Source organism: Pseudomonas sp. C7.1 (assembly GCF_056312395.1).
Genome location: NZ_JBWDTL010000003.1, coordinates 4,195,318 through 4,251,993, shown reverse-complemented (window position 1 = coordinate 4,251,993; position 56,676 = coordinate 4,195,318). Strand labels below are relative to the sequence as shown.

The window sequence follows — 56,676 nt, the reverse complement described above, 5'->3', positions numbered from 1 at the left end:
CCCTTTTTGCTGATGTGCCCCAGACGTTCTTTGCCGCCACTTGAATGCTGGCTCGGCACTAATCCCAGCCAGGCCGCGAACTGTCTGCCCGAACTGAACTGCCGTGCATCACCCACTGCAGACACCACGGCAGTCGCGCTGATCGGGCCAACGCCCTCCACCTGCAGCAAACGCTGGACACGCTCATCCGTCTTAACCTGACGGTGAAGCATGCCGTCCAGCTGTTTGATTCGCTCATCCTGTCCCTGCAGCTCATCACGCAAGAGCTCCAGCATTTCGTGCAGCTCGCCCGGTAATGTCTGGTGTTCGTCCAGCGCCTGCTGCAGCAACGCGCGGGTGGCCGCTATTCCCTGGCGACTCGCAACCAAACCGAACTCGCCAAGCAAGCCACGTATCTCGTTAACCAACGCTGTACGCGCCCTGATTAACCGGCTTCTGATCCGGTGCACCGACTGCCCAGCTTGCTGGTCGGCACTCTTCACCGCGACATAACGCATCGTGGGTCGGCTGGCAGCCTCGCAAATCGCCTCCGCGTCGTTGGCGTCGTTCTTACCACTCTTGACGTAGGGTTTGACGAACTGCGGCGCAATCAACCGCACTTCATGCCCCAACTTGCCTAGCTCGCGCGCCCAGTAATGCGAACTACCACAGGCTTCCATCGCCACCAGGCACGGCTCTTGTTGGCGGAAGAAATCCAGCATCTGTGAACGCTTGAGCTGCTTACGGCACTTCACCTGCTCGTGGCTATCGACGCCATGAACTTGAAAAACCTGTTTTGCCAAATCGATGCCGATTCGCTTAAGTTTCATGGTGACTCCTCCCTTCGTGGCTGTTTGGTTGTGACAACCTCAGTCTGGCGCATAGACGCCGTAGGAGGGAGGAGTCCATCTCATTGTCCTACGGTTCAGCCCTTGAACTTGTCGCAGAAGGTCTGCGCCTCAGCCACATCCAAAGTGCCTTCATAGATGGCACGCCCGGTGATGGCGCCGATAATGCCCGGCGAGCGCGCCAGCAGCAGCTTTTCGATATCACTGAGGTTATGAATGCCACCGGAGGCGATCACAGGAATGCGGCTGGCCGCCGCCAGGGCTGCAGTAGCCTCAACGTTGCAGCCCTGCATCATGCCGTCTTTGGCGATGTCGGTATAAACGATGGCTGAGACGCCGTCAGCTTCGAAGCGTTTGGCCAGGTCGGTGGCTTGCACGGTGGACACTTCCGCCCAACCGTCGGTGGCCACGAAACCGTCTTTGGCATCCAGACCGACGATGACCTTCCCGGGGAAGGCTTTGCAGGCGTCGGTGACGAACTGCGGATCTTTCACTGCCTTGGTGCCGATGATCACGTAGCTGACGCCTGCACGCACGTAGTGCTCGATGGTTTCCAGGGTGCGGATACCGCCGCCGATCTGGATCGGCAAGGTCGGGTAGCGCTTGGCGATGGCGGTGACTACTTCACCGTTCACCGGCTGGCCTTCAAAGGCACCGTTGAGGTCGACCAAGTGCAGACGGCGGCAACCGCCCTCGACCCACTTGGCGGCCATGCTCACCGGGTCATCGGAAAACACCGTAGAGTCTTCCATGCGGCCCTGGCGCAGACGCACGCAGGCGCCGTCCTTCAGATCGATAGCGGGGATAATCAGCATCGGTTGAACCTGCTCAAGTCGTGTGAATTCGGTGGGTCAGCTCTTTTCCAGCGCCCAGAGGTCGCTTTCGATGCTCTCGAAACGGTCCTTCAGAACCGTCTGCACATCGAGCACTGCTTGGTTGTAGAACAAGGGGCCACATTTCAAGGCAAAGAAATCCAATAGCTCCTCTGCCTCGAAACCGCCCATCTCTAATTCGAAACGCTCAGCCATGAAATGCTTTAGCTCACGGGCAATGCCCGCACGCTGCTCAACGCTGAACTGAAAAAGCGCCGGCGCGTCCTTCTTCACCCGGCTCATTTACCAGCGGCCATCCCAGGCGGCGAAGTTCTGCAGCAGCTGCAGGCCGTGGGCGTGGCTCTTTTCCGGGTGGAACTGCACGGCAAAGCGCGAGCCTTCGGCCAGGGCGGCGGCGAAATCCTTGCCGTAATGCCCGCGACCGACCACCTGCTTGGGGTTACCGGCCTCGATGTAATAGCTGTGCACAAAGTAGAAACGCGCCAGGTCCGGGATGTTGTGCCACAGCGGGTGCTTGACCGACTGCGCCACCTCATTCCAGCCCATGTGCGGCACCTTCAGCGGCTCGCCGTCTTCGACCATGTTCTTGCCGAAGAAGCGCACCTTGCCAGGGAACAGACCGATGCAATCGACGCCATCGTTCTCTTCACTGTGCTCCAGCAGTGCCTGCATGCCGACGCAGATGCCGAGAAATGGCCGGTCAGCGCTGACTTCACGCACCAGGCTGTCAAAGCCCAGGCGCTTGATCTCGGCCATGCAATCGCGAATCGCGCCCACACCGGGAAATACCACACGGTCGGCTTCGCGGATCACCTGAGCATCGCTGGTCACCAGCACCTTGCCGGCCCCTACGTGCTCCAGAGCCTTGGCCACCGAGTGCAGGTTGCCCATGCCGTAGTCGATTACTGCGACCGTCTGCATTTACAGACAGCCCTTGGTCGACGGAATTTGCCCAGCCATGCGCGGGTCCAGCTCGGTGGCCATGCGCAGCGCGCGGCCAAAGGCCTTGAACACCGTTTCGATCTGGTGGTGAGCGTTGGTGCCACGCAGGTTGTCGATATGCAGCGATATCAGGGCGTGGTTGACGAAGCCCTGGAAGAACTCCTGGAACAGGTCGACATCGAAGCCGCCCACTACCGCGCGGGTGAACGGTACGTGCATCTGCAGGCCCGGACGACCGCAAAAGTCGATCACCACGCGCGACAACGCTTCATCCAGCGGCACGTAGGAATGGCCGTAACGGGTCATGCCGCGCTTGTCGCCGATGGCCTTGGTGAAGGCCTGGCCGAGGGTGATGCCGACGTCTTCCACGGTGTGGTGGTCGTCGATATGCAGGTCGCCCTTGCACTGGATATCCAGGTCGATCAGGCCGTGACGGGCGATCTGGTCGAGCATGTGCTCAAGAAACGGCACACCAATATCGAACTTGGCCTTGCCAGTACCATCCAGGTTGATCGAGACCTTGACTTGGGTCTCCAGGGTGTTGCGTTCGACGCAAGCCGTACGTTCGGCCATCACCAGCTCCAGAAATTGCCCACGGAAAAAGGCAGGCATTATAGGCGGGCATCCGCCTGGGCGGCTACCGGCGGCGATCAGAGGCATCCGCTATTCAACCCTCACCATCTGCCGGTCAGCTCCCCCAAAGACCGCCCGCTGAGCGCCTGGGAAATAGCCTGCTACAGGGAACCGGACGCCGACCTACCGATCCAAACGCCCAAGCCGCAGACTCCGACACCGAGCACAAAGCCGCTCGCACCCACCAGAACATGCCGCTGCGCGGTAAAAGCCGCTTGCAAAATCACCACGCAAACGGAACTGTCGGCGGCCAAGGTAAAAGCACTGGCGCTATACTCGCCGGCTTGAATTGCTGCTCTACACCTTCCAGTTTCGAAACAAGGATTCGCACATGAAAGCGCTCGGCAAAATCTTCGGCCTGTTTTTCCTCGGGCTCTTGCTGATCATCGTGGCGCTGGGCTTTGCCCTCACCCACCTGTTCGATCCCAATGATTACAAAGACGAAATCCGCCAGCTTGCCCGCGACAAGGCCAGCCTGGAGCTGACCCTTAAGGGCGATATCGGCTGGAGCCTGTTCCCCTGGCTTGGCCTAGAACTGACCGACGCCACGCTCGCCAGCCTAAGCACCCCGGACAAACCCTTCGCTGACCTGCGCCTGCTCGGCCTGTCGGTGCGCGTGCTGCCGCTGCTGCGCAAAGAAGTGCAGATGAGCGACATCCGCATCGACGGCCTCAACCTCAACCTGCAACGTGACGAAAAAGGCCGCAGCAACTGGGAAGGTGTCGGCAAACCGGCCAAGGCCTCGACCGCAGCAGCCGACGCCCCAGTGGCAAGCAGCGATAGCACGCCGGCCGCCGAGCCTGGCGAAAGTAGCCAGCCACTGAAACTGGATATCGACAGCCTGATCGTCAACAGCGCGCGCATCGACTACCACGACGTGCAGAAAGGCCAGCAACTCAGCGCCGAAAGCATCCAGCTGACCACCGGCGCGATCCGCGAAGGCGCCGCCATCCCGGTCAAAATCAGCGCCTTCTTCGGCCTCAACAAGCCGGTATTGCGCGCCCGTAGCGAACTGCGGGGTGAGCTGCGCTTCGACCGCGCCCTCAAGCGCTATCAGCTGGAAGACGCCAAGCTCTCCGGCGAAGTGTCCGGCGAGCCTTTTGACGGCCAGACCCTGACCTATTCAGCCCAAGGCCAGTTGCTGGTCGATCTGGCCGCCCAGGTCGCCGAATGGAACGGCCTGAAGTTCTCCGGCAACCAGCTGCGCGCCCTTGGCGAGCTGAAAGTGCGCGACCTCGACAAGCAACCAAAGCTCAGCGGCGGCCTGTCGATTGCGCCACTCAACCTGCGTGAATTCCTCACCACCATCGGCCAGAAACTGCCGCCGATGAACGATGACAAGACCCTTAGCCAGTTCGAACTGGTCACCCGCCTCAGCGGCAGCGACAACAGCCTGACCCTTGACGACCTCAAGCTGACCCTCGATGACAGCCACTTCAGCGGCCAGCTGGCGATTGCCGATTTCGCCAAGCAAGCCCTGCGCGTGCAGCTCAAGGGCGACCAACTGAACCTCGACCGCTATCTGCCCGCGCCATCCAAGGACGACAAAGATGCCGGCGCCGCTCGCAAGGCCGAGGTCAAGGCCAGCGTCGCCAGTGCCGGGCAAAGCGGCAGCACACCGCTGCCCGATGCGCCGACCCAGCACGCATGGAGCAACAGCGAAGTGCTGCCAATCGAAACGCTGCGCAAGCTCGACATGCAACTCGACCTTAGCCTGGATCAGCTCACCGCTCAGCAGCAAGTGATCCGCAACTTCAGCGCCAAGGCGCAGAGCAAAGGCGGCCTGCTGACCCTAAAGGATGTGCGCGGCAACATCGGCAACGGCAGCTTCGACGCCAAAGCCAGCATCGACGTGCGCCCGGCCGTGCCGCTGCTTAGCGTGCAAAACAATCTCAGCAGCATCCCGGTCGAGCCCTTCCTGAAAAAGCCCGACCAGCCTTCGCCGGTCAAAGGCCTGCTGGATCTCAAAGCCAACCTGACCACCCGCGGCAACAGCCAGCGTGCCTGGGTCGATGGCCTGACGGGCGACGCCAGCTTCCTGCTCAACGACGGCGTGCTGGTCGACGCCAACCTGGAGCAGCAGCTGTGCCGTGGCATCGCCACCCTCAACCGCAAAGCCCTGAGCAGCGACCCACGCGGCAAGGACACCCCCTTCGAAACCCTGCAAGGCCGCCTGATCCTGCGTAACGGCGTGGCCCACAACCCCGACCTCAAGGCCGTTATTCCGGGCCTGGCAGTCAGCGGCAATGGCGACGTGGACCTGCGCATCCTCGGCCTGGATTACCGCGTCGGCATCACCGTTATGGGTGATCAGCGTGAAATGCCCGACCCGGCCTGCCAGGTCAACGAGCGCTATGTCGGCATCGAATGGCCGGTGCGCTGCCGTGGCCCGCTGGAGATGGGCGGCAAGGCCTGTCGCCTGGATCAGGACGGCCTGGGCAAGGTCGCCGCCAAACTGGCCGGCAACAAACTCAACGAGAAAATCGAAGAAAAACTTGGCGACAAACTCAGCCCAGAACTGAAAGACGCGCTCAAGGGCTTGTTCAACCGATGAGCCCCGAGCAGTTTTCTGACGCAGTACTCAACTGGTACGACAGCCACGGCCGCAAGGACCTGCCCTGGCAACAGGGCATCACCCCGTACCGCGTGTGGGTCTCGGAGATCATGCTGCAGCAGACCCAGGTCAGCACCGTGCTCGGCTATTTCGACCGTTTTATGGCCGCCCTGCCCACGGTCAATGACCTGGCCGCAGCGCCGGAAGACGAAGTGCTGCACCTGTGGACCGGCCTCGGTTACTACACCCGCGCGCGTAACCTGCAGAAAACCGCGCAGATCGTTATGCGCGAACATGCCGGCGAATTCCCCCGTGATGTCGACCAACTTACCGAACTTCCCGGCATCGGCCGCTCCACCGCTGGCGCCATCGTCAGCCTGAGCATGGGCCTGCGTGCGCCGATCCTCGACGGCAACGTCAAACGCGTACTGGCGCGCTACGTGGCCCAGGAGGGTTATCCCGGTGAGCCGAAGGTGGCCAAACAGCTGTGGGATGTGGCCGAGCGCTTTACCCCGCAGGCACGGGCCAACAACTACACCCAGGCGATGATGGACCTGGGCGCGACCCTCTGCACCCGCAGCAAACCCAGCTGCCTGCTCTGCCCGTTGCAAAGCGGCTGCCAGGCGCACCTGCTCGGCCTGGAGATCCGCTACCCGATCCCCAAACCGCGCAAGGCACTGCCGCAGAAGCGCACGCTGATGCCAATCTTCACCAACCTCCACGGCGAAGTGCTGCTCTATCGCCGCCCATCCAGCGGCCTATGGGGCGGCCTGTGGAGCCTGCCGGAGCTGGACGCAGCAACGGCCATCGCCACACTGGCCAGCCGCCACAGCCTGCAGCTCGGCGCACAGCGCGAACTCAGCGGCCTGACCCACACCTTCAGCCACTTCCAGCTGGCCATCGAGCCCTGGCTGATCCAGGTCGACGCCGCGCCTGCCGCCGTGGCCGAGGCTGACTGGCTCTGGTATAACCTCGCCACCCCGCCGCGCCTGGGCCTCGCCGCCCCGGTGAAGAAGTTACTGAAGCGCGCAGCCGATGCACTCGCAGCAAACACTGGAGAAACGCCATGACCCGCACCGTACAGTGCCGCAAACACAAGCAAGAACTCCCCGGCCTGGAGCGCCCACCCTATCCAGGCGCCAAAGGTGAGGACATCTTCAACAACGTCTCCAAGCAAGCCTGGGACGAATGGCAGAAGCACCAAACCCTGCTGATCAACGAACGCCGCCTGAACATGATGAACGCCGAAGACCGCAAATTCCTCCAGGTCGAGATGGACAAATTCCTCTCCGGCGAGGAATACGCCCAGGCCGACGGCTACGTGCCACCCAGCGAGTAATAGCCGCGTCGCCCCTGTAGGAGCGGGCCATGCCCGCGATAACTTTGCCGGGCTTGGCCTATCCGCGGCCATGGGCCGCTCCTACAACCCTTCTCCGGATTGCATCCGGGCTACCCAACACCGCCGGCCTTTTTCCCGCACCCGAACCTAAGCGCCCGTAATAATTAAATATTTTTCAAACTCACGCTTGACACCTACCCCTCAAATCCGTCTAATAGCGCCCCGTTAGCCCGGGTAGCTCAGTCGGTAGAGCAGGGGATTGAAAATCCCCGTGTCGGCGGTTCGATTCCGTCCCCGGGCACCACTAACTTCAAGGATCTAGCGCAACGCTAGATCTAGTTCCTAGCTCCAGGGGTACAGTTTCGGTACATCGCCGATGCTCAACCACCCGGAGCAGCGATGAAAGTCTCTACCCTTCCCCATACAAAAATCATTTTTACAGCACCTGAAATCAATGCGATTCCAACATCGCCTTTCAGTCAGCTATCCGAAATCAAAAGTCCTCATTTCTCAAAAATCGATTTACGCCCAGTAAAAGCGTACCGATACGCGAATTTGTTCACTTCCTTCCCGTTATTAGCTTTGAAGCAGATGCAGCAGAGTATGTCTCTAGCTGGCTGCTCTCGTTCATATTGAGAAGGAGACAGCAATGGCAACAATCGTAGGCACCAAATCGAAAACCTGGAAAGCCGTGATACGCCGCATGGGCTACCCGACCGTTAGCAAGACCTTCCGCTTGAAGAAGGCCGCCGAGGACTGGGCAAAGGGTGTTGAGGATGAGATGGCTAGGCGCATCTACATTCAGCGGGCAGCATCTGAAAAGACCACGCTAAGGCAAGCAATGGTGCGCTATCTGGCAGAGGTATCGACCAGCAAGAGCCTGTCAACACAGACATCGGAGAAAACTAAATCTAAGCCCCTAGGAGCCTGTCGGACTTTCTGACTCTTCCTTGCGCTGAAAGTATTCGCGACAATCAAGGCCCTGCAATCGAGAGCCCCGCTGATGAGCCGTTTTGTCCTTGCTGACCGAGACACTGCGTATTTACTACCGCCTTCGGTGAACGAGTGGTTGCCGGCGGATCACTTGGCGCGGTTCGTGGTCGAGGTCATCGAGCAACTCGATTTGAGCGAGCTGACTGGGCAGTATGCGGGGCGGGGTTCAGCTGCCCACCATCCGGCCGTGCTCCTGGGGCTGCTGATATACGGCTACGCCAATGGCGTGCACTCCAGCCGCAAGATCGAACGCGCGACCTATGACTCGGTAGCGTTCCGTTATCTGGCGGCCAACACCCACCCCGATCACGACACCTTGGCTACGTTCCGTCGACGTTTCCGGCAGCAGGTTGAATCGCTGTTCGTCCAGGTGCTGATGCTGGCGCGCGAGATGAAGCTGCTCAAGCTCGGTCATATCGCTCTCGACGGCACCAAGATCGAGGCCAACGCCAGTAAGCACAAGGCCTTGTCCTGGGCGCACGCCAACAAGATCGAGGCGCAGTTACGCCAGGAGGTCCAGCAGTTGCTGGCGCTGGCCGAGAACAGCGACTGCGCCGCCGTACCCGATGGCATGGATGTGCCGGCGGAGATTGCCCGGCGCGAAGATCGGCTCAGCGCGATAGCCCAGGCCAAAGCGAAGATCGAGCAACGTGCAGCTGAGCGACACGCCATTGAGCAACAGCAATTCGAGGCCAAGACGGCCAAGCGTGAGGCCCAGCGCAAGGCTGGAAAGAAACCACGCGGCAAGGATCCAGAACCGCCCGCAGCGGGCCCCAAAGACAGCGATCAAGTCAATCTGACCGATGAAGAGTCACGCATCATGCCCGTCTCCGGTGGCGGCTTCGAGCAGAGCTATAACGCTCAAGCCGGGGTCGACACCGAGACGATGCTGGTGGTCACACAGCATGTAACCCAGGCCTGCAACGACAAGCGCGAAGTGGTTCCCACGCTACAGCGCATAGCCACCTTGCCCGCCGAATTAGGCGAGGTGAAAAGCCTGATTGCGGACAGCGGCTTCTTCAGCCAGGCCAACGTGAGCGCCTGCCACGAAGCCAAGGTCGAACCGCTTCTGGCGCTCAAACGCGAGTCGCACCACACCCCGGTACTGGAGCGCTTTGCCACCGACTCGCCGCTACCACAGACGAGTAACCCAGTCGAACAGATGGCTCACCGACTGAGCACGCAAGAAGGTCGAGCGCTGTACAGGCTACGCAAACAGACGGTCGAACCGGTGTTTGGCATCATCAAGCGAGTGATGGGCTGGCGGCAGATGAGCATGCGCGGCCTGGCCAACGCCCAGGGCGAATGGAGCCTGGTGACCATGGCCTGGAACATCAAGCGTTTGCATGTGCTACGCGCGATGTAACGCGGCCGAAAAGTACGCCCACCCGCGTCCAGGCAGCTGCTCAGGTGCACGAACGGACCGCCTGGGTTCGCGATAGTCAACTCGGATGCTTAGAAAGAACGACCCCGAGCAATCAAAGACCTAAACCCGCGCTGTCATTCCTTTTCGGGTTAAGTCCGACAGGCTCCTAGTCCGAATTCTCGGCGACTACTCACTCGCAGCCCTTACGCCAGACGTTATCGCGAGCTACCGCGACAAGCGCCTCAATGAAGACACCCAGACCAAATCCCACCTGTCAAAACCCAAGGGAAAGGTCAGCAACAGCACCGTGCTACATGAACTTGCCCTACTGAGCCATTTGTTCACCACTGCTATCCGGGAATGGCACATCGGACTGACGATTAATCCAGTGGGCGGAGTACGAAAACCCAAAGCCGGGAAAGGACGCAATCGACGGCTGGAAGTACGGGAAGAAAGCAAGCTACTCGAAGCCGCGCGCGCTTACAGTGCGGATTCCGCGCTGACTCGGACACCCATTCCACGCACATCCGGACAGTGATTCCACGCTGATCCGGACACCCATTCCACGAGCATCCGGACACTGATTCCACAGCCATCCGGACACTTTCTGGCAGGCAGCTACGCAGGATTTATTCACTACCATTGGCCTCTTTTTCGAAGCAGAGAGGTCGTCGTGGAGCGTTTATCCATGCGTAAAATCCGTGAAGTGTTGCGCCTCAAGTTCGATTGCGGGCTGTCTGTCCGTAAGATCTCCCGCAGTCTGGGCATAGGTCACAGCAGTGCCGGTGATTACCTTTGCCGATTCACGGCCTGCGGCCTCTCCTGGCCGCTCCCTACTGAGTTGTCCGACGCAGAGCTGGAGCGGCGCCTGTTCCCGCCACCGCCGGCGGTACCCTCTGAGCAACGACCAACTCCCGACTGGGCCTGGGTGCATGCCGAGCTGCGCCGACCAGGCGTGACCCTGGCACTGCTCTGGCAGGAGTATCGGCTGGGCCAGCCACAGGGCTTCCAGTACAGCTGGTTCTGCGACCACTACCGGGCCTGGCAGGGCAAACTGGATGTGGTGATGCGCCAGGAGCATCGCGTCGGCGAGAAGCTGTTTGTCGACTATGCCGGCCAGACGGTGCCGGTGATCGACCGTCACAGCGGCGAGATTCGTCAGGCGCAGGTGTTCGTCGCGGTGCTCGGTGCCTCCAGCTACACCTTCGCCGAGGCCACCTGGTCGCAGCAGTTGCCCGACTGGCTGGGCTCCCATGCCCGTTGCTTCGCCTTCCTCGGCGGGGTGCCGGAGATCGTGGTGCCGGACAACCTGCGCAGTGCGGTGAGCAAGGCCCATCGCTACGAACCGGACATCAACCCCAGCTACCGCGACTTGGCCGAGCACTATGGCGTGGCGGTGGTGCCGGCGCGGGCGCGTAAGCCCCGCGACAAGGCCAAGGCCGAGGTCGGCGTGCAGGTGGTCGAGCGCTGGATCCTCGCCGCCTTGCGCCATCGCCAGTTCTTCTCCCTGGACGAGCTCAACACGGCCATCGCCGTGCTGCTGGAGCGGCTCAACCAACGGCCGTTCAAGAAGCTGCCGGGCTCCCGGCAGTCGGCCTTCGCCAGCCTGGATCGCCCGGCTCTGCGCCCGTTGCCGGAGCAGCCCTACGTCTATGCCGAGTGGAAGAAGGCGCGGGTGCACATCGACTACCACGTCGAGGTTGACGGGCATTACTACTCGGTGCCCTACCAGCTGGTGAAGAAGCAGCTGGAGGTGCGCCTGACGGCCCGCACCGTGGAGTGCTTCCACGCCAACCAGCGGGTGGCCAGCCACGTACGCTCCCTGCACAAAGGCCGGCACAGCACGCAGACCGAGCACATGCCCAAGAGCCATCGCGAGCATGCCGAGTGGACGCCTCAACGGCTTATCCGCTGGGCCGAGCAGACCGGCCCGAACACCGCCGGCGTAATCAGCCACATCCTCGAACGGCGCGTGCATCCGCAGCATGGCTACCGCGCTTGCCTGGGCATCCTGCGCCTGGGCAAGCACCACGGCGAAGAACGGCTGGAAGCCGCCTGCCAGCGCGCCCTAAGCCTCGGTGCCTGTAGCTACAAAAGCCTCGAATCGATTCTGCGCCAAGGCCTGGAAAACCTGCCGCTGGCTCAACAGAACCTACCCCTACTACCGGACGACCACGCCAACCTGCGCGGCCCCGGCTACTACCACTGAACAAAGGAATCCCACCATGCTGCCTCACCCGACCCTAGACAAGCTGCAAACCCTGCGCCTGCACGGCATGCTCAAAGCCCTCGCCGAGCAACTGAAAACACCCGACATCGACAGCCTGAGCTTCGAAGAACGCCTCGGCCTGTTGGTCGATCGCGAGCTGACCGAGCGCGACGACAAGCGCCTGAGCAACCGCCTACGCCAGGCCCGGCTCAAGCACAACGCCTGCCTCGAAGACATCGACTACCGCGCCCCGCGCGGGCTGGACAAGGCGCTGATCCTGCAACTGCGCAGCGGCCAGTGGCTGCGCGACGGCCTCAACCTGATCATCGGCGGCCCCACCGGCGTCGGCAAAACCTGGCTGGCCTGCGCCCTGGCCCACCAGGCCTGCCGGGACGGCTGCAGCGTGCGCTATCTGCGCCTGCCACGGCTGCTGGAAGAACTGGGCCTGGCACATGGCGACGGCCGCTTCGTCAAGCTGATGAGCAGCTACGCCAAGACCGACCTGCTGATCCTCGATGACTGGGGCCTGGCACCGTTCACCAACGAACAGCGCCGCGACATGCTGGAGCTGCTGGACGACCGCTACGGCCAACGCTCAACCATCGTGACCAGTCAGATGCCGGTGGACAACTGGCACGAACTGATCGGCGATCCGACCCTGGCCGACGCCATCCTCGACCGCCTGGTGCACAACGCCTACCGGATCAACCTGAAGGGAGAGTCGATGCGCAGGCGGGCGAAGAAATTGACGACGCCGGGCACCTCAGACTAACAATGCATATCCTGCGTCGCTGCGCTCCGACTGCCTGTCCGGATGACCGTGGAACAGGTGTCCGGATCAGCGTGGGCTGAGTGTCCGAATGGCGTGGAATCCGCACATAGCGCTTTAAATACCTTCATAGACTGCTCTCCTTGATCATCTGGCCACGGCTTATATCAGGGCTTGCGAGAGGCAGAACAAATCGCGGGCATGTATACCCAACACGCTACCGGCGAAGGTAACGGCTTGAATGCCAACCAACTGCGCCAGATCGGAATGACCGAGCCACTCCAGCCGACGAAAAAGCATCCATGAAGGAATAAGAGCAAGGGTTGCCCACCAGAGTGCAGGCAGCGGCAACCCCAGCATCCCGACCAGGGAAAAGAGCATCAGATGTACGCACGCATAGGCTGAGAAGCCAACGAACAACGGGTGTTGAACAACATTGGTTGAATGAGACATACCTACCTCCATCAATGATTGGAGCCAACAGGTTCATCCAACAAACTGCGTGCCAGTAGATGCAGCGGCAACCAAAAAAGCGAAGGGGTAATCACTGAAACATGCAGCCATGTCTCGCCCTGAGCGCGATACCATTGCAGTGCCGGCAGTAGGCTTCCGGCGTCATCTGCACAAATGGATGGCATGCCTTGCTCGATGGAGCAGACCACCATTTGCGCCTGCTCGCCCTGCAACTGCAGGCTGACATTGATGACACTGCCAGGCCTGGCATGAGCGGCACCACCGAGCACATCAACAAGGGTTGGTAAATCCAACTGCAAAGAGAAACCTGGCCGGAGGTTTGCCGACATGCGCGCGGTGAACGGATTTACCGGCAGACTCCAGTTCTTCAACGCACCCGGTATGAAATCCTCACACTGCAGGTAGCGCAGATCTACATCATCAAATTCATCATGCATCATCGGCGGCAAGCCTCCGCTCGAATGGCGTGATGCACGCTGCGCTCGATACAGTGCGCACGCCACCAAATGCGCAGCGCATCGCTCAATGGTGCCCACTCGCCAAAATCGCGCTGTTGCTCGCGCACTTGTCCATGCAGCTCAACCACCTGCGGAACCAGGTGGAGCCGCTCATCTGCAACGTGTAGGCAAACGGCTGCCCGAGCCAGCAAACATCTACGCACAATGCTCATCACCGTACTGCCTTGGCAGCAACGATCTGCGAACGCTCGTAATCGCTACTGCACTGCAGAGCGTTGACACGCTGGGCAATGAGCTCAGCTTGCAAGTAAGAACTCAGCTCGGGATGTTTCAGGGGCACGAAATCAGGCAATTCCCAGCTGAGCCCAACCAATCGGGGGCCTGGGGCTACGTGGACAGAGCAACACTGCAAACTAATTAGTTGGGTGTCGAGATACGCAATCAGCTCAGCGCTGACGTAAGGCGGGACTAGAGGTATCACGTTAGAAAGCTCCATGTTTGCGGAGCTCAATTTTTCAACGCGAGCATGCGTGCCACTACAGGCAATCTTGACCGATTCACTGCTGATTTTCTGAAACCCAAGCTTTTGCCTCGGCCAGACTGTGGAACCCTTGCATGCCCAGAAGCACATAGACGATGTAACTGTAGCCACGAAATTCAAGCTTAAGGTGGTGAATCTCGTAAGCGGGTTGCTTGGAGCGTCGCTCGCCAACATATCGAGCGATGACGTGCCACTGCTTTTTGGTTGGTGCAACTTTGCGGAATCTCATAACCGATCGCCCCGCAGCAGAGCCTGACCAGAAACCCAATAGATCGGCCGATAAGCTAGTTTTGATATCGGGCTACTTTGCGCAGCCAGTTGTAGGTCGGGTATTGTCTCGTCCACTTGTCACCTCAGATTAGTTATTTACCTACATCTAATAACAGTGCCTAAGTGAACAAATCTGGTGACTATCGATGGATTAAATCTGCCGAGCACTCAGCTCCCTTTCCGAGCGAACGTGCCTACATCGAAGGCAGAAGCCCCCTGTGCGATGACAGACACCGGACTTCTAGTGTCAAATCCCCAATAGATGGCTAGCATCTCCAAGATTGCGGACGCCCGTGATTGGATAAAACGTGCCCTATGACGCCTGCTGAGCAACGGATTCAAAACGAGGCAATCGCATTTGCGAGAGCCCACAAAAAGGTCATCGCGAAGCGGCTGACCGACAAAGCGATCCACGCACCTGAGGAGGAGCCAGTATCAGTTTTCATGGCAGGCTCGCCCGGCGCGGGGAAGACAGAGGCCTCCCTGGAACTCCTGAATTTTTTCAGCGACTCTCCACCCCTACGAATCGATCCTGACGAGCTCCGATCCGAGCTCCCAGGGTATACCGGTGGAAACGCCTGGCTCTTTCAAGCCGCTGTTTCGATCCTAGTCGAGAAAATCATCGATCTTGCATTCGATAACCGGCAGTCATTCCTGCTCGATGGGACCTTGGCAAACCTGGAAAAGGCTAGGGACAACATCCGCAGGTCTTTGCGGAAAGGCAGATACGTCCAGGTGTTATACGTTTATCAAGACCCGCTACTGGCCTGGCAATTCGTCCAGGCCCGCGAAGAAGCCGAAGGCAGACGAATTCGTCCCGAGCATTTCGTCGATCAATACTTTGCCGCGCGTGACGTTGTGAATGCTCTTAAGCTAGAGTTCGGCAAAGAGGTACACGTGGACCTGTTACTGAAGCATCTTGATAACTCCAGCCGCCTCTACAAGGCTGGGGTAGACAAAATCGACTACCACATACCTGAGAACTACAGTAGGAAAGACCTCAGTGCTAAACTGGGCTTGAACGACGGAGCGAACCCATGATTACTCTTAAGCTAGCATCCCGTAAGGGTGCCAAGAGCCCCTTTGCTGACTTCATCCGCAACGCCAAGTCTGAAGAAAAAAAGCGGGTGTACAACACAGTGCTAACTGAGGCAACAAAGCGACAAAATGAAGTATTGACTGCCGCACAAGCATCAAGAGCCTAATCCAACCCTCAAAGCCCCGCCGATGCGGGGCTTTGAGTTTCTAGAAATCAAATAACTACTCAGAGCGCTTCATGCATCGCAAGCAACCTGAATGACTGACGGGGACAGCACCTCCTCGCTCCTCTTCTCAGGTACCCAGCCAGTACAGAGCCGTCTTCGCGAAGGTGCTCTGCAGGTACACTGATCAAGACCTGATAAATTTGCCAAAACCCGCTTAACACCCTGTATTTACAAGGCCTTAAGACTTGTCACGAACGCCCATGACGGATAACCTAAGCTGGACACGCTTGATTGTTCTGTAATTGAAAATCCCAGTGTCGGCGGTTCGATTCCGTCCCCGGGCACCAAATACAGAGAAAGGCTCACAGCGATGTGGGCCTTTTCTTTATCTACAGAAAGCTATCTGCAGCAAACCGGCGACACCGCTCGCCGCCGTGTTCAGCACCGTCAGCCACCAGGGACGCCCGCTGCCATGTATGCCCTGACGCCCCCTAGCAGCGACCACACGCACCCCGTCCCAACGGGCATTCGCCCAGTTGCTTATTGGCCTGCCCATGCGCCGCATGGCCGACCACCACGCACCGAGCCCGGCAACAATCAAGTAATCCTTGACGGTTCACCCGCCCGCCAGATCAGCCGCCGCACCCAGCGCGATACCGCACTCGCCGTCCGCCAACCCTGATTCAGCCAAGAAGAAGCCCATGAGCCATAGCCCCATCAGCCAGGACGAAATCAACGCCATCATCTGGAAGTCGTGCGACACCTTCCGGGGCAGCGTGGATGCCAGCGACTACAAGAACTACGTGCTGACCATGCTGTTCTTGAAGTACCTGAGCGACGTCTGGCAGGACCACTACGAGGGCTACCAAGCCAAGTACGGCAACGAGCCGGCGCTGATCGCCGCCATGATGAAGACCGAGCGCTTTGTGCTGCCCGAGCAGGCCAACTTCTACAGCCTGCATGACAAACGCCACCTGCCCGGCAACGGCGAGCGCATCGACGAAGCCCTGCACGCCATCGAAGACGCCAACAGCGCCAAGCTGCGCGGCGTGTTCCAGGACATCAGCTTTAACGCCAACAAGCTCGGCGAAGAAAAAAGCAAAAACAACCTGCTGCGCCACCTGCTCGAAGACTTCGCCCAGGCGGACATGAACCTGCGCCCCTCGCGCATCGGCAGCCAGGACATTATCGGCAACGCCTACGAATTTCTGATTTCGCGCTTTGCCGCCGGTGCCGGCAAAACCGCCGGCGAGTTCTACACCCCGGCCCAGGTCAGCGATTTGCTCGCCGAACTGCTCGACCCGCAGCCCGGCGAGCAGATTTGCGACCCAGCCTGCGGCTCGGCCTCGTTGCTGATGAAATGCGGGCGCAAGGTGCTGGAGAAGACCGGCTCGCGCAACTACGCCCTGTTTGGCCAGGAATCCATCGGTGCCACCTGGGCCCTGGCCAAGATGAACCTGTTTCTGCACGGCGAAGAAAACCACGACCTGCGTTGGGGCGACAGCATCCGCCACCCGCAGCTGCTGGATGCCAGCGGCGGCCTAATGCACTTCGATGTGGTGACCGCCAACCCGCCCTTCTCCCTGGAGAAATGGGGCGTCGAACAGGCCGAGCACGACAAGTTCGGCCGCTTCCAGCGCGGCATCCCGCCGAAAACCAAGGGCGACTACGCCTTTATCCTGCATATGATCGAAACCCTTAAACCCGGTACGGGCCGTATGGGCGTAGTGGTGCCCCACGGCGTGCTGTTCCGTGGCGGCAGTGAAGGCAAGATCCGCCAGGCGCTGATCGAGGAAAACCTGCTGGATGCCGTCATCGGCCTGCCGGAAAAACTGTTCTTCGGCACCGGCATCCCGGCGGCGATTCTGCTGTTTCGCAAAAGCAAAAGCAGCGAAGACGTGATCTTTATCGACGCCTCCCGCGACTTTATGGCCGGCAAAAACCAGAACCAACTCGGCCCCCAGCAGTTGGAACGCATCGTCAGCGCCTACCGCGCCCGCCAGCACCAGAGCCGCTACGCCGAATGCGTTAGCCTGCAAGCCATCCGCGATAATGACTACAACCTCAATATCCCGCGCTATGTGGATACCTTTGAGACTGAGGGCGAGATTGATCTGCTGGCGATCAAGGCCGAGCGTGAGAGGTTGGAGCGGGAGTTGGTGGAGTTAAAGCGGGAGATGGATGGGTATTTGCGGGAGCTGGGTTATGAATAATCTGCCCGCTGGCTGGCAAGAAAAAACCGTCAAAGATGTTTGCACGCTACAAAATGGCAACGGTTTCAAACCCAGTGAATGGCGTGACACCGGTTTGCCAATCATCCGCATTCAAAACCTGAATGGCAGCAAAGACTTCAACTATTTCTCCGGAAAGCCAAAACCCAGCTGGCTTATTTCACCTGGAGAAATTCTATTTGCCTGGGCAGGAACAAAAGGCGTTTCCTTTGGCCCCTTCATCTGGACGGGTCCACAAGGTGTGCTTAATCAGCATATTTTCCGCACGACACCAAGAGACGCAGTAGATAAGGACTGGCTCTACTACTCACTGAAGCGGCTGACATTTGAGATAGAAGGCAAGGCCCACGGATTCAAGGCAACACTTTTGCACGTATCCAAGGGTGACATCGAAGGCCAGAAGCTGCTTGTGCCTCCACATCATGAACAGATCCAGATCGCCCAGATCCTTTCCACCTGGGACAAAGCCATCACCACCACCGAGCGCCTACTTGCCAATAGCCAGCAGCAGAAGCAAGCACTAATGCAGCAGTTGCTGACGGGAAGAAAACGCCTCCTTGGCTTTTCAGGACACTTTAGACTCCAACACTTTTCAGAGCTTCTCGATATTGATAGCAAGAGTTTGGGAAGCAAAACTCCAGAAGACTTTGAGTTCAAATATATTTCCCTGTCCGACGTTAATTCCGGAAATATTTCTTACGATCTCGAATCACACAAATTTAAAGATGCACCAAGCAGAGCAAGACGCCTCATCAGCGCCGGAGATATTTTACTAGCAACGGTGAGACCTAACCTTCGAGGGTTCGCTAAAGTAAAAAAGCAACACAATGGCTTTGTGGCCTCCACGGGCTTTTCAGTGCTTACGCCCAAGGAAGGTATCTGTGGCGACTACGTTTACCACTACATATTCAGCCCGCATATAACCGAACAGATAAACACCTTGGTAGTAGGATCGAACTACCCGGCAATTAACTCCTCTGATGTAGCAAACCTCTTAATGTATTGCCCGGATTATAAAGAGCAGGCCGCCATCGCCAGGGCATTGAATAACTGCGATGCAACAATAAGCGCGCAGCAAAAACAACTTGCCTGCCTGATACTTGAGAAAAAAGCCCTGATGCAACAACTGCTCACCGGCCAGCGCCGGGTGCGACTGGACGACGAGCTGGAAGAGGAGCCGCAGATTCGTAGGGCAATGAGATGGACTCCTCCCTCCTACGGCGTCTATGCGCCAGACTGAGGTTGTCACAACCAAACAGCCACGAAGGGAGGAGTCACCATGAAACTTAAGCGAATCGGCATCGATTTGGCAAAACAGGTTTTTCAAGTTCATGGCGTCGATAGCCACGAGCAGGTGAAGTGCCGTAAGCAGCTCAAGCGTTCACAGATGCTGGATTTTTTCCGCCAACAAGAGCCGTGCTTGGTGGCGATGGAGGCCTGTGGTAGTTCGCATTACTGGGCGCGCGAGCTGGGCAAGTTGGGGCATGAAGTGCGGTTGATTGCGCCGCAGTTCGTCAAACCCTACGTCAAGAGTGGTAAGAACGACGCCAACGACGCGGAGGCGATTTGCGAGGCTGCCAGCCGACCCACGATGCGTTATGTCGCGGTGAAGAGTGCCGAGCAGCAAGCTGGGCAGTCGGTGCACCGGATCAGAAGCCGGTTAATCAGGGCGCGTACAGCGTTGGTTAACGAGATACGTGGCCTGCTTGGCGAGTTCGGTTTGGTGGCGAGTCGCCAGGGAATAGCGGCCACCCGCGCGTTGCTGCAGCAGGCGCTGGACGAACACCAGACATTACCGGGCGAGCTGCACGAAATGCTCGAGTTATTGCGTGATGAGCTGCAGGGACAGGATGAGCGAGTCAAACAGTTGGACAGCATGCTTCACCGTCAGGTTAAGACGGATGAGCGTGTCCAGCGTTTGCTGCAGGTGGAGGGCGTTGGCCCGATCAGCGCGACTGCCGTGGTGTCTGCAGTGGGTGATGCACGGCAGTTCAGTTCGGGCAGACAGTTCGCGGCCTGGCTGGGATTAGTGCCGAGCCAGCATTCAAGTGGCGGCAAAGAGCGTCTGGGGCACATCAGCAAAAAGGGTGACTGTTACCTGCGCACGTTATTGGTCCATGGCGCTCGTGCGGTGCTGAAGACCTGTAAGGAAAAGACGGATCGACGCAGCACCTGGCTGCAGCAGTTGCAGTGTCGACGCAACACAAATATCGCCACGGTCGCCCTGGCGAACAAGAATGCCCGGATCATCTGGGCGATCCTCAGCAAGGGGGAAGACTATCAACCTGCTGAGGCGTAAACCTGAAGTACCCAAGCTGGAATGAAGTGACACCGTAGAAGATCCACCACGATTGCACAGTGACATGCAGTGATGACGAACCGGTCGAGCCGGCATGTGTAAAACCTGCTTTACCCACAGGCCCTCTGTAAACCAAGGCCGCTAGGGCGATCAGGAACACATGAGCGGATATTCATCATGGCTCAAGGCACCCAACGCCTTATCAGAAGCCGGATATACGGAAGCAGTCGTACCTAGGTTCGTTGGATGTGTATTTCACTGGCAAAACGGGAGGAGTCCATATATGGGTTAGGCCGCGCCCGCTCCCGGCGGGCTTTCGGCATTCACCCCATCCATGGGGATTGCGCCTGTTACCCTCGCAAGGCCACGGCCAAGCCCGACTGCGCCGTAACCCACCATGGCGACCTACCGGCAAACCGCAATGGTGGATGGGTGAAGCGTCATCCACCCTACGAAAAACCTGCTGCAACAACAAATCACTGGCCAGCGTGTAGGGTGGATAACGCTGTTTTTATCCACCTTAAAATCGCCACGGTGGATGGGTGAAGCGTCATCCGCCTTACGAAAAATCGGATGTCACAACGGCTCACCGGCCAACGCCGAGTACGGCAGGACAACGAGGTGGAGGCCTTATTGGTGTGGGAGGAGCCGGGCGACGCTCCGCTTTAGCCGCGACTTGCGGCATCGCGGCTAAAGCCCCTCCCACAAGCAGCGCATTGCCCTACGCACTCGTCCAAACACCGCCGCTATCACCCGAACCACGGAGCTGCATATGAAAACCGACCCACTCAGCGACGCCGAACTGGATTATGTCGAAGGCATCCTGCTCAAGTACGGCAACGATGACTCGATCCTCGACGCCAGCAAGCTGGACGGCTTTTTCACCGCGCTGATCTCCGGCCCCGAGATACTGCCACCCAGCCTTTGGCTGCCCGCGCTGTGGGGCGGCGAGCTGCCCAAGTTCGACTGGGCAAGCGCCGAGATGCAGCGCTTTATGGACCTGCTGATTCAACACATCAACAACTGCGTGTTGATGCTGATGGAATACCCCGCCGAGTTCGCCGCCCTGTTCAGCACCCGCGAGTACGAGGGCGAAACCCTGACCATCGTTGAGGAATGGTGCTTCGGCTATATGCGCGGCGTGGCCCTCGGCCAATGGCCGGCACTGCCGGAAGCCGAGGCCGCGCACCTGGCGGCCATCGAACTGCACGGCAGCGAAGCCAACTTCCCGCTTCTGGAGCAGATGAGCCAAGCCGAGCATCAGCAATCGGTCAGCGCCATCGAGCCCGCCGTGCGCGCCCTGCATGCGTATTGGCTAACGCAACGCAGCCAAGCGACCCGCCCAGCACAAGCCCCCGTGCAGGCAACACCCAAAGCCGGTCGCAACGACCCCTGCCCGTGCGGCAGCGGCAAGAAGTTCAAGCAGTGCTGCCTGCACTAAGCACGGCCAACCGTAGCCCGGATGCAATCCGGGACCGCACGCGTGAACCGCCGCGGATTACATCCGGGCTACCACGGCAATAGCAACAACACCGCCCCACTCGGCCTGGCTGGCGGCCTCTGGTATCGTCTGCTCACGCCCACGCAAGGAAGCTCCATGCCGCTCGCCAGCGTTACGCCAACAAACAGTGCCCACGCCCGCGCACCCAGCGATGGAGGCGCCCCATGCTGATGCAATCAGTCGAATCGTTACTGACCGAACTGTGCGCCCTCGACGAACACCCGCGCATCGAGGCCAAACGCGCCAGCCAGGCTGGCAACTCCTTGATGCAAAGCATCTGCGCCTTTGCCAATGAGCCGGGGTTAGGTGGCGGTTATCTGCTGCTGGGGGTGTGCGAGCCGGACGCACAGCACGATACGTTCTGGCTGGAAGGCGTGGCCGATGTCGACAAACTGCTGAACGAGATCCAGGGCAACTGCCGCGAGCAATTCGAAACCGCCATCGCCATACACAGCCAAACGGCGCTGATCGACGGCCAGCGGATTGTGGCCCTGTATGTGCCGGAACTGGATGCCGCCGCCAAGCCGTGCGTATTCAAGGGCAAGTTCGACAGCAAGAACAAACGCAAAACCGGGGTGTGGCGGCGCGGGCTAAATGGCGATTACGAGTGCACGCAACACGAACTGGAGCCGCTGCTACTGGCCAAGTCGGGCATGAGCTTTGAGCAGGTGATCCTGCCGGACGCCGAGTGGGATGACCTCGACAGTGGCGCAATCGCCCTGTATCGGCAATTGCGTGGCCGCGTGCGCCCTCAAGCCGAGGAGTTGCTGGCCAGTGACGAGGAGATGCTGCGCGCGCTCAATCTGGTCAAACAGATCGACGGACGCTGGCGACCAAATGTGGCGGGCTTGTTGTTGCTGGGCAAGCCGCTGGCATTGCGCCGCCTGCTGCCGGCCGTGCGGGTGGACTACGTACGCATTCAGGGCACGCAGTGGGTCGAAGACCCTGAGCAACGCTTCGCCACCACCCAGGATTTTCGCGAGCCGCTGCTGCGCCTGGTCGCCCGCCTGGAGGCGACCATTCTGGACGATATGCCCCGCCACTTCCGTTTGCGCGAAGGCGAAACCCAGCGCTCCGATCAGCCGCTGCTGCCGCAGAAGGTAATCCGCGAGGCGGTGGTCAATGCGCTGATGCACCGCGACTATCAGGTCAACCAGCCGACCCTGGTGGTGCGTTACAGCAATCGCCTGGAAATACGCAATGCCGGCTATTCACTCAAACCCACGGCACTGCTAGGCGAGATGGGTTCGCTGCTGCGCAACCCGGTCATCGCTGCTGTGCTGTATGACCTGGAGTTCGCCGAAACCAAGGGCACCGGCATCCGCACCATGCGCCGCCTGCTGCAAGAACTGGGGCTGACCGCGCCGGTGTTTAGCAGCCATCAGCTGGAAAACCAGTTCACCGCTATCTATTTGCTGCACCAGTTGCTGGGCGAGGCGCAATTGCGCTGGCTGCAGCAGTTCAGCCATCTACAGCTGAGCGCCGATGAGGCCAAGGCGCTGATTCTGGCGGCAGAAACCGGCGCGGTGGACAACGCCGCGCTGCGCGCCATCAGCGACCTCGACACGCTGGCCGCCAGCCAGGTACTGGGCCGCCTGCACCATCAACGTGGCTTGCTGGTAAAAGGTGGCGCGGGGCCGGCGACTTACTACCAACTGGCGGAGTTGCCGGGCCTGCCGTTGTTCCCGGCAGAAAACCCAGATGGCAGCGAGCGCGACGCAAATACGAGTGACCTCAGGGCAAATACGAGTGACCTCGACGCAAATACGAGTGACCTCAGGGCAAATACGAGTGACCTGCCCGAGTCATTGCGCAGTGCGCTTGCGGCGCTTTCGCCCAAAGCGCGCAAGCACACACTCTGGCCGTTGATTCTCTGGCTATGCAGCCTGCGCCCGTACAATGCCGAGCAACTGGCCAGGCACTTGAATCGCCAGGTGGGTGCGCTGAAGACCGGCCATTTGAACCCGCTACGCGAGCAGCAGGGCCTGCTGCACTACCTGTACCCCGAAGTGATCAACCATCCGCAACAGGCCTATGTGACCAGCGCTGCCGGTCGCCTATGGTTGGCCGAACAAGGAATAGTGCTGTGACCACCGCCGTTGCCCACCCCAAGTTCCAAGAAGAATACAGCGCCAAGATCCCCGCGCTGGCGCTGCTGGCCAATCTGGGTTTTACCTACCTGAGTCCCAGCCAGGCGCTGGAGTTACGCGGCAGCAAGGAACGCGTTGTACTGGCCGAGGTTTTGCGCGCCGAGCTGGCCAAGCGACGCTTTTACAGCAATGGCGTGGAGCATGGCCTGAGCGAGGCGGCGCTGAACAAACTGGTGAGCGAGATCAGCCATCCGCCGCTGAACGAGGGTTTGCAGGCGGCCAACCAGCGGCTGTCCGATCAGCTGCTGTACGGGGTGAGCGTTGGCGACTTCGTGGCCAAGGCCAAGGTCAACCCGACCATTGCGCTGATCGACTGGCAAACGCCGAGCAATAACAGCTTCCACCTGAAAGAAGAACTTGGCGTGGGCTGCGCCAGCGGCATTGGCCAGCGCATCCCGGATATTGTGCTGTATGTGAACGGCCTGCCGTTGGTGGTGATTGAGGCCAAACGCCCGGATTCCAATAGCGGCAAGGACCTCATTCAGCAAGGCATTTCGCAGATGCTGCGCAACCAGCGCGCCGATGAAATCCCCCAGTTGTTTGCTTTTAGTCAGTTGCTGCTGGTGGTCGATGGCAGTGGCGGGCGTTATGGCACAGTCGGCACCACGGAGAAATTCTGGGCCGCCTGGCGCGAGGAGGAAATCGGCGAGGTGGCCTTTGCCGAGCTAAAGAATCGCCCACTAGACGCCGCCCAGGAGCAGGCAATATTCGCCCAGCGCCCCGCCGCCAGCCTGGCCTGGTATCGCAGCTGGCTGGCCGCCGGGTTGATCGCCAGCCAGCAGGACAAACTACTCACCAGCCTGTGCCGACCCGATCGGCTGCTGGAGCTGGTGCGTTTTTACACCTACAGCGACACCAAGCACGGCAAGATCGTCGCCCGCTACCAACAGGTGTTCGGCATCCGCGCGCTGATTGCGCGCATCCAGCAGCGCGATGTGCGCGGCGCCCGCCAGGGCCGGGTGATCTGGCACACCACCGGCTCGGGCAAATCGATCACCATGTTGCTGCTTTCCAAGGCACTGATCTTCCACCCGGATTTGCAGAACTGTCGGGTGCTGGTGATCACCGACCGCACCGACCTAGAAGCGCAGCTGAGCAAGACCTTTGCCAGCGCTGGGGTGTTGACCGAGCGCGATCAGCAGGAAGCACTGAGCCAATCCGGCCGGCATCTGGCCCAGCAGATCGGCAAGGGCACGGCGTGGGTGATGTTTAGCCTGATCCAGAAATTCAATTCGGCGGCCAAACTGCCGGAATGCCGCAACGACAGCAGCGATTTCATCGTGCTGGTGGACGAAGGCCATCGCTCGCAAGGCGGCGAAAACCATGTGCAGATGCGTTTGGCGCTGCCCAACGCGGCCTTTGTCGCCTTTACCGGCACGCCGCTGCTGCAGAACGAGAAAACCCAGAACAAGTTCGGCCCCATCGTGCATGCCTACACCATGCAGCGCGCCGTGGAAGACGGCACGGTAACGCCACTGCTGTACGAAGAGCGACGGCTGGAACTGGATGTAAATGATCGCGCCATCGACAGCTGGTTCGAGCGCCACACCCAGGGTTTGAGCGAGGCGCAGCAGGCCGACCTGAAGAAGAAATTCGCCAAGAAGGGCGAGCTATACAAGGCCCTCGGCCGGCTGGAGCTGATCGCCCATGACATCAGTGAGCACTTCGGCAATATCCTCGATGGTTTGAAGGGCCAGGTGGCCTGCGACAGCCGGGTGTCGGCCATTCGCCTGAAGGGCTTTCTCGACGAGATTGGCGAAGTCAGCTCGGCGCTGGTGATGTCCGCCCCGGACAGCCGCGAGGGCAATAGCGACAACGACGAGGACAGCAAGTCGGTGGTACAGGCCTGGTGGGACAAGCACGTCGGCAAGGAGGACGGCACGGTCTACAAACAGCGGATGATCGACGCCTTTGCTCAGGACGACGGGCCGGACCTGCTGATCGTTATCGACCAGTTGCTGACCGGCTTCGACGAGCCGCGCAACGCGGTGCTGTATATCGACAAGAACCTCAAGCAACACAACCTGATCCAGGCCATCGCGCGGGTCAATCGCCTGCACCCGAACAAGAAACACGGCCTGCTGATCGACTATCGCGGCATCCTCGGCGAGCTGGACATCACTATCGCTCAATACCAAGACCTGGCCACGCGCACCCAGGGCGGTTACAGCATCGAGGACCTGGACGGCCTGTACAGCCCGATGAGCACCGAATACAAAAAGCTGCCGAGCCTGCACAAGCAGCTGTGGGCGATATTCGCCGAGGTGAAAAACACCCAGGATATCGAGCAGATGCTCGCCGTGCTGCTACCGCGCCTGCAGGAGCTGGACGGCGCGCAGGTCGATACCCGGCAGAAGGCCCGTGATGACTTCTATGCGCTGCTCAGCGAGTTCGCCGCCTGCCTGGCGATTGCCTTGCAGTCTCAGGCGTTTTTTCAGGACAAGAGCGTTAGCGAGCAGACTCGCCGCGAGTACAAGGAAACGCTCAAACAACTCTCCAACCTGCGCCAGCGCCTCAAGCAGGCCACCGGCGATACCGTGGATTACGACGAGTACGCGGTGCAGGTGAAGAAGCTGATGGACAAGCATGTGCTGGGCATCGGCGTGCGCGAATCCAAGGGTGCTTATGTGGTCGGCGATATGGGCGCGCATAAGCCCGAAGCCTGGAGCGAGGAAAAAACCCGCAACGAGAAGGACATCATCCAGACCCGCCTGACCAAGGAAATCGACCAACTGCTGGACGACCCTTACGCGCAGAAGCGCTTCTCCGAACTGCTGCGTCAGGTGATCGCCGAGGCCGATGCGCTGTTCGATAACCTGCTCAAGCAGTACCTGCTGTTCAAGGAGTTTGGCGAGCAGGTGCAGCAGCGCCAGCTCGACGAGCTGCCCGACGCGGTGCGCGGCAACCCCCATGTTCAGGCGTATTACGGCGCGTTCAAGCTGCTGCTGGATGAGCAACACGTGACGGCTATTGATACACCGCACTGGGTTCAACTTGCAGAGCAGACCGACGCCATTGTCAGCCAGGCGGTACGCGAGTTCTCTATTAACCCGCTGAACATCGAGGCAGCCGTGCGCCAGCAATTGCTGCCGCTGTACTTTATGGCGCTGAAAGCCCTGGGCCTGGGGATGGACCAGGTGCAGGCACTGGTGGAACAGGTGGAACAGGTGGAACAGGTGGTGCAGATCGTCCGCGCCGGCGCGCGTAAAACCTGATGGCCAGCCTGCATTACGGCGGCGAGGCGATTGCCTATCGGGTGCAGCGGCTGCCACGTCCGGCGCGCAAACTGACCATCAAGGTACAGCCCGATGGTCAGGTGTTGGTGCTGGCGCCGGTCGACGCCAGCGCCGAGCAGATCAGCGCCGGGGTAAACAAGCGCGCACGCTGGATCTGGGAGCAGCTGCAGCCCATTCGCGAGCGCTTGCTGCATGTGCGCCCGCGTCAGTACATCAGTGGCGAAACCCACTTTTACCTGGGCAAGCGCTACCCGCTGAGAGTCAGCGAAAGCAGCAGCGCACCGCAACAGGTCAAACTGCTGCGCGGCATGCTGTGCATTAGCGTGCGGCAGAACCGACCGGAGAAAGTGCGCGAATTGTTGTTCACCTGGTACAAGGCGCGTGCCCGCGAACAGTTCAAGCAACGCCTGGATCGCCTAACGCCGCAAGCTCGCTGGCTCACGCAAAGGCCTGCAGTGCGCCTGCTGACCATGCAGACGCAGTGGGGCAGTTGCTCACATTCCGGCACTCTGACGCTCAACCCGCACCTGGTCAAAGCGCCACCCGAATGCATCGACTATGTGCTGCTGCACGAGCTTTGCCACCTGGCCGAACACAATCACTCGGAAGCCTTCTGGCGCTTGCTCGATCAATTGATGCCGGACTGGCAGCCGATCAAGGTGCGCTTGGATGAGATGGTGGAGTTGTATTTGAACGACGTGAGCTGATCGACCCGTTTTGCATCTGCGCGACAGCCAGCTGTAGCCAGGCGACACCAGTGACCCAAGCGGCCACGGACGGCCGGTAAACGGCTTGGCGGTCAGCGAAACGCTATGCTAGCTTGACGCCTCGCCAGGAAGGCCACGCAACGCCTGAGCGCAACCGAAGAATAAGAGGACCACCCATGGCCGAGGCCACGCCCGCGCTGGAAATACGCGACCTGCATAAACGCTACGGCGACCTTGAGGTGCTCAAGGGCATCTCCCTCACCGCTCGCGATGGCGATGTGATTTCCATCCTCGGCTCTTCCGGCTCCGGCAAGTCGACCTTTCTGCGCTGCATCAACCTGCTGGAAAACCCGCACAAGGGACAGATCATCCTCTCGGGCGAAGAGCTCAAGCTCAAGGCCTCGAAGAATGGCGACCTGGTCGCCGCCGACAGCAAACAGATCAATCGCCTGCGCAGCGAGATCGGTTTCGTCTTCCAGAATTTCAATCTGTGGCCGCACATGAGCGTGCTCGACAACATCATCGAGGCACCGCGCCGCGTGTTGGGGCAGAGCAAGGCTGAGGCCATTGAGGTGGCCGAGGCGCTGCTGGCCAAGGTCGGTATCGCCGACAAGCGCCACGTTTATCCGAATCAGCTTTCCGGCGGCCAGCAACAGCGCGCGGCGATTGCCCGCACGTTGGCGATGCAGCCGAAAGTCATCCTGTTCGATGAGCCGACTTCGGCCCTCGACCCGGAGATGGTACAAGAAGTGCTTAATGTGATCCGCGCACTCGCCGAGGAAGGCCGCACCATGTTGCTGGTGACCCACGAAATGGGCTTTGCCCGTCAAGTGTCCAGCGAAGTGGTGTTTCTGCATCAGGGCCTGGTTGAAGAACAGGGCTCCCCGGAGCAGGTGTTTGACAACCCGAACTCGGCGCGCTGCAAACAATTCATGTCCAGCAATCACTAAACACACGGAGCAACTACGCATGCAGAACTACAAGAAAATCCTGCTGGCCGCTGCCGCCACCCTGGCGTTCGGCACCAGCGCCGTCGCTGCTGACAAACTCAAGATGGGCACCGAAGGCGCTTACCCGCCGTTCAACCTGATTGATGCCAGCGGCCAGGTCGGTGGTTTTGACGTGGAAATCGGTCAGGCCCTGTGCGCCAAGATGAAGACCGAGTGCGAAGTGGTCACCTCCGACTGGGACGGCATCATCCCGGCACTGAACGCGAAGAAATTCGACTTCCTGATCGCCTCCATGTCGATCACCGAAGAGCGTAAGGCCGCTGTGGACTTCAGCGAGCCCTACTACACCAACAAGCTGCAGTTCATTGCCCCGAAAGGCGGTGACTTCAAGACTGACAAAGCCAGCCTCAAAGGCAAAGTGATCGGTGCCCAGCGCGCGACCATCGCCGGCACCTGGCTGGAAGACAACCTGGACGGCGTGGTTGATATCAAGCTGTACGACACCCAGGAAAACGCCTACCTCGATCTGTCTTCGGGCCGCCTCGATGGCGTGCTGGCGGACACCTTTGTCAACTGGGAATGGCTGAAGAGCGACGCCGGCAAAAGCTTCGAATTCAAGGGCGACCCGGTATTCGACAACGACAAAATCGGCATTGCCGTGCGTAAGGGCGACGCCCTGCGCGAGAAGCTGAACGCCGCACTGGCCGAGATCGTGGCTGACGGCACCTACAAGAAGATCAACGACAAGTACTTCCCGTTCAGCATCTACTAAGCTGCCGGCACTGCGTCGCCCGCCCGGGCGGCGCAGGCTTCTGAGCCCCTATGAATTTCGACCTCTACGGATTCGGCCCGGCCCTGGCTGCTGGCACCCTGATGACCATCAAGCTGGCGCTCAGCGCGCTGTGCCTGGGTCTGGTGCTCGGTTTGCTCGGCGCGCTCGCCAAGACTTCCCCGTACAAGCCGCTGCAATGGCTTGGCGGTACTTACTCGACCATCGTGCGCGGGATTCCCGAGTTGCTCTGGGTGTTGCTGATCTATTTCGGCACCGTGCAGCTGATGCGTAACCTGGCGGACCTGCTCGGCATCGAAAGCCTTGAGCTAAGCGCCTTTGCCGCCGGCACCATCGCCCTGGGTATCTGCTTCGGCGCGTACGCCACCGAGGTGTTTCGCGGCGCGATCCTGGCCATCCCCAAGGGCCACCGCGAAGCGGGCCTTGCCTTGGGTATGTCCAAGCCACGGATTTTCTGGCGGTTGATCCTGCCGCAAATGTGGCGCATCGCCCTGCCCGGCCTGGGCAATCTGTTTATGATCCTGATGAAGGACACCGCACTGGTGTCGGTGATCGGCCTGGAAGAAATCATGCGCCGCTCGCAAATCGCCGTGACCTCCAGCAAAGAGCCCTTCACCTTTTATATGGTGGCGGCTTTTATCTACCTGGGCCTGACGGTGCTGGCGATGATCGGTATGCACTTCCTTGAAAAACGCTCCAGCCGTGGTTTTGTCAGGAGCGCATCATGAAAAAGTTCTCTGAAATAGCCGCCTGGTCGGTTGCCCTCGCACTGGTCGCCTATGCACTGTGGGGGGGCCTAACTGCCCTCAATTGGGACGTGATCATCAAGTGGCTGCCGCGCCTGTCTGAAGGTGCGCTGCTGACCCTGGAGCTGGTGGCTATCGCGGTTCTCGCCGGGCTGATCCTCGCCCTGCCCATGGGCATCGCCCGCGCCTCGCGGCACTGGTATGTGCGTGCGCTGCCCTACGGCTACATCTTCTTCTTCCGTGGCACGCCGCTGCTGGTGCAGCTGTTTTTGGTCTACTACGGGCTGGCGCAGTTCGATGCAGTGCGCGAAGGTCCGCTCTGGCCCTATCTGCGCTCCCCGTACTGGTGCGCGGTGCTGACCATGACCATGCACACCGCCGCCTATATCGCCGAAATTCTGCGCGGCGCGATTCAGGCCGTGCCACCGGGCGAGATCGAAGCAGCTCGCGCCCTGGGCATGTCGCGGGCCAAGACCATGTTCTATATCGTCCTGCCACGGGCGGCGCGTATCGGCTTACCCGCCTACAGCAACGAAGTGATCCTGATGCTCAAGGCCAGCGCCCTGGCCAGCACCGTAACCCTGCTGGAATTGACCGGCATGGCCCGCACCATCATCGCCCGCACCTACCTGCCGGTGGAGATCTTCTTCGCCGCCGGGATGTTCTACCTGCTGATCGCCTTCCTGCTGGTGCGCGGCTTCAAACTGCTGGAGCGCTGGCTACGTGTCGACGCCTGCCAGGGCCGCTGATTGCCTGAGGGCCCGCGCCCTCAGGTAACTCCATCATGCCAACCACCACTCCCGCCAAAATCCTGCAAGATGCTGCCCTGTTGCAGCGCTTTCAGGCGCTTGACAGCTTTCTTATCGAGCACCAGGCGCTGTGGCGACCACGCCCCTTTGTGCATTACCCGGCATTGCCCTGGGAAGCAGAGCATCCTCAACTGGCAGCCTGGCTCAGGGCGCAAAGCCTGGAGCATGCCGAAGCCGCGCATAACCAGCCGCACCAGCTGCAAGCACCCGCGCCGTTCCCGCAACTGGCCGCTCAGGCTCAAGAGTTAAGCCATATAGGTGAACTGCCACAGTCACCCGCGACAGCTTTACCCGCACGCTTTAGTAGCGATGTACCGGGGCGCAAATGGCAGCAGATCGACGCCTTCGCCCGCAGCCTGAGCTTTAGCCACACACCGCAACACTGGCTGGACTGGTGCGCCGGCAAGGGCCACCTTGGCCGCATGCTCGCACACGGCGGCGGCAGCCTGACCTGCCTGGAATACAACCCGCATCTGGTCAGTAGCGGCCAGCAACTCAGCCAAAAACTCGGCATAACTGCACAGCATATTGAGCAGGATGTTCTGGCTGACGACGCCGTGATGCGGCTGCAAGTGCTGCACACACCGGTTGCCCTGCACGCCTGTGGTGAGTTGCATACGCGCCTGCTGCAGCTCGCCAGCCAGATCGGTTGCCAACAACTGGCCGTGGCACCCTGCTGCTACAACCGCATCAGCACAAAGCACTACGAGCCACTATCAGCAAGCGCTCAGACCTCAACACTGCAACTGTCCATCGACGATCTCGGCCTCCCACTAAGCGAAACCGTCACCGCCGGCACACGGGTACGCCGCCAACGCGATCAGTCCATGGCCCGACGTCTCGCCTTCGATCTGCTGCAGCGCCAGCTGCGTGGCAGCGATGAATACCTGCCAACCCCATCCCTGCCGCCAGCCTGGCTCGATAAGCCGTTCGCCGATTACTGCAAAGACCTCGCCGCACTCAAACAACTGCCCACACCCACGACCCAGGATTGGCAGCAGCTTGAACAAAATGGCTGGCAACGCCTGGCCGAGGTGCGCAATCTAGAACTGCTGCGCAACCTGTTCCGCCGCCCACTGGAGCTCTGGCTGCTGCTCGACCGCGCCCTGTTCCTGCAAGAGCAAGGCTATGACGTACGCCTGGGCACCTTCTGCAGCCACCAACAAAGCCCACGAAACCTACTGCTGCTGGCAGAACGCCAGTAAAAAATACCCACAGCATCTGTGGATAACTCTGTTGACAGAATCTGAGCAAACCACGCAAAAGCACGCCACAGCTGTATATCGCCAATCTGCACATTTTTTAATCTGAAAATATCTCTCATAAAAACATGCGCTTAGCCAATACCGCGAACCAGCTCACAAATCCTGCGCACGTTCGTACCAGATGCCCTGCATATGTGCATAAGCTTTTTGCTGCTGATAACAATGCCTGCACATAACTATGCTCAGGCAGCTTTACTCAGCCAAACGAATGGATATAATGGCGACCCTCAAAGGCCGGTATAGCTCAGCTGGTAGAGCAACTGACTTGTAATCAGTAGGTCCCGGGTTCGATTCCTGGTGCCGGCACCATACAAAGAAAGCCTCGCAGCGATGCGGGGCTTTTTTATGCAAAAAATACCGCACTTGCCCCATCCTACGAGGCTTGCAACACTGCCTTGCAATGCTCACCGAGCATATAAAAAGGAAGGTGTAGGTCCGTGCATATCCTTATCACCGGCGGTGCCGGCTTTATCGGTTCGGCCCTGATTCGTCACCTGCTGAATCACACCGAGCACTGGGTGCTCAACCTCGACAAGCTGACCTATGCCGGCAATCTCGAGTCGCTGGCCAGTGTTGCTGATCATCCTCGCTATCGCTTTGTGCAGGCGGATATTGCCGATAGCGCGGCGGTCAATCAGGCGCTGGCTGAATTTCAGCCGGATGCGATCATGCACCTGGCGGCTGAGTCGCATGTCGACCGCTCCATCGACGGCCCGGCGGCGTTTATTCAGACCAATATCGTCGGCACCTATGCGCTGCTCGAAGCCACGCGCAGCTACTGGATGCAACTGGAGTCCGTGCGCAAGGCGGCGTTTCGCTTTCACCATATTTCCACCGACGAGGTGTATGGTGATCTGCATGGCGTGGACGATCTGTTCACCGAAACCACACCCTATGCGCCCAGCTCGCCCTACTCGGCAAGCAAGGCCGCGTCGGATCACCTGGTTCGCGCCTGGCAGCGCACCTATGGCCTGCCGGTGCTGATCACCAACTGCTCGAACAACTACGGCCCTTATCACTTTCCGGAAAAGCTGATCCCGCTGGTAATACTCAATGCCCTAGATGGCAAGCCACTACCGGTTTACGGCAACGGCCAGCAGGTGCGTGACTGGCTGTATGTAGAAGACCATGCCCGTGCGTTGTTAACGGTGGTGAGCGAAGGTACGGTCGGCGAAACCTACAATATCGGCGGGCACAACGAGCAGAAGAACCTGCATGTGGTGGAAAGTATTTGCGCGTTATTGGACGAGCTGGCCCCGCGTCAGACTGGCTCCTATAAAGAGCAGATCAGCTTCGTCACTGACCGCCCAGGCCATGACCAGCGCTATGCCATCGATGCCAGCAAGATCGAACGCGAGCTGGGCTGGAAGCCTGAGGAAACCTTCGCCAGCGGCCTGCGCAAAACCGTGCTCTGGTACCTGGATAATCTCGACTGGTGCCGCCGCGTGCAGGATGGTAGCTACCAACGCGAACGCCTCGGCGCAGTTTAAGGAGCAGTACCATGAAAGGCATCATTCTCGCCGGTGGCTCTGGCAGCCGCCTGCACCCCATCACCCTGGGCGTATCCAAGCAGCTGCTGCCGATCTATGACAAGCCGATGATCTACTACCCGATCTCGGTGCTGATGCTCGCCGGCGTGCGCGAGATTCTGATCATCTCCACCCCGCAGGATTTGCCGAACTTTCGCAAGATGCTCGGCGATGGCAGTCAGTTTGGTGTGCGCTTCGAGTACAGCGAACAGCCCTCGCCGGACGGCCTGGCCCAGGCCTTTATTCTGGGCGAAGACTTTATCGGCGCAGATTCGGTATGCCTGATCCTCGGCGACAATATCTTCCACGGTCAGCACTTCACCGAAAAACTCCTGCGCGCGGCCGCCGAACCTTCGGGCGCTACGGTTTTCGGTTATTGGGTCAATGATCCGCAGCGCTTTGGCGTGGTCGAGTTCGACGCCCACGGCAAGGCCATATCAATTGAAGAGAAGCCTGCCGTACCCAAGTCCAGCTATGCGGTGACCGGCCTGTATTTTTACGACAACGACGTGATCGAGATCGCCAAGGCGGTCAAGCCCTCGGCGCGCGGCGAGCTGGAAATAACCGACGTCAACAATGCCTACCTGCAACGCGGCGACCTGCGCGTCGAGCGCTTCGGCCGTGGCTTTGCCTGGCTCGATACCGGCACCCACGACAGCCTGCTGGATGCCTCGCAATATGTGCAAACCATCGAGCAGCGCCAGGGCCTGAAAGTCGCCTGCCTGGAAGAAGTCGCCTACCAGCAAGGCTGGATTGATCGTCAACAACTGCTGGCACAGGCCAAAGCTTTCGGCAAAACCGGCTACGGCCAGTACCTGTTCAAGCTGGCGGAGGAGTAAACATGCAGGCTATCAGCACCGACCTACCCGGCGTGCTCATTCTCGAACCCAAAGTATTCGGCGATCAGCGCGGTTTTTTCTTCGAGAGCTTCAATGCCCGCAGCTTCGCCGAGGCCACCGGCCTGCAGCGTGAGTTCGTTCAGGACAACCATTCGCGCTCGCAACGCGGCGTGTTGCGCGGCCTGCATTACCAGGTGCAGCAGGCGCAGGGCAAACTGGTGCGGGTCACCGCTGGCGAAGTCTATGACGTAGCTGTGGACCTACGCCGCAGCTCGCCCACCTTCGGCAAATGGATGGGAATCCGATTGTCCGCCGAGAACAATCGGCAACTGTGGGTACCAGAGGGTTTTGCCCATGGCTTTGTAGTACTCAGCGAGTTCGCCGAATTTCTCTACAAAACCACCGACTACTACGCGCCGGAACATGAGCGCTGCATCCGCTGGGATGACCCGACCCTGGCCATCGACTGGCCGCTGGATGGCCCGCCGCAGTTATCAGCCAAGGATCAGGCCGGGCTCAGCTTCACCGATGCACAGGTTTTCCCATGAAGATCCTCCTGCTCGGTCAGCACGGCCAAGTCAGCCAGGAACTGCAGCGCGTCCTGCACGGCGCAGATGACTTGACCGTGCTGGGCCGCGAACAGCTTGACCTGGCCCAGCCCGCACTGATTCGCCAGCACGTCCAGCGCCTGCGTCCCGAGCTGATCATCAATGCCGCCGCGCACACTGCAGTGGATCAGGCCGAGAGCGAACCAGAGCTGGCCTTCGCGATCAACGCCACCGCGCCCGGCATCCTCGCCGAGCTAGCAGCCGAGCTGGGCGCACCGCTGATCCACTACTCCACCGATTATGTGTTCGATGGCAGCCAGGCCGAGCCGTACCGCGAGAGTGATACAACAAACCCCCTGAGTGTTTATGGCCGCAGCAAGCTGGTTGGCGAGCAGGCGATTCAGGCCGTGGGCGGTATGCACCTGATTCTGCGCACCAGCTGGGTCTATTCGCAGCATGGCAAAAACTTTCTGCTGACCATGCAACGCCTGCTGCAGGAACGCGAAAGCCTTTCCGTGGTGGACGATCAGATCGGCGCGCCGACCTGGGCCGGCACTATTGCGCAGGCAACGGCGCAACTGATCAATCAGTGGCGCAGCGGCCATCCCGGCCCATGGGGCCTGTATCACCTGACCGCACAGGGTGAAACCAGCTGGTTCGGTTTCGCCAGCGCGATTGCCGCGCACCTGCACAGCCAGGGCAAACGCGTGGCGACGCTGCACCCCATTCCCAGCAGCGCCTACCCAACCCCGGCGCAGCGCCCGCTTAATTCACACCTGGACTGCAGCCGCCTGCAGCAGGACTGGCACGTTCAGCTGCCGGATTGGCAAACTGCGCTGGAGCAGTGCCTGTGCAGCTAAGCCCTAAAGCGCTGAATTTGCTGCTGCAAACCGCTGGCCAGCTGCGCCAGATCGCGGCTGGCAACCGAACTCTGTTCGGCACTGCTGACCACTTCACTAATGCTGTCGTTAAGGCTGCTGATGTTCTGGCTGATTTCATTGGCCACCGCCGTCTGCTCCTCGGTGGCGGCAGAAATCTGCACATTGCCGTCGGCGATACCCTCAATCGCATGAGCGATATGGTTAAGCACTTCGCCCGCCTCACGGGCATGGCTGACGCTGTTCTGCGCCTGCTCGCGCGATAGCTGCATGGCGCTTACCGCACTGCGTGCGCCGCCTTGCAAAGCATCGATCATGCTGCGAATCGACTCGGTGGCTTTCTGCGTATTGCTGGCCAGGCTGCGCACCTCATCGGCCACCACGGCAAAGCCGCGCCCTGCTTCACCGGCGCGCGCCGCCTCGATGGCCGCGTTGAGTGCGAGCAGGTTGGTCTGCTCGGCAATGCTCTGAATCACTCCGAGCACTTTGCTGATCTCATCGCTCTGGCTGTGCAGGGTGTCGATCACTTCGCCGGCTTTTTCCACCGACGTCGATAGCCCTTGAATCGATGTGAGATTGGACTGCACTAATTCGCTGCCCTGGCGTGCTTCTTTATTAGCGTCCGCTGCATTACTGGCGGTGGACTGCGCATTGCGCGCGACTTCCTGCACCGCCACGCTCATCTGGTGCACGGCAGTGGCCACCATGCTGGTCTGATCGCCCTGGGTCGTCGCGGCCTGGCTGACTTGGGCACTGATCGCGCTCATTTCCTCGGACGCCGCCGCCAGCTGAGTGGCGGTGTCAGTAAGATGACGAATCAGCGTCTGCTGGTGCTCAAGCATGGTATTGAAGGCGCGCGCGGTATCGGAGACCTCATCGCGGCCGCTGACATCGGCGCGCAGGGTCAAGTTGGACGATTGCTGCACTTCGCTAATCAGGCTGCGCAAACCGGACAGCGGACGAATAATCGACAGGCTGATCAACAGCGCGGCCACCAGTACCAGCACCAGCGCCACTACGCCGATCAGCACAAATGTATTGCGGATCGACTGATACTGCACGGCGGTCTCGACGCTCAGCTGCTCGCCCTCGCTTAACAGCAGGTTGATCAGGCCTTCCAGCTCGCCACCTAAGGGGTCAAACGTGTCATACAGAGCGCGGTTGAACGGGCCGGCCTCAGCCGCCAACAACTGGCCATTACCTATCTGTCCCATGTATTGGTCAGCCAACTGCTGCACCCGCTGCAGATGCGGCTTGGTGCGTTCGACTCGACTGCTTTCGTCCCTGGTCAGATGAGTGGCGATGTATTCGGCCCAAGCCTTGTCACCACGGCTGCGCGCGTCACTGAATGCCTTGCGCAACGAGGCCTCATCGAATATCCCGGCGCGGTATTTATGCAGTGCATCGACCATCGCCACCGCGTAGGCATCGGAGACCACCTTGATTTGGCTAATCGGCCGCATGCGGTCGTTAAACAACTCGCCAAAGCTGTCGTTAAGCTTACTGGCGTTGGACAGCGCCATGCCGATAACCACAACCAGCACCAGCAGCGGCACCACCGCCAACAGCAGCAGCCTCGCCCTTACCGTCAATTGAGCCAACATGGGAACCTCCGGGATAAAGCGCAGACGTCCCTGCAGGGCGCAACCAAGGCGGCACCATTGCTCCAGGGCGATGCCGAACAACTGGAGTATTGACCCATATCGGCAAGCTTGCCCACTTATTGCATAACCGCCACTCTCCACTGATCACCCTGCCCGAGTACGCGCATGCCCACCGCCCATCCTCACCCGCGTCGCCCACGTTGGCGCAGCCTGGCCATCCTCGCCATGCTGTTGGCACCCCTGCTGTGGCCACTGCAGCAACTGGCCGAGCGTTACTACAGCGGCATGCTGATCGAACAGAATCGTCAGACCCTCGACCTCTACGTCGCCAACCTGCTCGGCAACTTGCGCCGCTACGAGGTGTTGCCACCGATTCTCGGCGACCTGCCAGCCCTACGCCTAGCCCTGCAGAGCCCCAGCGAGCGGCCTTTGCTGGCGAACGCCAACCGCCTGCTGGATCAGGTGCGCGAGCAAACCGGGGCGGACGTGATCTACCTGATGGACCCCAACGGCAAGACCCTGGCGGCCTCCAACTGGGCGCAGGCCGACTCCTTCGTCGAGCGTAACTTCGCCTTTCGTCCCTATTTCCGTGAAGCCATCGCTGGCCGCCCCGGACGTTTCTTCGGCCTCGGCACCACCTCGGGCAAGCGTGGCTACTACTTTGCCGCCGCCGTGCGCGATGGCGAGCGCAACCTTGGCGCACTGGTGGTCAAGGTTGACCTCGATCACACCGAAACCCTTTGGGGCAACACCCCAGAACAGCTGCTGGTGACCGATGCCCATGGCGTGGTGATCCTCACCTCCAACAGCCAGTGGCGCTTTACCGCCAGCCGCCCGCTGGACGCCGCAGAGCGTGCCGCAATTGCCGCCAACCTGCCCTACCCGACCCAGGCGCCGCCGCCGATCAAACTGGATGCGCGGAACTGGATTCGCCAGGACCGCGAACTCAAGGAAACCGGCTGGACCGTCAGCATCCTCGCCCCGCGCAGCCTGCTCGACCGCCCGGTGCGCACTGCCCTGGTGGCCGGCGGCGGCATGCTGCTGTTGCTGATGCTGCTGCTCGGCCTGCTGATGCAACGCCGTCGCCACTACCTCGAACGTATCGCCCTCGACAGCCAGGCGCGCCAGCAGCTGGAGCAGCGCGTGCTGGAGCGCACCCTCGACCTGGAGCGGCTTAATAGTCGGCTGAAGCAAGAAGTGCTGGAGCGCGAGCAGGCGCAGCAAGAGCTGGTGCAAGCACAGGATGAACTGGTGCAGGCCAGCAAACTTTCGGCCCTGGGCACCATGAGCGCGAGCATCAGCCATGAACTCAACCAACCGCTGGCGGCCATCCGCAGCTACGCCGACAACGCCTGCGTGCTACTCGACCACCAGCGCGGTGATGATGCCCGCGCCAACCTTAAGCTGATCAGCCAACTGACCGAGCGTATGGCCTCGATCATTGCCCACCTGCGCGCCTTCGCCCGCCGTGACCGCCACGCCCCGGAAAGCGTGGCCCTGCAACCGGCCATCGACGATGCCCTGGCTCTATTGGCCAAACGACGCCAAGCCATGCAAGTCGAGCTGATCCGCGACCTACCGAACGCCACCCTGTGGGTGCAGGCCGGGGAAACCCGACTGCGCCAGGTGCTCGGCAACCTGCTGGCCAATGCCCTTGATGCCTTGAGTGAAGTGCCGCAACCGCGCCGGCTCTGGTTAAGCGCCGAACTCACCGCCGAAGGCGTCGACCTACACCTGCGGGACAATGGCCCCGGCTTTAGCCACGAGGCGCTACAGCGCGCCCGCGAACCCTTCTTCACCACTAAAACCAGCGCCCAGGGCCTCGGCCTCGGCCTGGCCATTTGCGATACCCTGATGCGCTCCTTGGGCGGCGAACTGCTGTTCGCCAACCACCCTGGCGGCGGTGCCCAGCTAACCCTGCGCTTGCGCGCCGCAGATCAGGGCATCAAAACCCAGTCGCCAGAGGACTTTGTTGTATGAGCATGATCGACTCCCGCACCCAGGTGCTGCTGATCGACGACGATCCCCACCTGCGCCAGGCGCTGAGCCAGACCCTCGATCTGGCTGGGCTCAAGGTCAGCAGCCTGGCCGATGCCCATGGCGTGGCCGCGCGCATCGGGCGCGACTGGCCGGGCGTGGTGGTCAGCGATATCCGCATGCCCGGCATCGATGGCCTGCAACTGCTACAACAGCTGCAGGAACAGGACCCGGAACTGCCGGTGCTGCTGATCACCGGCCACGGCGATGTGCCACTGGCGGTGCAGGCCATGCGCGCAGGTGCCTATGATTTTCTTGAGAAGCCCTTCGCCAGCGACGACCTGCTCGATAGCGTGCGCCGCGCCTTGGCCCTGCGCCGCCTGGTGCTGGATAACCGCAGCCTGCGCATGGCTCTGGCCGACCGCCACACCCTGTCGGCGCGCTTAGTTGGCCAGTCGCCGGCCATGCTGCGCCTACGCGAGCAGATCGGCGCCCTGGCCGGGATCAACAGTGACGTACTGATCCTCGGCGAAACCGGCGCCGGCAAAGAAGTGGTGGCGCGCGCCCTGCACGACCTGTCGAGCCGCCGCGCCGGGCCTTTTGTGGCGATCAATGCCGGTGCCCTGGCTGAATCGGTGGTGGAAAGCGAACTGTTCGGCCATGAGCAGGGCGCCTTTACCGGCGCGCAGAAACGCCGTATCGGCAAGTTCGAATTCGCCAATGGCGGCACGCTGTTTCTCGATGAAATCGAAAGCATGAGCCTGGAAGTGCAGGTCAAACTGCTGCGCCTGCTGCAGGAGCGGGTGGTCGAACGCCTCGGCGGCAACCAGCTGATTCCTCTGGATATTCGGGTGATCGCGGCGACCAAGGAAGACCTGCGCCAGGCCGCAGATCAAGGGCGTTTCCGCGCCGACCTGTATTACCGCCTCAACGTCGCCCCGCTGCGCATCCCAGCCCTGCGCGAGCGCGGTGAAGATGCCCTGCTGCTGTTCCAGCACTTTGCCGAGGCCGCCAGCAGCCGCCATGGCCTGGCTGAGCGCAGCCTGCAACCCGGCCAGCGTGCCGCGCTGCTGCGCCACCCGTGGCCGGGCAACGTGCGCGAGCTGCAAAACGCCGCCGAGCGCTTCGCCCTCGGCCTGGAGCTGGACCTTGACCTGCAAACACAGGCCGCTCCAATCCCCGAGGAAGACGCCAGCAGCGGCGGTCTGAACGCCCAGGTGGAAGCCTTCGAGCGCAGCCTGATCAGCGCCGAACTGAGCCGTTCTCACAGCTCGCTGCGCAGCCTGGCCGAAGCCTTGGGCGTGCCGCGCAAAACCCTGCACGACAAACTGCGCAAACACGGCCTGAGCTTCGCCGACGCTGGCGGAAGCTCGCCAGACAGCCTCGACTAGCCGGCGGATTTCCGCCAAGCCCGCAGCAACTGCGTGCACTTCGCGGTCGTAATTTCTCTCTTGAGCAAGCGCCAGGCCTTGTTACACCTAGCCTCTGGCGACAGCAGCGGCAATTGGTCACAGCCTGGCATGACGGTTGCTCTAGCCTCTTGCAGGCGATTCACCAACGCACAGCTCTGGGCAATCTGCCCGACGCCCGTCATTTTCTGACAGGCCGCCTAGACTTGAGCCTGTTCGCCCGACTTGTAGCGCTGCGGCGCATCACGCAATACAAAAACAAGAGGAAAGACTCCATGTTCAAACTGACTGCCAAGGCACTGGCTTGTGCCCTGTCGCTGAGCATCGCCGGCATGGCCCAAGCGGCCGATCCGATCGTGATCAAGTTCTCCCACGTGGTCGCCGACCACACCCCTAAAGGTCAGGGTGCCGCGTTGTTCAAGAAGCTCGCGGAGGAGCGTCTGGGCGACAAGGTCAAGGTCGAGGTCTACTCCAACTCCTCACTGTTCGGTGACGGCAAGGAAATGGAAGCGCTGCTGCTCGGTGACGTGCAGCTGATCGCGCCGTCCCTGGCCAAGTTCGAGCAGTACACCAAGCAGATCCAGGTATTTGACCTGCCGTTCCTGTTCCAGGACATGGCCGCCGTCGACCGCTTCCAGCAGAGCCCGGAAGGTCAGGCCCTGCTGAAATCCATGGAAGAGAAAAACATCACTGGCCTGGCCTACTGGCACAACGGCCTCAAGCAGCTGTCCGCCAACAAGGCGCTGCGTGAGCCGAAAGATGCCCGTGGCCTGAAATTCCGCGTACAGGCTTCCGCCGTACTGGAAGAGCAGTTCAAGGCTGTGCGCGCCAACCCGCGCAAAATGAGCTTCGCCGAGGTTTACCAAGGCCTGCAGACTGGCGTGGTTAACGGTGCCGAGAACCCCTACTCGAACATCTACAGCCAGAAGATGCACGAAGTGCAGAAGTTCATCACCGAATCCAACCACGGTGTTCTGGACTACATGCTGATCACCAACACCACGTTCTGGAACGGCCTGCCTGCCGATGTACGCAGCGAGCTGGACAAGATCATCGTGGAAGTGACCGCCGAAGTGAACAAGCAGGCTGGCGCCCTCAACGATGGCGACAAGCAACGCATCCTCGACGCGAAAACCACCGAGATCATTACCCTGACCCCTGAGCAGCGTAATGAATGGCGCGATGCCATGAAGCCGGTATGGGGCAAGTTCGAAGGCGAAATCGGTGCTGACCTGATAAAGGCTGCCGACGCCGCCAACCAGTAAGGTGGGTTAAGACGCCTGCAACAATACCCATCGCGATAAGCCGATGGGTATCGCTGCGCTCAACCCATCCTACCCATTCTCCCAGGAGACTCTATCGATGAACGCCTTGCGGCGCGTCTGGGACCACTTCGAGGAAGGTTTTATTGCTTTCCTGCTGGCCGCCATGACGCTGGTGACCTTCGTCTACGTGATCCTCAATAACCTTTACACGCTGTTCTACAACCTGGCAGATCGCTGGGAAGGCAGCAGTGAGTTGTTCTTCGCCATTGGCGACAGCATTCTCGGCATGGCCCAGTCAATGACCTGGAGCATTGCCCTGACCAAGGCGTTATTCGCCTGGTTGATTTTCTTCGGCCTAGCCTACGGTGTGCGCACCGCCGGGCATATCGGCGTCGATGCGCTGGTGAAACTGGCGAGCAAACCGGTGCAGCGGGCTATCGGCCTGATCGCCTGCCTGTGCTGCCTGGGCTATGCCGGGCTGATCACCGTGGCCAGCTTCGACTGGGTCAAGACCCTGTTCACCGCCGGCATCGGTGCCGAAGACCTCGGCCACTACGGCATCATGCAATGGCATATCACCGCCATCGTGCCGTTCGGCTACGCCATGGTGTTTATCCGCTTCTTTGAAATCTTCGTACGCATCCTGCGCAACCAGCAGACCGGCCTGGGCCTGGCGGATGAAGCCGCCGATGCGCTGAAGATCAATGAGCACGGGGAGCACAAACAATGACCATTCTGTTCCTCTTCCTCCTGCTGTTCGTGCTGATGTTTATCGGCGTGCCGATTGCGGCCTCCCTAGGCCTGGCCGGCTCGATCACCATCATGTTGTTCAGCCCAGATTCGGTGCGCTCACTGGCGATCAAGCTGTTCGAGACCAGCGAGCACTACACCCTGCTGGCGATCCCGTTCTTCCTGCTGTCCGGTGCCTTTATGACCACGGGCGGCGTGGCTCAGCGCCTGATCGATTTCGCCAACGCCTGCGTCGGCCATATCCGTGGCGGCCTGGCAATTTCCGCAGTAATGGCGTGCATGCTGTTTGCTGCGCTGTCCGGCTCATCCCCTGCCACCGTTGCCGCCGTGGGCTCGATTGCCATCGCCGGCATGGTGCGCTCGGGTTATCCGCAGGCGTTCGGCGCCGGTATCGTGTGTAACGCGGGCACTCTGGGCATCCTGATTCCGCCGTCAATCGTCATGGTGGTATACGCCGCCGCGACCGAGCAGTCGGTGGGCAAGCTGTTTATGGCCGGTGTTGTACCGGGCCTGCTGCTGGGCGTGGCACTGATGGTGGCGATCTATATCGTCGCGCGGAAGATGAACCTGCCGGCCATGCCGCGCGCCAGCTTCCGTGAGTTCATCACCGCTGCACGCAAAGCCGTATGGGGCCTACTGTTGATGGTAATCATCCTCGGCGGCATCTACTCCGGCATGTTCACCCCGACCGAAGCAGCTGCGGTAGCGGCGGTCTATGCCGGTTTCGTCGCGCTGTTCGTGTACAAGGACATGACAATCCGCGAGTGCCCCAAGGTGCTGCTGGACTCCGGCAAGCTGACCATCATGCTGATGTTCATCATCGCCAACGCCATGCTCTTCGCCCACGTACTGACCACCGAGCAGATCCCGCAGACCATCACCGCCTGGGTGATCGAGATGGGCCTGCAGCCTTGGCAGTTCTTGCTGGTGGTGAACATCGTGCTGCTGGTGGCGGGCGCCTTTATGGAGCCGTCGGCGATCATCCTGATCCTCGCGCCGATCCTCTTCCCGATTGCCGTGCAGCTGGGCATCGACCCGATCCACCTGGGCATCATCATGGTGGTGAACATGGAAATCGGACTGATTACACCGCCAGTGGGGCTCAACCTGTTCGTCACTTCGGCGGTGACCGGCATGCCGCTGACCGCCGTGGTCAAGGCCGCCTGGCCATGGCTGATGCTGCTGCTCGGCTTCCTGATGGTGATCACTTACATCCCGGCCGTATCCATGGCCCTGCCAAACTGGCTGGGCATGACCTGACAGCAACTCCGTGTGTACTTCCCTACACACTTTTTGCCCGGCCTTGGTGCCGGGCTTTTTTTGATCGCGGTTTTTTGTAGGGTGGGTTAGCCGCGTACCGCCATTGCCAGGTTCACACCACTCTAAGCGCGGCGTAACCCACCATCGGCGTAACGCACGTCACTGGGCTAGAGAGTTAAACCCGCGCCAACTCCGGCAAATCCCCGGACAGCCCCAACGCCTGACGCACAAACAGCGCCTTGGCTTGCGGCAGGTCGTCGACCCAGTTGAGGCCGCTGTTGCGCAGCAAGCGTATAGGTAATGGATCGGCCTGGAACAAGCGCTCAAAGCCTTCCATCGCTGCCATCATCGCCAGGTTGTGCGGCATGCGCCGGCGCTCGTAACGGCTGAGCACCTTCACATCACTCAGGCGCTCGCCGCGCTGCGCGGCGTGCAGCAGCACTTCAGCCAGCACCGCGACATCGAGAAAGCCCAGATTGACGCCCTGTCCGGCCAGCGGATGGATGCTGTGCGCGGCATCGCCGATCAGCGCCAGACCGTCTTCGACATAACGCTTGGCGTGACGCTGACGCAATGGAATACACAGACGCGCATCGGCATGCAGCACCTCACCCAGGCGATGTTCGAAGGCAAAGCCCAGGACGCGGCGGAAACCATCATCATCCAAGGCCATCAGCCGCTCGGCTTCAGCTGGCGTAACTGACCAAACAATCGAACACCAGTGCTCGCCTTCAGGCCCGGCCAGCGGCAGAAAGGCCAGCGGGCCGTCATCGGTAAAGCGCTGCCAGGCGGTAGCCTGGTGCGGCTTGGCGCAACGCACGCTGGTGACGATGGCGTGGTGCAGGTAATCCCATTCGCGGGTAGCGCAACCAGCCAGACGACGCACCGCCGAGTTGGCGCCGTCAGCGGCAATCAGCAGCGGCGCACGCAGTTCGCGGCCATCACTCAACCTGAGCAGCCAGCCATCGCCGGAGCGGCGCAGCTGCTCCAGGCGCGCACCAGGCAATAGGCCAACAGAGCTGTCGTGCAGACGGTCGAGCAGAGCATCCTGCACCACGCGATTCTCGACGATATGGCCGAGGGATTCGGCATGTACGCTAGCCGCGCTGAAATGGATCTGCCCGGTGCCCGAACCGTCCCACACCTGCATCTCGCCATACGGGCAGGCGCGCCGCGCGGCGATGCCATCCCACACGCCCAGGCGCTCGAGGATGCGCTGGCTGGCCACCGACAATGCGCTAACTCGCGGCTCAAAGGCGGCTTGCGGGTCAAAAGGTTTGACGCTCAGCGGGCCGCCATCGACCAGCAGAATCTCCAGCCCCTGATCCTGCAGGGCCAGCGCCAGGGCGCTGCCCACCATGCCTGCGCCAACAATGATCAGATCCGCTTGCATCATAAATTCCTTGTTCAAGCTGCCTGCCGAACGCGCGGTTTCAACCGCACATAAAGTGTCTTGTGCACCCGCGCCACCAGAGTGCCGCTGCCATCGCGCACCTCCACATGCAGCTCGGGCAGGTACTTGTCGCCATCTGCCGTGTGCTGGCGGATGTCTGCGAGCAGCTGTTCGTCGATGCTGAAGTCGGCGTACACCGGGCCTTTGCCGGGGGCGATAAAGTCGATGCGCGCGGCTTTGTCCCAGACGATAAAGTCGCGCCCGAGGTTTTCCATAATCATCAGCATAAAAAACGGGTCGGTCATCGAATACAGACTGCCGCCAAACTGGGTGCCGACATAGTTGCGGTTATACCAGCCCAGGCCCATCTTCACCTGCACCTGACGGAAGTCCGCGCTGATCTGCCGCACCCGCACGCCGGCGCCCAGATACGGCGGATACAGGTTCATCGCCCAGCGCAGCAGCCGCGCCTTGCGCGCCAGTTTCTTCGCCGACATGAATCAATGCTCCGAGCGGGTGCCAAGGCCCATGGCCTGGCGAGCGAACCAGCGTTTCGCCGGTGGTAATAGATCAAGGCCAAGCAAGCCGAGATTGCGCCCGGCGGCCAACAGCGGCTGACCGGTGCTGAACAGGCGGGTGACCTGATCGGAGAAGCCGACGGTCAATTGCTGGTCCATCTGCTGGCTGCTCAGATAACGCTGCAGGGTGGCCAGATCACCCAAGGGCGCGGCGCTTTCCAGCAGGGTTTCGGCCAACACCAGGGTGTCGCGCAGCGACAGGTTGTAGCCCTGCCCGGCAATCGGGTGCAGGCTGTGCGCGGCATTGCCGAGCACCACCAGATGCTGGCGCACTTGCTCCTTGGCGGCAGTCAGCGCCAGCGGGTAGAGGTGGCGCGTGCCGACTTGGCGCAGGCTGCCTAAGCGATAGCCGAAGGCCTGCTGCAGCTCGGCGAGAAACGCCGCATCGTCCAGCTCAGACAGCCGTTCGGCTTCCAGGGTGGCGCGGGTCCAGACCAGGGCGCAGCGGTTATCCGCCAGCGGTAACAGGGCCATCGGCCCTTCTTCGGTAAAACGCTCAAAAGCCAGGCCGTTGTGCGCATCCGTAGGGCTGACGTTGGCGATCAGCGCGCTCTGGCCATAAGGCGTGTTGCTCACCGTAATTCCAAGCTGCTCGCGCAAACCCGAGCGGCCGCCTTCGGCGAGAATCGCCAGGTTGCACTCAAGCTCGCTGCCATCGTCCAGAGTCAGGCGGTAACCATCGGCCAGGGCCTGCATGCGGGTGACCTGGGCCGGGCTGCGCCAGCTCACCACCTGCGCATCCAGCGCCTGCCACAGGCATTCGCCAAGCCAAGCGTTTTCCACCACATAACCCAGCGCCGGCACGCCTTCTTCCTCGGCGCTCAGGCGCGCGGCGGCGAAACGGCCACGGTCGGAAACATGAATCTGCTTGATCGGCTCGGCGCGCTGGCTGATCGATTGCCACAGGCCGAGGCGCTGATAAATCTGCTGAGAACCGAACGACAACGCGGTGGAGCGCGCGTCATAGCTGGGCTGATAACCGTTGCCCGGAGTGAATGGCTCGATCAGGCAAATACTCCAGCCACGCTTTTTGGCTTCGGTCTGCAAGGCCACGGTGAGGCTGGCACCGACTAGACCGCCGCCGATAATCGCAATGTCGACGCGGGGCATACTCTAGGCCGCCACGCTACGAGCAGCGGCCATCAGCGCTTCGATCTCGGCGACGGTTTTCGGCACGCCGCTGGTGAGAATCTCGCAGCCAGTCTTGGTCACCACTACGTCGTCTTCGATGCGCACACCGATGCCGCGCCACTTCTTGGCCACGTCCTGGTTGTCCACGGCGATATAGATGCCCGGTTCAACCGTCATGGCCATACCGACTTCCAGCTCGCGCCATTCGCCGCCGACCTTGTACTCGCCCACATCATGCACATCCATGCCCAGCCAGTGGCCGGCGCGGTGCATGTAAAAGGGTTTGTAAGCTTCAGTGGCGATCAGCTCGGCCACATCGCCCTGCAGCAGGCCAAGCTCCACCAGCCCGGCGGTGATCACTTGCACCGTGGCTTCGTGGGCCTGGTTCCAGTGTTTGCCGGGGCCGATTTCCTTGAACGCGGCTTCCTGCGAAGCCAGCACCAGCTCGTAGATGGCTTTCTGTTCTGGCGAAAAGGTGCCACTGACCGGGAAGGTGCGGGTGATGTCGCTGGCGTAGCAGTCGATTTCGCAACCGGCGTCGATCAGTACCAGATCGCCATCTTTCAGCGGCGCGTCGTTCTCGCGGTAATGCAGGATGCAGGCGTTTTTGCCCGCCGCGACGATGCTGCCATAGGCCGGCATCTTCGCCCCGCCCTTGCGAAACTCGTAATCCAGCTCGGCTTCCAGGTGGTATTCAAACAAGCCGACGCGGCTGGCCTGCATGGCGCGCACATGGGCGCGACAGGAGATGTCCGCCGCTTCCTTCATGACTTTGACTTCAGCTGCCGACTTGTACAGACGCAAGTCATGCAGCAGGTGTTCGAGGGTGATGAATTCATTGGGCGGGGTCGCGCCCTGCCGCGCCTTGGAGCGGATCACGTTGATCCACTCCATCAGCTGGCGGTCAAACTCATGGTTGGTGCCCATGGAGGAGTAGACCCGATCACGGCCCTCGATCAGCCCCGGCAGGATGTCATCGATATCACCAATCGGGAACGCATCATCGGCGCTGTATTGGCTGATCGCGCCATCCTGACCGGCGCGCAGGCCGTCCCACATTTCCCGCAGCGGGTCACGCTCGCGGCAGAACAACACGTACTCGCCATGCTCACGCCCGGGGATCAGCGCAATCACCGCCTCCGGCTCGGGGAAGCCTGCGAGGTACTGGAAGTCGCTGTCCTGACGGTAGATATGCTCAACATCGCGGTTGCGGATATACACCGGCGCTGCCGGCAGAATCGCGATGCTGTTGGGTTCCATCTGCGCCATCAGCGCCTTGCGCCGACGGGCGTATTCCGACTTGGGGATGCTGATCATGGGCAGATTGAGTCCACTTCTGGTTACCTGAAAACAGCTGGCATAAAAATCAATGCAACGACGGTTTTGCCGCAGCGACCACTGGCTTGGCGCACTCGCTGAACAGCAGCAACGGCGCGACGCGCAGGTATTCCATCACTTCCATGTAATCGTTTTCGCCGTCATCGGATTCGTCCAGGGCGTTCTGCACCTGGGCAATCGCCGAGAGGTCCTGCAGCACTTCCATGGCTTCCGCGCTCAGGGCGCTGTCACGGGCAGTCAGACCAAAGCCGCCGAGGAAGCCCTGACACCATTGTCCCAGAGCCACTGCACGCTCGCTAAGCGGCGCATCGTCGCTGGGCAACAGCAGTACCACGGTGACGTCATTACTGGTCAGCTCATTCTTGACCATTTCCTGCAGGCCGATCAGCGCCTGACGCACGGTGTCTTCCGGCGCTGCGCCAAGCAGCTCGGCGGCATCCACCAGCCAAGAATCGATTTCAAAACCTGCACCAGCACAGCTGCGACCGAGCAACAGACCATGCAACTCGGCAGGGGAAACAGTGTGGCCGCTGCTGGTAAGCAGAGCGGCAAATGCGGAGTACGGCGAATTTGAAGTTGGCATAGATAACTAGGCGCAAAGCTGCGCGATCACTAGAATGGAGGCCTTGTATCCTAGCACCGGCAAGCGTGCCACGACTATGCAAGCGGCTCGACGGAGCGCGCCAAGCCGCTGCGAAAATTGCCGCGCGGTGATCCGCAGGTGAAACGCATCAACCTCTGGCGTACCAATCTGCCCCACACTGGCAAACCCGCCAGCAACAACACCGCGCACCGCCCGGCACTGTCGAATACGCCGCAAAGACGCTATTTTTTACTTGCCAGCCCACTCACCTAGTACGAGTAGAGAACCATGGAAGACGTCGACCTGCAGGCTCTTACGACCAAGCTGGACTTGCTGATCCAGCGCGTCGAACAGCTCAAGGCGCAAAACCGACAGCTTCTAACGAGCGAAAAGGCCTGGCGCGAAGAGCGTGCCCATCTAATTGAAAAGAACGAAATGGCCCGGCATAAGGTCGAATCCATGATTTCACGCCTTAAAGCCCTGGAGCAGGATTAATGAGCCAGTCGAACACCCTGACCGTCCAGATCCTGGACAAAGAATATTGCATCGCCTGCCCGAGCGATGAACGCAACAATCTGGAAAGCGCCGCACGCTACCTGGATGGCAAGATGCGAGAGATCCGCTCAAGCGGCAAAGTCATCGGTGCCGACCGCGTTGCAGTCATGGCCGCCCTGAACATCACCCACGACCTGCTACACAAACAGCAACACCTTGATCAACAGGCCGGCGCCAACCGCGATCAGGTGCGCAGCCTACTTAATCGGGTCGATAGCGCTCTGGCTCGGGACGCCGATGAGCAAGGCAGCTGATTGCACCCGGGCAGATTCGGGTATACTGGCCACCGCTCCCTGGAGTGTGCGCCAGTTGGTGATGTCCCTGAGCCGATTCGCACAACCCCGGAGGTTGCACGTTGAAGCCGGTGTGCATGTCCGCTTGACGGAAAGCCTTAACGCCTCCTGCAACCTCCACCTTGAACTTTCGGGTTCAAGGGCTAAGCCGACAGCGGCACGTCGGGGAGTCATTTTTTCCAGCCGATTGCCCTTTCGTGGTGATCGCTACCGCAATAGCCCATGCTCGATACCTCTGCACTAAGCCGCGCGCAATTACGCCGCCATCTGCGCGTACAGCGCCGTGCACTTAGCCGCCACGCCCAACGCCACGCCGCCCAAGGCCTGTATAAACAGCTGGCCCAGCACCCGCTGTTTCGCCGCGCGCGGCACATTGCCCTGTACCTACCGAATGACGGCGAGATTGATCCGCGCCCGCTGCTGCGTGCTGCACAGCAACGGGGCAAGGCGACCTATCTGCCGGTGCTCAGCCCCTGGCCGCGCAGCAAGATGGTGTTTCAACGCATCCGCGTGGGTGAGCGCTTGCAGAAGAATCGCTTCGGCATTGACGAGCCACGGCGCAACCGCAAGCAGCAGCGTAAGGTCTGGACACTGGATCTGGTATTGCTACCGCTGGTCGGCTTTGACCGCCACGGCGCACGCCTAGGTATGGGTGGCGGGTTTTATGATCGCAGCCTGGCATATCGCGCATTGCGCAAAAATTGGCACAAACCGACATTACTGGGCTTGGCGCATGAGTGTCAGCAGGTGGACCGCCTGGCCATGGCCAGCTGGGATGTGCCACTGCAAGGCACCGTGACGGATAAGGCGTGGTATTGAGTCAGGTCGCTAGTAAAGGCTGTACCGCACGCCCTGCGGTACGTACCCAATTCAACCAGCCGCTTGCGACTGAGTGACCGGCGCATCAGCCTGGCGATCCCATAAACTCTGGGTATAACCGGTAGTCACCACACCCAGGCTGAACAGTATTACCAAAATCAACAACATATCTGGTTTACGTTTCATCGAATGCCTCCCCCTCAAAGGCATAACGCACGCTGTATTCGCGGCGATTATTTTTATAGGTCCAACAGCGGCTGCCATCCACGCGCACCGGCTACAACACGCCGGGCACCACCAAACAAATGGCACCTGCCCGCTAACGGACTGATACACAGGAGCAAAATTCATGCCTTGTTGGCTGATGAAGTCAGAACCCGACGAACTTTCAATCCACGACCTGCAGCGCCTGGAGCAGGCACGCTGGGATGGTGTGCGCAATTACCAGGCGCGCAACTTCCTGCGTAGCATGCAGCCGGGTGATCTGTTCTTCTTCTATCACTCTAGCTGCCCGGAGCCGGGTATTGCCGGAATCGCCCGCATCGCCTCAGCGCCCTACCCCGACCCTACCGCGCTAGAGCCTGAGAGCCATTACTTCGATGCCAAAGCCAGCGCCGCCAAAAATCCCTGGAGCGCGGTCGATGTGGCCTTTGTCGAGGCGTTCAAGCGGGTTATCCCGCTGGCGCAGCTGAAGGCGCAGAGTGCGCTGCTGGAGTTGCCGCTGGTGCAGAAGGGCAGCCGCCTGTCAGTGATGCCGGTCAGCGCCGAGGAGTGGGCAGCCGTGCTGGCGCTGCGCTGAAATGGCGCAGCACCTGCGTGCGGGCTTATTGAATAATCAGATTATTGAATAACAGGTCTTCCACCAGCGGCTCGCCTTCTTCCTGGGTGAGCACATCCTGCACCTGCTTGAGCGCTTCGGCACGCAAGGTTTCGCGAGCGCCCGGGGCCGACATGGCCGCGTCCGTCTGCTGGGAGAACAGCATGACCAATTGATTGCGGATCAGCGGGTCGTGGTGTTTAACCTTAGCCTCGACATCTGCGCCGGAGACCCGCAGGGAAATATCGGCCTTGAAGAACTTGAGCTTAGGCCCCTCACCAAAATTCCCCACCAGCGCAGGAAACAGAGAAACATAGGCCACTACTGGAGCGGCAGCCTCTCCCTCTTTGGCCTCTTTATCCTCATTGGCCTGCGCCAGCAATGGCAGGGACAGGGCTAACAGCAATGCGATCCAGGCTTTCACAGGCGGTATTCCTCAAGAGTTCAGCCCCTAGCATAGCCACACTCAGGCAGCGGCCCAAGCCCCAAGCTTATGCATCGCTATCAGGTACAGGCATGCTCGTTGACCGGTCACCAGCCGCACCTACACTGCATGGCCATCAACCGCAGAGGAAAAGCCCGATGAAAGCCGTGCTGTGCAAAGCCTTCGGCCCCGCCGAAACCCTGGTACTGGAAGAGATCGCCAGCCCCGAAGCGAAGAAGAATGAAGTGCTGTTGCAGGTTCATGCTGCCGGGGTCAACTTCCCTGACACCCTGATCATCGAAGGTAAGTACCAGTTCAAACCGCCCTTCCCCTTCTCCCCAGGCGGTGAAGCCTCCGGTGTGGTGACCGCCGTGGGTGAGAAAATCAGCCACCTGAAAGTCGGCGACCGGGTCATGGCGCTGACCGGCTGGGGCAGCTTTGCCGAAGAAGTGGCGGTGCCTGGCTACAACGTGATGCCGATCCCGGCCAGCATGGATTTCGCCAGCGCGGCCGCCTTCGGCATGACCTACGGCACCTCGATGCACGCACTCAAGCAGCGCGCAGGCCTCAAGCCGGGCGAAACCCTGCTGGTGCTCGGCGCATCCGGTGGCGTGGGCCTGGCGGCAGTGGAAATCGGCAAAGCCATGGGCGCGAAGGTAATTGCCGCAGCCAGCAGCGCGGAAAAACTCGAAGTAGCCAAGGCCGCCGGTGCAGATGAGCTGATCAACTACAGCGAAAGCAACCTGAAGGACGAAGTGAAACGCCTGACCGGCGGCCAGGGCGCAGATGTGATCTACGACCCAGTGGGCGGCGATCTTTTCGATGCCGCCATTCGCTCAATCGCCTGGAACGGCCGCCTGCTGGTGGTGGGTTTTGCCAGCGGGCGCATCCCCGAACTGCCGGTTAACCTGGCCCTACTCAAGGGCGCGGCCGTGGTCGGGGTGTTCTGGGGCTCCTTCGCCCAGCGTCAGCCGCAGGACAACGCCACCAACTTCCAGCAGCTGTTTGCCTGGCATGCCGAAGGCAAGCTCAAGCCGCTGGTCTCGCAAACCTTCCCGCTGGCCCAAGCTGCGGAGGCGATCAACACCCTCGGCCAGCGCAAGGCTGTGGGCAAGGTGGTGGTAATGGTGCGGTAGGATGGGTTGAGGAGCGAAGCGCCGATACCCATCGATGGGTATCGCTGCGCTCCACCCATCCCACAAAGCTAAAAGCCGCCCTCGGGCGGCTTCTTTATGGGCGCTGGTCAGCCACGCGGCGCATAGGCAAACACGTCGGCGCGCATTTGATGGGCATCCATACCGGCGTCCACCAGCGCATCCAAGGTGGCGTAGACCATCGCCGGTGAGCCGCTGGCGTAGACGTGCAGTGCCTTGAGGTCGCTGAAGTCTTCGCGCACCGCTTCGTGCAGCAAGCCACAACGACCCTGCCAGCCACACTGATCGCTGACCACCTGATGCAGAAACAGATTGGGCACCTGTTGCCACTGCACCCAATGCTCCAGTTCGTAGAAGTCTTCCGGACGGCGTGCGCCCCAGTACAGGTGCACCGGGTGGACGAAACCGGCGGCGCGACAGTGTTCGATCAGGCTGTGCATCTGCGCCATGCCGGTGCCAGCGGCGATCAGCACCAGTGGACCATCCGGCAGCTCGGCCAGGTGAGTGTCACCGAACGGCATCTTCACCCGCACCAAGCCGCTGCCACGCAGCTGAGCGATCAGCGCAATCGTGGCCTCATCACGGGCCAACACATGCAGCTCCAGCTCACGCCCGCAATGCGGTGCCGAGGCCAGGGAGAAGGCTGCGTAATCATCGCCATCGCGCTGCAGCAGCAGGTATTGCCCAGCGTGGTAACGCGGAGCCTTGCCGGCTGGCGTATTCAACCGTAGGCGGAACACGTCGCCACCCAACTCGTCATAGCCGACAACCTGGCAAGCCAGTTCACTCACCGGCAGCTCGCCTGGGGCCAATACGCCATCCCAATGCAGCACGCAGTCTTGCAGTGGCTCGGCCAGACAGGTGAACAGCTCGCCGTGGGTCAGCTCAATACCATTCTGCTGCACGCGGCCTTCAACCAGCAGCGCGGCGCAGATATGGCAATTGCCATTGCGGCAGCTCTGCGGGCAGTCATAACCCAGACGCCGTGCGGCATCGAGGATGCGTTCGCGGGGCTGCACGTCAAGTACGGCACCTGAAGGGTTCAGGGTGACTTTCATCAATCAATTCCCAGCTCAGACCACAGCGCGTCAACGCGCTGCTTGACCGCGTCATCCTGAACGATAGTCCGGCCCCATTCGCGGGTGGTTTCGCCTGGCCACTTGTGGGTGGCGTCCAGGCCCATCTTCGAACCGAGGCCGGAGATCGGCGAGGCGAAGTCGAGGTAATCAATCGGCGTGTTGTCGATCAGCACCGTGTCGCGCTTGGGGTCCATGCGCGTGGTAATTGCCCAGATCACATCGTTCCAGTCCCGCGCGTTGATATCGTCGTCGGTGACGATCACGAACTTGGTGTACATAAACTGTCGCAAAAACGACCACACACCGAGCATTACGCGCTTGGCGTGGCCGGGGTACTGCTTTTTGATGGTCACCACCGCCATGCGATACGAGCAGCCTTCCGGCGGCAGGTAGAAATCGATGATTTCGGGGAACTGCTTTTGCAGGATCGGCACAAACACTTCGTTAAGCGCCACGCCGAGAATCGCCGGCTCATCCGGCGGCCGACCCGTGTAGGTACTGTGGTAGATCGGCTTTTGCCGACGGGTAATGCGCTCGACGGTAAACACCGGGAAGGTGTCGACCTCGTTGTAATAGCCGGTGTGATCGCCGTACGGTCCTTCCGGCGCAGTCTCGCCGGGATGGATCACGCCTTCAAGAACGATTTCAGCGCTGGCCGGTACCTGCAGATCACTGCCACGGGCCTTGACCAGCTCGGTGCGGTGGCCGCGTAACAAACCGGCGAAGGCATACTCGGAAAGGCTGTCGGGCACCGGGGTGACCGCGCCGAGAATGGTCGCCGGGTCAGCACCCAGGGCGACGCACACCGGATAGGGGCGATCCGGATACTTCTGGCACCACTCGCGGAAATCCAGCGCGCCACCACGGTGGCTGAGCCAACGCATGATCACCTTGTTACGACCAATCACCTGCTGGCGGTAGATGCCGAGGTTCTGTCGTTCTTTATTCGGACCTTTGGTAATGGTCAGCCCCCAGGTAATCAGCGGGCCAACATCGCCTGGCCAGCAGGTCTGTACGGGCAGCTTGCCGAGGTCGACAGCGTCGCCCTCTTCGATCACTTCCTGGCAAGGCGCATCTTTCAACACCTTGGGCGCCATGCTCAGCACCTTCTTGTAGATCGGCAGCTTGTTCCAGGCGTCTTTCAAGCCTTTCGGTGGCTCGGGCTCTTTGAGAAAGGCCAGCAGCTTGCCGATTTCACGCAGCTCGCTAACTTCTTCCGCGCCCATACCTAGGGCTACGCGCTTGGGTGTGCCGAACAGATTGCCGAGCACCGGCACATCAAAGCCTGTGGGGTTTTCGAACAGCAACGCCGGCCCGCCTTTACGCAGAGTACGGTCGCAGATTTCAGTCATTTCCAGCACAGGGGAAACCGGCGTCTGGATGCGCTTGAGTTCGCCGCGCGTCTCCAGGCCGCGAATAAAGTCGCGCAGGTCGCGATACTGCATTGCAAGGTGCCTCATGTGGGCCAAGCGGGGAACGGCAAAGTTTAGCGCCGAACTGGGTCTTTCTGAAGGATGGAGCAACGTCCAGATGCACAAAAGCCGGGCTGACCCGGCTTTTGTTGTAAGGCGAAGAACGCCTTACTTGCGTTTCATCGACTGGAAGAACTCTTCGTTAGTCTTGGTCGCTTTCAGCTTGTCGGTGAGGAACTCGATGGCGGCAATCTCATCCATCGGGTGCAGCAGCTTGCGCAGAATCCACATGCGCTGCAGTTCGTCATCGGCGGTCAGCAGCTCTTCACGGCGAGTACCTGCGCGGTTGATGTTGATCGCAGGGAATACGCGCTTCTCAGCGATACGACGGTCCAGTGGCAGTTCCATGTTGCCGGTGCCTTTGAACTCCTCGTAGATCACTTCATCCATCTTCGAGCCGGTTTCGACCAGCGCGGTGGCGATGATGGTCAGCGACCCGCCCTCCTCGATGTTACGCGCGGCGCCGAAGAAGCGTTTCGGCTTCTCCAGAGCGTGGGCGTCGACACCACCGGTGAGCACCTTGCCGGAGCTTGGGATCACGGTGTTGTAGGCACGCGCCAGACGAGTGATGGAGTCGAGCAGGATGACCACGTCCTTCTTGTGCTCGACCAGGCGCTTGGCCTTCTCGATAACCATTTCAGCAACCTGCACGTGGCGGGTTGGTGGCTCGTCGAAGGTCGAGGCGACCACTTCGCCGCGCACGGTGCGCTGCATTTCGGTCACTTCTTCCGGGCGCTCGTCGATCAGCAGCACGATCAGGTGGCACTCGGGGTTGTTGCGCGCGATGTTCGCCGCGATGTTCTGCAGCATGATGGTTTTACCGGCTTTAGGCGGCGCAACGATCAGGCCGCGCTGGCCTTTGCCGATCGGGGCGCAGAGGTCGA

The 56,676-nt window shown here is 60.5% G+C and carries 54 protein-coding genes, 2 tRNA genes and 1 other RNA gene (2 of these 57 cut by a window edge); 38 read left to right on the top strand and 19 right to left on the bottom strand.

All coding sequences use genetic code 11. The features are described 5' to 3' along the window. The 5 genes from AC0T4W_RS23375 to hisB form a co-directional block, all read right to left on the bottom strand. Positions 1–809, bottom strand: the 5' portion of a protein-coding gene (locus AC0T4W_RS23375; protein WP_476316403.1) for an IS110 family RNA-guided transposase. 211 nt of this gene lie to the left of the window's left edge; 809 of the gene's 1,020 nt are visible here — the first part of the coding sequence; the start codon lies at positions 807–809; the stop codon falls past the left edge of the window. A 95-nt stretch (positions 810–904) separates the two neighbouring features. Further along, complete coding sequence (gene hisA, locus AC0T4W_RS23370; protein WP_476323414.1) at positions 905–1,642, bottom strand: 1-(5-phosphoribosyl)-5-[(5-phosphoribosylamino)methylideneamino]imidazole-4-carboxamide isomerase; 738 nt, start codon at positions 1,640–1,642, stop codon at positions 905–907. A 36-nt stretch (positions 1,643–1,678) separates the two neighbouring features. Beyond that, a complete protein-coding gene (locus AC0T4W_RS23365) occupies positions 1,679–1,942 on the bottom strand; it encodes a DUF2164 domain-containing protein (protein ID WP_476323411.1) in 264 nt (87 codons plus the stop codon). Then, the gene (gene hisH / locus AC0T4W_RS23360; RefSeq protein WP_476323408.1) at positions 1,943–2,581 is read right to left on the bottom strand and encodes an imidazole glycerol phosphate synthase subunit HisH; all 639 of its coding nucleotides are present in this window, start codon (positions 2,579–2,581) and stop codon (positions 1,943–1,945) included. Continuing rightward, positions 2,582–3,175 (bottom strand): imidazoleglycerol-phosphate dehydratase HisB, encoded by a 594-nt coding sequence (hisB, locus tag AC0T4W_RS23355; RefSeq protein WP_476323855.1) that lies wholly within the window; start codon positions 3,173–3,175, stop codon positions 2,582–2,584. It lies immediately after the preceding gene. A gap of 391 nt (positions 3,176–3,566) precedes the next feature. Here hisB and AC0T4W_RS23350 point away from each other — a divergent pair, with 391 nt between their 5' ends. From AC0T4W_RS23350 to istB, 8 genes are all read left to right on the top strand, one after another. Continuing rightward, positions 3,567–5,789: an AsmA family protein gene (locus AC0T4W_RS23350; RefSeq protein ID WP_476323405.1), complete on the top strand. Its 2,223-nt coding sequence runs from the start codon at positions 3,567–3,569 to the stop codon at positions 5,787–5,789. Beyond that, positions 5,786–6,859 carry an A/G-specific adenine glycosylase gene (gene mutY / locus AC0T4W_RS23345; protein WP_476323402.1) on the top strand — a complete coding sequence of 358 codons (1,074 nt, stop codon included), beginning with the start codon at positions 5,786–5,788 and terminating at the stop codon, positions 6,857–6,859. Before AC0T4W_RS23350 ends, mutY begins: the two co-directional genes overlap by 4 nt. Further along, positions 6,856–7,128, top strand: a complete 273-nt coding sequence (locus tag AC0T4W_RS23340) for an oxidative damage protection protein (protein WP_476323399.1) — start codon at positions 6,856–6,858, stop codon at positions 7,126–7,128. The genes mutY and AC0T4W_RS23340 overlap by 4 nt, the downstream gene beginning before the upstream one ends. Before the next feature lie 228 nt (positions 7,129–7,356). After that, positions 7,357–7,432 (top strand) — tRNA-Phe (locus AC0T4W_RS23335). A gap of 345 nt (positions 7,433–7,777) precedes the next feature. After that, positions 7,778–8,071, top strand: coding sequence for a hypothetical protein (locus AC0T4W_RS23330; protein WP_476323396.1), 294 nt, complete (start codon positions 7,778–7,780; stop codon positions 8,069–8,071). A gap of 60 nt (positions 8,072–8,131) precedes the next feature. Beyond that, positions 8,132–9,487 carry an IS1182 family transposase gene (locus AC0T4W_RS23325; protein WP_476315485.1) on the top strand — a complete coding sequence of 452 codons (1,356 nt, stop codon included), beginning with the start codon at positions 8,132–8,134 and terminating at the stop codon, positions 9,485–9,487. Between the two features lie 688 nt (positions 9,488–10,175). Beyond that, a complete protein-coding gene (istA, locus tag AC0T4W_RS23320; protein ID WP_476314783.1) occupies positions 10,176–11,696 on the top strand; it encodes an IS21 family transposase in 1,521 nt (506 codons plus the stop codon). Positions 11,697–11,712: 16 nt separating this feature from the next. Then, positions 11,713–12,468, top strand: a complete 756-nt coding sequence (gene istB, locus AC0T4W_RS23315) for an IS21-like element helper ATPase IstB (protein WP_476316371.1) — start codon at positions 11,713–11,715, stop codon at positions 12,466–12,468. Positions 12,469–12,627: 159 nt separating this feature from the next. Here the strand turns inward: istB and AC0T4W_RS23310 are convergent, their stop codons facing one another. The 3 genes from AC0T4W_RS23310 to AC0T4W_RS23300 form a co-directional block, all read right to left on the bottom strand. Continuing rightward, positions 12,628–12,918: a hypothetical protein gene (locus tag AC0T4W_RS23310; RefSeq protein ID WP_476323393.1), complete on the bottom strand. Its 291-nt coding sequence runs from the start codon at positions 12,916–12,918 to the stop codon at positions 12,628–12,630. A gap of 11 nt (positions 12,919–12,929) precedes the next feature. Then, positions 12,930–13,379 (bottom strand): hypothetical protein, encoded by a 450-nt coding sequence (locus AC0T4W_RS23305; protein ID WP_476323390.1) that lies wholly within the window; start codon positions 13,377–13,379, stop codon positions 12,930–12,932. 575 nt (positions 13,380–13,954) lie between these two features. Continuing rightward, on the bottom strand, positions 13,955–14,167 hold the full coding sequence (locus AC0T4W_RS23300; RefSeq protein ID WP_476323387.1) for a hypothetical protein: 213 nt from the start codon (positions 14,165–14,167) through the stop codon (positions 13,955–13,957). Between the two features lie 356 nt (positions 14,168–14,523). On the opposite strand from AC0T4W_RS23300, the gene AC0T4W_RS23295 reads away from it, so the two are divergent. The 19 genes from AC0T4W_RS23295 (at position 14,524) to rfbD (ending at position 35,873) form a co-directional block, all read left to right on the top strand. Beyond that, positions 14,524–15,249, top strand: coding sequence for a zeta toxin family protein (locus tag AC0T4W_RS23295; RefSeq protein ID WP_476323384.1), 726 nt, complete (start codon positions 14,524–14,526; stop codon positions 15,247–15,249). Then, positions 15,246–15,413, top strand: a complete 168-nt coding sequence (locus tag AC0T4W_RS23290) for a hypothetical protein (RefSeq protein ID WP_476323381.1) — start codon at positions 15,246–15,248, stop codon at positions 15,411–15,413. The genes AC0T4W_RS23295 and AC0T4W_RS23290 overlap by 4 nt, the downstream gene beginning before the upstream one ends. A gap of 701 nt (positions 15,414–16,114) precedes the next feature. Continuing rightward, positions 16,115–17,626 carry a type I restriction-modification system subunit M gene (locus AC0T4W_RS23285; RefSeq protein WP_476323378.1) on the top strand — a complete coding sequence of 504 codons (1,512 nt, stop codon included), beginning with the start codon at positions 16,115–16,117 and terminating at the stop codon, positions 17,624–17,626. Further along, a complete protein-coding gene (locus AC0T4W_RS23280; protein ID WP_476323375.1) occupies positions 17,619–18,884 on the top strand; it encodes a restriction endonuclease subunit S in 1,266 nt (421 codons plus the stop codon). The genes AC0T4W_RS23285 and AC0T4W_RS23280 overlap by 8 nt, the downstream gene beginning before the upstream one ends. A gap of 39 nt (positions 18,885–18,923) precedes the next feature. Next, on the top strand, positions 18,924–19,943 hold the full coding sequence (locus AC0T4W_RS23275) for an IS110 family RNA-guided transposase (RefSeq protein WP_476319515.1): 1,020 nt from the start codon (positions 18,924–18,926) through the stop codon (positions 19,941–19,943). 772 nt (positions 19,944–20,715) lie between these two features. Further along, positions 20,716–21,384, top strand: coding sequence for a YecA/YgfB family protein (locus tag AC0T4W_RS23270; RefSeq protein ID WP_476323372.1), 669 nt, complete (start codon positions 20,716–20,718; stop codon positions 21,382–21,384). Between the two features lie 224 nt (positions 21,385–21,608). Then, positions 21,609–23,534: an ATP-binding protein gene (locus tag AC0T4W_RS23265; protein WP_476323369.1), complete on the top strand. Its 1,926-nt coding sequence runs from the start codon at positions 21,609–21,611 to the stop codon at positions 23,532–23,534. Next, a complete protein-coding gene (locus AC0T4W_RS23260) occupies positions 23,531–26,809 on the top strand; it encodes a type I restriction endonuclease subunit R (RefSeq protein ID WP_476323366.1) in 3,279 nt (1,092 codons plus the stop codon). The genes AC0T4W_RS23265 and AC0T4W_RS23260 overlap by 4 nt, the downstream gene beginning before the upstream one ends. Further along, a complete protein-coding gene (locus tag AC0T4W_RS23255; protein ID WP_476323363.1) occupies positions 26,809–27,537 on the top strand; it encodes a M48 family metallopeptidase in 729 nt (242 codons plus the stop codon). The genes AC0T4W_RS23260 and AC0T4W_RS23255 overlap by 1 nt, the downstream gene beginning before the upstream one ends. Positions 27,538–27,713: 176 nt before the next feature. Further along, on the top strand, positions 27,714–28,487 hold the full coding sequence (locus tag AC0T4W_RS23250; RefSeq protein WP_476323360.1) for an ABC transporter ATP-binding protein: 774 nt from the start codon (positions 27,714–27,716) through the stop codon (positions 28,485–28,487). Between the two features lie 19 nt (positions 28,488–28,506). After that, positions 28,507–29,259, top strand: coding sequence for an ABC transporter substrate-binding protein (locus tag AC0T4W_RS23245; protein ID WP_476323357.1), 753 nt, complete (start codon positions 28,507–28,509; stop codon positions 29,257–29,259). 50 nt (positions 29,260–29,309) lie between these two features. Then, positions 29,310–30,005, top strand: a complete 696-nt coding sequence (locus AC0T4W_RS23240) for an ABC transporter permease (protein WP_476323354.1) — start codon at positions 29,310–29,312, stop codon at positions 30,003–30,005. Further along, a complete protein-coding gene (locus AC0T4W_RS23235) occupies positions 30,002–30,772 on the top strand; it encodes an ABC transporter permease (RefSeq protein WP_476323351.1) in 771 nt (256 codons plus the stop codon). Before AC0T4W_RS23240 ends, AC0T4W_RS23235 begins: the two co-directional genes overlap by 4 nt. Positions 30,773–30,807: 35 nt before the next feature. After that, complete coding sequence (locus tag AC0T4W_RS23230; protein WP_476323348.1) at positions 30,808–32,037, top strand: methyltransferase; 1,230 nt, start codon at positions 30,808–30,810, stop codon at positions 32,035–32,037. A 293-nt stretch (positions 32,038–32,330) separates the two neighbouring features. Next, a tRNA-Thr gene (locus AC0T4W_RS23225) sits at positions 32,331–32,406 on the top strand. A gap of 128 nt (positions 32,407–32,534) precedes the next feature. Further along, positions 32,535–33,587: a dTDP-glucose 4,6-dehydratase gene (gene rfbB, locus AC0T4W_RS23220; protein ID WP_476323345.1), complete on the top strand. Its 1,053-nt coding sequence runs from the start codon at positions 32,535–32,537 to the stop codon at positions 33,585–33,587. A gap of 11 nt (positions 33,588–33,598) precedes the next feature. After that, positions 33,599–34,465, top strand: coding sequence for a glucose-1-phosphate thymidylyltransferase RfbA (gene rfbA, locus AC0T4W_RS23215; RefSeq protein WP_476323342.1), 867 nt, complete (start codon positions 33,599–33,601; stop codon positions 34,463–34,465). A gap of 2 nt (positions 34,466–34,467) precedes the next feature. Continuing rightward, positions 34,468–35,013 carry a dTDP-4-dehydrorhamnose 3,5-epimerase gene (gene rfbC / locus AC0T4W_RS23210; RefSeq protein WP_476323339.1) on the top strand — a complete coding sequence of 182 codons (546 nt, stop codon included), beginning with the start codon at positions 34,468–34,470 and terminating at the stop codon, positions 35,011–35,013. Beyond that, entirely contained in the window at positions 35,010–35,873 is an 864-nt protein-coding gene (gene rfbD, locus AC0T4W_RS23205) for a dTDP-4-dehydrorhamnose reductase (protein ID WP_476323336.1), read from the top strand. Before rfbC ends, rfbD begins: the two co-directional genes overlap by 4 nt. On the opposite strand, the gene AC0T4W_RS23200 is transcribed toward rfbD, so the two are convergent. Beyond that, positions 35,870–37,495, bottom strand: coding sequence for a methyl-accepting chemotaxis protein (locus AC0T4W_RS23200; RefSeq protein WP_476323333.1), 1,626 nt, complete (start codon positions 37,493–37,495; stop codon positions 35,870–35,872). The genes rfbD and AC0T4W_RS23200 overlap by 4 nt on opposite strands. A gap of 165 nt (positions 37,496–37,660) precedes the next feature. Here AC0T4W_RS23200 and AC0T4W_RS23195 point away from each other — a divergent pair, with 165 nt between their 5' ends. From AC0T4W_RS23195 to dctM, 5 genes are all read left to right on the top strand, one after another. After that, a complete protein-coding gene (locus tag AC0T4W_RS23195; protein ID WP_476323331.1) occupies positions 37,661–39,475 on the top strand; it encodes a sensor histidine kinase in 1,815 nt (604 codons plus the stop codon). Further along, positions 39,472–40,863 (top strand): sigma-54-dependent transcriptional regulator, encoded by a 1,392-nt coding sequence (locus AC0T4W_RS23190; RefSeq protein ID WP_476323328.1) that lies wholly within the window; start codon positions 39,472–39,474, stop codon positions 40,861–40,863. The genes AC0T4W_RS23195 and AC0T4W_RS23190 overlap by 4 nt, the downstream gene beginning before the upstream one ends. Positions 40,864–41,156: 293 nt before the next feature. Then, positions 41,157–42,146: a C4-dicarboxylate TRAP substrate-binding protein DctP gene (gene dctP / locus AC0T4W_RS23185; protein ID WP_476323325.1), complete on the top strand. Its 990-nt coding sequence runs from the start codon at positions 41,157–41,159 to the stop codon at positions 42,144–42,146. Positions 42,147–42,243: 97 nt separating this feature from the next. Beyond that, complete coding sequence (locus tag AC0T4W_RS23180) at positions 42,244–42,876, top strand: TRAP transporter small permease (RefSeq protein ID WP_476323322.1); 633 nt, start codon at positions 42,244–42,246, stop codon at positions 42,874–42,876. Beyond that, positions 42,873–44,156, top strand: coding sequence for a C4-dicarboxylate TRAP transporter large permease protein DctM (gene dctM / locus AC0T4W_RS23175; RefSeq protein ID WP_476323319.1), 1,284 nt, complete (start codon positions 42,873–42,875; stop codon positions 44,154–44,156). Before AC0T4W_RS23180 ends, dctM begins: the two co-directional genes overlap by 4 nt. Before the next feature lie 175 nt (positions 44,157–44,331). Here dctM and AC0T4W_RS23170 read toward each other — a convergent pair whose 3' ends face one another. Genes AC0T4W_RS23170 through AC0T4W_RS23150 form a run of 5 tightly spaced genes read right to left on the bottom strand, consistent with a single transcriptional unit; the run spans position 44,332 to position 49,179 of the window. Beyond that, entirely contained in the window at positions 44,332–45,549 is a 1,218-nt protein-coding gene (locus AC0T4W_RS23170; protein ID WP_476323316.1) for a 2-octaprenyl-3-methyl-6-methoxy-1,4-benzoquinol hydroxylase, read from the bottom strand. Between the two features lie 14 nt (positions 45,550–45,563). After that, a complete protein-coding gene (locus AC0T4W_RS23165) occupies positions 45,564–46,046 on the bottom strand; it encodes a DUF4442 domain-containing protein (RefSeq protein ID WP_476323313.1) in 483 nt (160 codons plus the stop codon). A gap of 3 nt (positions 46,047–46,049) precedes the next feature. Further along, on the bottom strand, positions 46,050–47,237 hold the full coding sequence (ubiH, locus tag AC0T4W_RS23160) for a 2-octaprenyl-6-methoxyphenyl hydroxylase (protein WP_476323310.1): 1,188 nt from the start codon (positions 47,235–47,237) through the stop codon (positions 46,050–46,052). Between the two features lie 3 nt (positions 47,238–47,240). Beyond that, positions 47,241–48,575: a Xaa-Pro aminopeptidase gene (pepP, locus tag AC0T4W_RS23155; RefSeq protein WP_476323307.1), complete on the bottom strand. Its 1,335-nt coding sequence runs from the start codon at positions 48,573–48,575 to the stop codon at positions 47,241–47,243. Between the two features lie 49 nt (positions 48,576–48,624). After that, positions 48,625–49,179: a YecA/YgfB family protein gene (locus AC0T4W_RS23150; protein WP_476323304.1), complete on the bottom strand. Its 555-nt coding sequence runs from the start codon at positions 49,177–49,179 to the stop codon at positions 48,625–48,627. 288 nt (positions 49,180–49,467) lie between these two features. Here AC0T4W_RS23150 and AC0T4W_RS23145 point away from each other — a divergent pair, with 288 nt between their 5' ends. The 4 genes from AC0T4W_RS23145 (at position 49,468) to AC0T4W_RS23130 (ending at position 50,846) form a co-directional block, all read left to right on the top strand. Beyond that, positions 49,468–49,674, top strand: a complete 207-nt coding sequence (locus AC0T4W_RS23145; RefSeq protein ID WP_090254694.1) for a TIGR02449 family protein — start codon at positions 49,468–49,470, stop codon at positions 49,672–49,674. Continuing rightward, entirely contained in the window at positions 49,674–49,988 is a 315-nt protein-coding gene (locus tag AC0T4W_RS23140; protein WP_476323300.1) for a cell division protein ZapA, read from the top strand. Before AC0T4W_RS23145 ends, AC0T4W_RS23140 begins: the two co-directional genes overlap by 1 nt. Positions 49,989–50,021: 33 nt before the next feature. Further along, positions 50,022–50,200, top strand: a non-coding RNA gene (gene ssrS / locus AC0T4W_RS23135) — 6S RNA. A 49-nt stretch (positions 50,201–50,249) separates the two neighbouring features. After that, entirely contained in the window at positions 50,250–50,846 is a 597-nt protein-coding gene (locus AC0T4W_RS23130) for a 5-formyltetrahydrofolate cyclo-ligase (RefSeq protein ID WP_476323297.1), read from the top strand. A 51-nt stretch (positions 50,847–50,897) separates the two neighbouring features. Here AC0T4W_RS23130 and AC0T4W_RS23125 read toward each other — a convergent pair whose 3' ends face one another. Continuing rightward, positions 50,898–51,032 carry a hypothetical protein gene (locus tag AC0T4W_RS23125; RefSeq protein WP_476323294.1) on the bottom strand — a complete coding sequence of 45 codons (135 nt, stop codon included), beginning with the start codon at positions 51,030–51,032 and terminating at the stop codon, positions 50,898–50,900. Positions 51,033–51,195: 163 nt separating this feature from the next. Here AC0T4W_RS23125 and AC0T4W_RS23120 point away from each other — a divergent pair, with 163 nt between their 5' ends. Next, entirely contained in the window at positions 51,196–51,645 is a 450-nt protein-coding gene (locus tag AC0T4W_RS23120; RefSeq protein ID WP_476323291.1) for an EVE domain-containing protein, read from the top strand. 25 nt (positions 51,646–51,670) lie between these two features. Here AC0T4W_RS23120 and AC0T4W_RS23115 read toward each other — a convergent pair whose 3' ends face one another. Next, complete coding sequence (locus AC0T4W_RS23115) at positions 51,671–52,087, bottom strand: flagellar basal body-associated protein FliL (protein ID WP_476323288.1); 417 nt, start codon at positions 52,085–52,087, stop codon at positions 51,671–51,673. A gap of 158 nt (positions 52,088–52,245) precedes the next feature. Between AC0T4W_RS23115 and AC0T4W_RS23110 the strand changes: the two genes are divergently transcribed. Next, entirely contained in the window at positions 52,246–53,223 is a 978-nt protein-coding gene (locus tag AC0T4W_RS23110; protein WP_476323285.1) for an NADPH:quinone oxidoreductase family protein, read from the top strand. Between the two features lie 107 nt (positions 53,224–53,330). Here the strand turns inward: AC0T4W_RS23110 and AC0T4W_RS23105 are convergent, their stop codons facing one another. The 3 genes from AC0T4W_RS23105 to rho all read right to left on the bottom strand — a co-directional run. Continuing rightward, entirely contained in the window at positions 53,331–54,299 is a 969-nt protein-coding gene (locus AC0T4W_RS23105) for a CDP-6-deoxy-delta-3,4-glucoseen reductase (protein WP_476323282.1), read from the bottom strand. After that, positions 54,299–55,765, bottom strand: coding sequence for a 4-hydroxy-3-polyprenylbenzoate decarboxylase (gene ubiD / locus AC0T4W_RS23100; protein ID WP_476323279.1), 1,467 nt, complete (start codon positions 55,763–55,765; stop codon positions 54,299–54,301). The genes AC0T4W_RS23105 and ubiD overlap by 1 nt, the downstream gene beginning before the upstream one ends. 135 nt (positions 55,766–55,900) lie before the next feature. Beyond that, positions 55,901–56,676, bottom strand: the 3' portion of a protein-coding gene (rho, locus tag AC0T4W_RS23095) for a transcription termination factor Rho (RefSeq protein ID WP_090254678.1). It continues 484 nt past the right edge of the window; only the last 776 of its 1,260 coding nucleotides appear in the window; its start codon lies beyond the right edge, outside the window; the stop codon is at positions 55,901–55,903.

Coding starts and splice junctions, on each gene's coding strand:
- hisA (WP_476323414.1), bottom strand. CDS start 1,642: ATGCTGATTATCCCCGCTATCGATCTGAAGGACGGCGCCTGCGTGCGT.
- AC0T4W_RS23365 (WP_476323411.1), bottom strand. CDS start 1,942: ATGAGCCGGGTGAAGAAGGACGCGCCGGCGCTTTTTCAGTTCAGCGTT.
- hisH (WP_476323408.1), bottom strand. CDS start 2,581: ATGCAGACGGTCGCAGTAATCGACTACGGCATGGGCAACCTGCACTCG.
- hisB (WP_476323855.1), bottom strand. CDS start 3,175: ATGGCCGAACGTACGGCTTGCGTCGAACGCAACACCCTGGAGACCCAA.
- AC0T4W_RS23350 (WP_476323405.1), top strand. CDS start 3,567: ATGAAAGCGCTCGGCAAAATCTTCGGCCTGTTTTTCCTCGGGCTCTTG.
- mutY (WP_476323402.1), top strand. CDS start 5,786: ATGAGCCCCGAGCAGTTTTCTGACGCAGTACTCAACTGGTACGACAGC.
- AC0T4W_RS23340 (WP_476323399.1), top strand. CDS start 6,856: ATGACCCGCACCGTACAGTGCCGCAAACACAAGCAAGAACTCCCCGGC.
- AC0T4W_RS23330 (WP_476323396.1), top strand. CDS start 7,778: ATGGCAACAATCGTAGGCACCAAATCGAAAACCTGGAAAGCCGTGATA.
- AC0T4W_RS23325 (WP_476315485.1), top strand. CDS start 8,132: ATGAGCCGTTTTGTCCTTGCTGACCGAGACACTGCGTATTTACTACCG.
- istA (WP_476314783.1), top strand. CDS start 10,176: ATGCGTAAAATCCGTGAAGTGTTGCGCCTCAAGTTCGATTGCGGGCTG.
- istB (WP_476316371.1), top strand. CDS start 11,713: ATGCTGCCTCACCCGACCCTAGACAAGCTGCAAACCCTGCGCCTGCAC.
- AC0T4W_RS23310 (WP_476323393.1), bottom strand. CDS start 12,918: ATGTCTCATTCAACCAATGTTGTTCAACACCCGTTGTTCGTTGGCTTC.
- AC0T4W_RS23305 (WP_476323390.1), bottom strand. CDS start 13,379: ATGATGCATGATGAATTTGATGATGTAGATCTGCGCTACCTGCAGTGT.
- AC0T4W_RS23300 (WP_476323387.1), bottom strand. CDS start 14,167: ATGAGATTCCGCAAAGTTGCACCAACCAAAAAGCAGTGGCACGTCATC.
- AC0T4W_RS23295 (WP_476323384.1), top strand. CDS start 14,524: ATGACGCCTGCTGAGCAACGGATTCAAAACGAGGCAATCGCATTTGCG.
- AC0T4W_RS23290 (WP_476323381.1), top strand. CDS start 15,246: ATGATTACTCTTAAGCTAGCATCCCGTAAGGGTGCCAAGAGCCCCTTT.
- AC0T4W_RS23285 (WP_476323378.1), top strand. CDS start 16,115: ATGAGCCATAGCCCCATCAGCCAGGACGAAATCAACGCCATCATCTGG.
- AC0T4W_RS23280 (WP_476323375.1), top strand. CDS start 17,619: ATGAATAATCTGCCCGCTGGCTGGCAAGAAAAAACCGTCAAAGATGTT.
- AC0T4W_RS23275 (WP_476319515.1), top strand. CDS start 18,924: ATGAAACTTAAGCGAATCGGCATCGATTTGGCAAAACAGGTTTTTCAA.
- AC0T4W_RS23270 (WP_476323372.1), top strand. CDS start 20,716: ATGAAAACCGACCCACTCAGCGACGCCGAACTGGATTATGTCGAAGGC.
- AC0T4W_RS23265 (WP_476323369.1), top strand. CDS start 21,609: ATGCTGATGCAATCAGTCGAATCGTTACTGACCGAACTGTGCGCCCTC.
- AC0T4W_RS23255 (WP_476323363.1), top strand. CDS start 26,809: ATGGCCAGCCTGCATTACGGCGGCGAGGCGATTGCCTATCGGGTGCAG.
- AC0T4W_RS23250 (WP_476323360.1), top strand. CDS start 27,714: ATGGCCGAGGCCACGCCCGCGCTGGAAATACGCGACCTGCATAAACGC.
- AC0T4W_RS23245 (WP_476323357.1), top strand. CDS start 28,507: ATGCAGAACTACAAGAAAATCCTGCTGGCCGCTGCCGCCACCCTGGCG.
- AC0T4W_RS23240 (WP_476323354.1), top strand. CDS start 29,310: ATGAATTTCGACCTCTACGGATTCGGCCCGGCCCTGGCTGCTGGCACC.
- AC0T4W_RS23235 (WP_476323351.1), top strand. CDS start 30,002: ATGAAAAAGTTCTCTGAAATAGCCGCCTGGTCGGTTGCCCTCGCACTG.
- AC0T4W_RS23230 (WP_476323348.1), top strand. CDS start 30,808: ATGCCAACCACCACTCCCGCCAAAATCCTGCAAGATGCTGCCCTGTTG.
- rfbA (WP_476323342.1), top strand. CDS start 33,599: ATGAAAGGCATCATTCTCGCCGGTGGCTCTGGCAGCCGCCTGCACCCC.
- rfbC (WP_476323339.1), top strand. CDS start 34,468: ATGCAGGCTATCAGCACCGACCTACCCGGCGTGCTCATTCTCGAACCC.
- rfbD (WP_476323336.1), top strand. CDS start 35,010: ATGAAGATCCTCCTGCTCGGTCAGCACGGCCAAGTCAGCCAGGAACTG.
- AC0T4W_RS23200 (WP_476323333.1), bottom strand. CDS start 37,495: ATGTTGGCTCAATTGACGGTAAGGGCGAGGCTGCTGCTGTTGGCGGTG.
- AC0T4W_RS23195 (WP_476323331.1), top strand. CDS start 37,661: ATGCCCACCGCCCATCCTCACCCGCGTCGCCCACGTTGGCGCAGCCTG.
- AC0T4W_RS23190 (WP_476323328.1), top strand. CDS start 39,472: ATGAGCATGATCGACTCCCGCACCCAGGTGCTGCTGATCGACGACGAT.
- dctP (WP_476323325.1), top strand. CDS start 41,157: ATGTTCAAACTGACTGCCAAGGCACTGGCTTGTGCCCTGTCGCTGAGC.
- AC0T4W_RS23180 (WP_476323322.1), top strand. CDS start 42,244: ATGAACGCCTTGCGGCGCGTCTGGGACCACTTCGAGGAAGGTTTTATT.
- dctM (WP_476323319.1), top strand. CDS start 42,873: ATGACCATTCTGTTCCTCTTCCTCCTGCTGTTCGTGCTGATGTTTATC.
- AC0T4W_RS23170 (WP_476323316.1), bottom strand. CDS start 45,549: ATGCAAGCGGATCTGATCATTGTTGGCGCAGGCATGGTGGGCAGCGCC.
- AC0T4W_RS23165 (WP_476323313.1), bottom strand. CDS start 46,046: ATGTCGGCGAAGAAACTGGCGCGCAAGGCGCGGCTGCTGCGCTGGGCG.
- ubiH (WP_476323310.1), bottom strand. CDS start 47,237: ATGCCCCGCGTCGACATTGCGATTATCGGCGGCGGTCTAGTCGGTGCC.
- pepP (WP_476323307.1), bottom strand. CDS start 48,575: ATGATCAGCATCCCCAAGTCGGAATACGCCCGTCGGCGCAAGGCGCTG.
- AC0T4W_RS23150 (WP_476323304.1), bottom strand. CDS start 49,179: ATGCCAACTTCAAATTCGCCGTACTCCGCATTTGCCGCTCTGCTTACC.
- AC0T4W_RS23145 (WP_090254694.1), top strand. CDS start 49,468: ATGGAAGACGTCGACCTGCAGGCTCTTACGACCAAGCTGGACTTGCTG.
- AC0T4W_RS23140 (WP_476323300.1), top strand. CDS start 49,674: ATGAGCCAGTCGAACACCCTGACCGTCCAGATCCTGGACAAAGAATAT.
- AC0T4W_RS23130 (WP_476323297.1), top strand. CDS start 50,250: ATGCTCGATACCTCTGCACTAAGCCGCGCGCAATTACGCCGCCATCTG.
- AC0T4W_RS23125 (WP_476323294.1), bottom strand. CDS start 51,032: ATGAAACGTAAACCAGATATGTTGTTGATTTTGGTAATACTGTTCAGC.
- AC0T4W_RS23120 (WP_476323291.1), top strand. CDS start 51,196: ATGCCTTGTTGGCTGATGAAGTCAGAACCCGACGAACTTTCAATCCAC.
- AC0T4W_RS23110 (WP_476323285.1), top strand. CDS start 52,246: ATGAAAGCCGTGCTGTGCAAAGCCTTCGGCCCCGCCGAAACCCTGGTA.
- AC0T4W_RS23105 (WP_476323282.1), bottom strand. CDS start 54,299: ATGAAAGTCACCCTGAACCCTTCAGGTGCCGTACTTGACGTGCAGCCC.
- ubiD (WP_476323279.1), bottom strand. CDS start 55,765: ATGCAGTATCGCGACCTGCGCGACTTTATTCGCGGCCTGGAGACGCGC.